Here is a 57,671-nt window from a genome sequence, read left to right as displayed (position 1 = left end):
TTGTGTTTCCTCCTTCTTTCTTGATTTGCTTTCGTATGATACAAAAGTATATGAATAACTTGTTGAATTTTTGTTGAAATCAGGAGGGGAATTTTTCACCGCTGAACTCTTTCTTTCCTGTCATACGTTTATTTTATTGTTATCACTGCCCGGACGGTTAAGTCTTCCTCCCTGCGCACGATTCTCTCAGAGGGCACGGAGAAATTCGGCATTCCGTCCTCATCCCAGAATATTTTGCCCACGGAGGCGTTGCGCCCTGCGTCGTAAAGGGGCTGGTAATCCTCATCAACCAGGTAGCGTTCCTCCTGGCGTCCGTGGTAGATGATCAGGTCTTCCGTATCGTCGTCTGATTTGGTGAAGCTGTTGTGCCCCAGTCCGAACTGGCCGGTGGCCCGACTGCTCTGGAATACGGGGAAGGGAAGTTTTTTCCAGGAGGCAGCATCCAGAAGGTCTGCATTTTCATCTGCATAGAGGAGTCCCACGCAGTACAGGGCGTCTGTGCCGCTGCCGGAGAAGGTCAGGAATATCTTACCTCCGTGTTTGATAATGCCGGGGCCTTCATCTACGGGGAACCCGTGCAGCTCCCAGGCGTATTCCGGATGGGACAGGCGGACAGCCGGGGTGCACAGCGTCCAGGGGTTGGAGAGCTGTGCAATGAAAATGTCAGAGATATTGTTTGTTTTCTGCGCCCAAAGAAAATAATGTTTTCCTTTATGTTCAAAATGTGTATGGTCAAGAGAAAAATCCGTGAAAGCAATATCGCCTTTTACCTCAGTAACCACCGGGCCTTTCTGCTCCCAGGTCCCGGTTAGGGGATCGCGGTCTTTACACTCCAGACAGTGGGGGCGGATGCGCCAGGAGGATTCCTCCGATATGGTGGTGGTGTAATAAATATACCATTTTCCGTCAATATAATGGATCTCAGGTGCCCAGATATGAGGGCTTAAGGTGCCTCCGGCTATGGGCCGGCGCTCATAGACCACCTTTTCCTCATAGGCCCCGGAACCGTCTGCCAGCCCGCCCAGGGTGGAAGCCCGGCGCAGGATTATGTAAAGATACTGGTATTTTCCGTCCAGATTGTGCTCCATATCGGTATGGGATGCTGTGAAATAATACATACCGTCCGTGTGCTTGTAAATAAACGGGTCCGCTCTGTGATAAATAAAGGGATTTGGAAAACGTGTCTCCTCCAGGCGGCCGGTCACCTCACAGGTTTGGCAGTCCTTGGTTATCCTATCAGTTTCGGACAGATTCCAGCGGACTTTCCGCTCTTCCTGCATACCGTTTGTATACTCCACAGTGACTCTTTCCGGAAAAGGCGGTTTTTCTCCCGGTTTTGCGGTGATATGGACTTCCTCCACCGCGTGCAGGAGCACCGGCTCAGGTTTTCCGTAATTTTTTTGAAGTTCTGAGAGAATTTCCATCGGAATTTCAACGGCGCCGTTTGGGGCCGGCTTCTGTGTGATCGGGTAGAGCTGTTCAAATTCATAATCCCTGTCTGTGCAGACTGCTCCCGTATAATGGATAAAATCTGTTGTGCATACAAGATGCATGCTGGACTCATATACCGCGTCAGACGCCGCGATCAGATAAGTGCCGTTGATTAATTGGTAAATGGATGGGGAATGCAGCCTTTTGGAACCGAAATCCGGGAACCAGATTCCATTGTTTCCGTTTAACTGATACCAGTCAGACCCGTTGTAGCTGTATTCCAGGTGAAGACTGTCAGATTCCGGATTGTTCCAATCCAGGGTATAAGGACGCAGCCAGGCCGTTTTCTGACCTTTTCTGCAGAGAGAATCATCCCAGGGAAGTATATGCATGTTCTTCATAATAACTCCTTTTGGGCAGATGTTTTAACAAAATAAGAGTATTTTCATCTTAACACAAAAGAAAAGGGTTGACAAGCAGGTAAAAACAAGTATTTAATTAATATATAAAACGTTTAAGTAAAGGATGCGGCGGGCAGTCCGCCGATGCGGTACGGGGGTAATTATGGCTACGATCAAAGAAATTGCAAAGGCATGTCATGTCTCGGTGGCTACGGTGTCGAATATTCTGAACGACAAGCCGGGGGCCAGTGAGAATACAAGGGAAATGGTTCTGAAGGTGGCCAGGGAGATGGACTATATGCCCAACTACATGGCTAAAAACCTGAAGACGAAGAATTCCAGGAGCATAGGGGTTATTGCTGAGGATATGACCATTTTCAGCATTCCGGATATCATAGACGGGATAACAGAATACTGTGAGGAAGTGGACTACCAGATACTGCTGACCAACTTAAGGCTCTATAAGAAATATAATGACACTTACTATGGAAGAACGGATTTTTACGGGATTGTGCAGCAGGAGATCAAAAAACTCATGGCAAAGCAGGTGGAGGGAATCATCTATGTGACAGCCCATGAGCGTGTGATACGGTGTATTCCCGAGGACCTTCCCATACCGGCGGTGATGGCATACGGCTATACAAGAAGCGGTAAGGTTCCTTCCGTTGTGGTGGATGACGAGCACGGAGCGCTGGATATTGTCAATCATCTTATTGAGAACGGACATGAGAAGATTGGGGTGATCACAGGTAAAGCGGACAGCCTTCATATGCAGGCGCGTCTGATCGGATACCAGAAAGCCCTGCTGAACCATAAAATCCTGTATGACCCGGAGCTTGTAAAGACAGGAGACTGGACGCGGCCTGCAGGATACATGTATACAGATGAACTGCTGGAAAAAGGGGTGACAGCCATTTTCTGCATGAATGACCTGATGGCAGGCGGCGTATATGACCGTCTGGATGAGCTGGGACTTAAGATTCCACAGGATATTTCCATAACAGGGTATGACAACAGGGAACTTTCCAGTTATTATAAACCGCCTTTGACCACCATTACCCTGCCTCTGCACGATATCGGATACCGTGCCGGGGAAGTGATGATCGGTCTTCTTGAAAAAGAGATTCCGGAACAGAAAACAGAAGCAGTCTACCAGGTGAAATGCCAGCGTCTGCTGCGTAAATCCGTCAGAAATATCAGTCAGGGACAAAAAAGCAGCAATGGTACAAGTTCCTGAAACGATGGTACAAGTAAGGAAAACAGAAAAATTTTACAGCCTCTCGGGGAAATGTGGAGCACATCCCCCGGAGGCTGTTTTTTTGTGGTTTTGTACAAAGAATGAAAGGGGGAACAGCGCAAAAAAGGCTTTATCAAAATAAAGAATTGTACAATGTGCACATACTTAAACGATTTAAAAATAAAAAAAGTTGTGTAAATATTTAAAATAAGAGTAAAAAAGAGAAAAACAGAGAATAAGTGATTTAGAATAGAAATTAATGGAAATATATCTGAATTAACAAACTTGAAAACATCTGAAAAGTGGTCTATAAAAGAGAAAAACACACAGAGCCGCTGAGTAAAAATAACTAAAACAGCAGGAATGGCTCAGAAAAAATAAAACAGGCGGATATCCGAAACAAAATAAGAGTGATGGAAAAGATGTACGCTTAAACGTTTAATAACAAAAACCTCATCAAAGGACGAGCAGCCAATGATCTGAGGGCGAAATGCTCCGGGCTGACCGGAGCAAGGAAAGAGATATGAAGGGAGAGCAAGTATGAACGGTGAGAAATTACAGTCCCTGCCTCTTGGTGACATAAGGATAGAGGACGCGTTCTGGGGTAAATATATCCGGCTGGTAAAAGATGTGATTCTCCCTTACCAATGGGAAACACTGAATGACAATGTACCGGATGCAGAGCCAAGCCACTGCATCAAAAACTTCAGAATCGCCGCCGGCGAGGAGAAAGGCACCTTTCAGGGAGCTGTTTTCCAGGATACGGATGTGGCAAAGTGGCTGGAAGCCGCCGCGTTCACCCTGGCTTCCGGCGGAAGGGATGAGATGCTGGAAAGTCTGGCTGATGAAACGATTAAGTTGATCGGTAAGGCCCAGTGTCCTGACGGATACCTGAATACCTATTACACCATTCAGGAGCCGGATCGCAGATGGTCAAACCTGAAAGAAGGGCATGAGCTATACACAGCGGGACATATGATAGAAGCTGCTGTTGCCTATTATGAAGCCACAGGCAAGGACGCGTTTCTGAAGATCGTATCCAGGTTTGCGGATGTTATCTGTGAAAAGTTCGGTCCGGATGAGGGACAGTGCCACGGCTATCCGGGACATCCGGAGGTGGAACTGGCACTGGTGAAGCTCTACCGGGCAACAGGAGAGAAAAGATATCTGGAGGTATCCAAATATTTTGTAGAGCAGAGAGGTGTGGGGGAGAATTACTTCTTCCAGGAGGAAAAAGGTGAGAAATACCGGCAGATCTTCCCGGAATTCAAGGATTACAGCCCGGCATACTCACAATCCCACCTTCCGGTCAGGGAACAGAAGACCGCCGAGGGACACGCAGTGCGTGCCGTATATCTGTACTGTGCCATGGCAGACCTGGCATACGAGTACCGGGATGAATCCCTGCTGGATGCCTGCAGAACCCTGTGGGACAATATGGTGAAGAAGAGAATGTTCATCACAGGAGGCATAGGTTCTTCCGGGCTTCTGGAGCGTTTTACCACGGATTATGACCTGCCGAATGACTGTAACTACTCAGAATCCTGTGCATCCATCGGCCTGGCGCTGTTCGGCAGAAGGATGGCCGAGATCACAGGGGAAGCAAAATATATGGATGTGGCGGAGACAGCACTCTATAACACGGTCCTGGCGGGAATCGCCATGGACGGCAGGAGCTTCTTCTATGTAAACCCTCTGGAGGTATGGCCGGACAATTGCCTGGAGAGAACTTCAAAGGAACATGTAAAGCCTGTGCGGCAGAAATGGTTCGGCGTGGCATGCTGCCCGCCAAACATAGCCAGAACGCTGGCATCCCTGGGGCAATACCTGTACGGAAAGGGAAAGGATTCCCTGTACATAAACTTATATGTCTCCAACGAGGCGCAGACTGTCATAAACGGTGTAAAATGCAGCGTAAAGATTGACAGCGGATATCTGGATGACGGCACAGTGAACATAAGTCTTCACCCGGAGCACAAGACAACAGGAACCCTGGCACTTAGGATTCCCGGCTGGGTGAAAACCTACTGTGTATTCCGAAACGGTGAAAAGATCAGAGAGCCAAAGACAGAGAAGGGCTACCTGCTCATAAGCGGTGAGCTGGAGCAGGAAGAGATCACCCTGAAATTTGACATAAAACCAAGATTTGTCCACGCAAACCCAAAAGTACGGGCAGACAGCGGCAAGGCAGCACTTATGAGAGGGCCCCTTGTGTATTGTCTGGAGGAGACGGACAACGGCAGCAACCTGGCATCTGTTTTTGTGGATACGGGACAGGAACTGTCAGAGCATTATGAACCGGAGCTTCTGGGCGGAACCACTGTGATCTGCCTGAAGGGTAAGAAAATAACAGAGTCCTGCTGGGATGACGATACCTTATACCGGGAATGTAAGACAGAACTTGAAGATATTGAATTAAAAGCAGTTCCCTATTGCCACTGGGGCAACCGTACAACCGGCGAGATGCTGGTTTGGATCAAAGAACTGCTGTAACATTTGTATCATACAGAGGGAGAAATCCTCTGATTTGATAAAGGAACGTAACGATTCAGCGACAGCGCTTTACAGCCAGGTGAAAATCACATCACGAAAGACGATCTTACATGGACTTTTGCCCGGAGCTGTGGAGACACTGAAAGTTACAAAGCATCTATAATATTAAGAAACGGAGGCAACAACAATGAAGAAGAAGGTTTTAGCAGCATTACTCAGCGCAGCCATGATCGGCACTATGTTAGCAGGATGCGGATCCAAAGGCGGAGACGATGCAAAAGAGAGCAGCACCAAGGAGACAGGTAAAAGAGAGATGGAAGTGGAAGGTGATGATGTCACCACACTTACTGTCTGGACATTCATTGAGAACCACCAGGATTTCTATACAAATATGGCAGAGAAATGGAATGAGGAAAATCCGGACAAGAAAGTAAAACTGGTTCTTTCCAATATGGCATATGATGATATGCACAACAAATTATCTCTGGCTCTGGAATCCGGCGAGGGTGCTCCCGACGTAGTTGATATTGAGTTAGGTAAATTCCCGGCATTCATGACAGGCGAAGTCGGACTGAAAGACTTATCTGATGTGATCGCACCTTACAAAGAGAACGTGGTTGAGTCCAGACTTGACTTATACTCCAAGGACGGAAAATATTACGGACTGCCCACTCATGTAGGAACAACCGTTGCTTTCTACAACACAGAGGCTCTTGACGCAGCAGGCGTTGATTACACCACGATCAAGACCTGGGATGACTTCAAAGCAGCAGGTGAGAAATACAAAGAAGCTACAGGAAAAACCTTCGCGGCAGCTGAGACAACAGCACAGTGGACTCTGAACCTGATGCTGGCTCAGAAGGGCGGAGACTACATGACAGAGGACGGCAAGCTGGATGTAAACAATGACAAAATGGTAGAGTGCTTACAGTATATGAAAGATATGCAGGCAGCAGGCGCCCTGGATACCATCGCAGGCGGACAGCCGGACAATGAGGAAGCATATCCGTTATTCAACTCCGGTGATGTGGCAGCAGCTATCATGCCGTTCTGGCAGACAAGCCGTTACACAAGCTACATGACAGACCTGAAAGGCAAAGTAGCCATCGCAGCTCCTCCGGTATGGGGTGACAACGACGCGGTTAAGACCATCGGCGGCGGCGGAACAGGTACCGCAGTTGTGGCAGGCAGTGAGAACGCAGACCTGGCAGCAGAAGTATTTGCTTATATCAAACTTTCCGAGACAGCCAACGAAGAAGTATGGAATGTATTGGGATTTGACCCGGTCAACACAGCTCTCTGGACAGACACAGCCATTACAGAGAATCCGGACAATGCATTTATCCAGTATTTCAATACAAAACCATTTGACACACTGAACGAACTGGCTGACGGCATCGGCCTTCTGAAATGCTATACAGACGAGAAAATGCCGTCTGTAAACAACACCTTCTGTACCGTTACACTGAATGATATTTTTGAATCTGACGCAGATGTGAAGACAGCTCTTGACGATGCACAGGATTCCTTAGAGAACGAATTTGCTGAATAAAAATTCATAAGTTATCGCTGCGGCCTGACCGTCGGGTCAGGCTGCAGTTTTGTTGGAGGAGAGAGAAAGGAGTATAAAATGAACAAAGTGAAAAAATTCTTTTACTCACAGAAAGCAGCTCCTTACGTGTTTGTCTTGCCGTTTGTACTTACGGTACTGTTATTCTGGATTTTCCCGATTGGAAACGGCGTACTTTTAAGCTTTCAGGATGTGTTAAAAGATAAATGGGTAGGATTAAAAAACTATGAGAGGCTTCTGTCTGATAAGATTTTCCTGAAGGCAGTTTGGAACAGTGTAAAATATATGATCGGAACCTGCGCGCTGCTGATTCCGTTCCCGCTTTTATTTGCAAGTCTTCTGAACAGTAAATTAATGAAAAAACCCGGATTTTTCAAATCCATTTATTTCCTGCCGGCGCTGACATCCGTCGTTGTTGCAGGTACCATTTTCCGTCTGATCTTCGGAGAAATGGATACAGCTTTGGCAAACCGCGTGATTGAATTTTTCGGACATTCCCCCATCAAATGGCTGAAAGGCCAGTGGACCGGATATTTTGCACTGCTTCTGGTAGCCTGCTGGAGATGGACCGGTGTAAATATTCTCTATTTCCTTGCCGGATTACAGAGTATTTCCACGGATTTATACGAGGCAGCATCCATAGACGGTGCGTCCAAATGGCAGCAGTTCAAAAAAATCTCCTTTCCGCTTGTGAAACCAACAACCGTATACGTGCTGACCATCAGTATCTATGCAGGTCTGTCCATGTTCCTGGAAAGCTACATGTTATGGAAGGGAAACAACTCACCGCAGAATATCGGTCTTACCATTGTGGGATATCTGTACCGCCAGGGTATTGAAAAACGGGCTATGGGTTATGCCTGTGCCGTTGGTCTGGTCTTGCTGATCGTGGTCATGATCGTCAACCTGATCCAGCTTACCGTGACCGGAACATTCAAGAAGGAGGAACGCTGATATGGCTATGGATAAAAACGAAGCAAGAAGAAAAAAAGACAGATTTGCCACAGCAGGTCTGCTCGTCCTTTTTACCATCCTGGCTGTTCTGATCATCCTGCCCATCTATGCCATATTTCTGGCAAGCTTTAAGCCGGGCGGACATCTGCTTCAGTATGGGCTGAATCTGGACCTGGATTTTTCTGTCATGAACCTGGACAACTATGTGCTTCTGTTCACAGGCTCCCATGATTACTGGACCTGGTTTACGAACAGTATCATCCTGACCGTGATCACAGTGGTGCTCACGCTGCTCATCAGCGCGTTCGTGGCATACGGGTTTGCGGCCTATGAATTTAAAGGAAGACAGGTACTCTTTGTGATCGTACTGATCATCCTCTCCATTCCTCTGGAAGTTGTTATGCTTCCTCTGTACAAACAGATCTCAAGCTGGGGAATGATGGATAATTACGGAGCAATTGTGCTTCCCTTCCTGGCTCACGCGTCAACCATCTTCTTCTTCAGGCAGTATCTGCTGGGGCTGCCGAAGTCTCTGATAGAAGCAGGACGTATTGACGGTGCCACAGAGTACGGTATTTTCTTCAAACTGATCATTCCGATCATGAAGCCGGCTTTTGCCGCAATGGCTATTTTAAATGGTATGAATGCATGGAACAACTACCTGTGGCCGTTGCTGGTGATCCGTTCTTCTGAAAAGTATACGCTGACCCTTGGTCTGAACACCCTGATCAACCCTTACGGAGATAATTACAGCCTGCTGGTAGTGGGTTCCTTCTTCTCCATTGTGCCGATCTTCATCCTGTTCGTATGCTTCCAGAAGTATTTCATCGAAGGTATGACAGCCGGCGCTGTAAAAGAGTGACAAGGGAAAGTACAAGTTTACCGGACTTCCATACAAGTGTTATAATTACCCCATAGTACATGACTTATTTTAGGAGGATTTGATTTTATGAGCAGACGTGCAAAGATGGTGCTGGACAAGGAATTCCGTATCGCACCTGTGGACAAGAGGATTTACGGTTCCTTCATTGAGCATCTGGGACGTGCCGTGTACGAAGGCATCTATCAGCCGGGACATCCGGCTGCGGACAAGGACGGATTCCGTCAGGACGTGGTACAGCTTGTAAAGGAGCTGGACGTACCCATCATCCGCTATCCGGGCGGAAACTTTGTCTCCAATTTCTACTGGGAGGATTCCGTAGGTCCGGTGGAGGAACGTCCAAACCGCCTGGAACTGGCCTGGAGAAGCCTGGAGAAAAATGAGGTTGGCCTCAACGAATTTTCAAAATGGGCAAAACAGGTGAGCTCAGAGGTGATGATGGCAGTGAACCTGGGCACAAGGGGAATTTCCGATGCCTGCAATCTGCTGGAATACTGCAATCACCCGTCAGGAACAAAATACAGTGATATGCGTGTCAGACACGGAGTGAAAGACCCGCACAACATCAAAGTATGGTGCCTGGGAAATGAGATGGACGGCCCCTGGCAGATCGGTCATAAGACCATGGAAGAGTACGGACGTCTGGCTGAGGAGACCGCAAAGGCAATGCGCCTGATCGACCCGTCCATTGAGCTGGTATCCTGCGGAAGCTCCAACCGGGATATGCCTACATTCCCTGACTGGGAGGCAGTTACACTTTCCCATACATATGACTACGTGGATTATATCTCCATGCATCAGTATTACGGAAACCGGGATGATGACAGCAATGATTTTCTGGCACAGTCAGATGATATGGATGATTTCATCCGCACCATCATTTCCACCTGTGACTATGTAAAGGCTAAAAAACGTAGTAAGAAGGTTATGAATCTGAGCTTTGATGAATGGAATGTATGGTTTCACTCCAACGCGGCGGATGATGACATCACAGAGAACCATCCGTGGCAGGTGGCACCGCCCATGCTGGAGGATATCTACAACTTCGAGGATGCCCTGTTGGTGGGCCTGATGCTCATCACTTTGATCAGACACGCAGACCGTGTGAAGATGGCATGCCTTGCGCAGCTTGTGAACGTGATCGCACCCATCATGACAGATGCCGCAGGCGGCGCCTGGAAACAGACCATTTTCTATCCGTTTATGCACGCATCCAAATACGGACGCGGTGTGGCTCTTCTGCCTGTTATGAACAGTACAAAACATGCCACGGCAAAACACGATGAGATCACTGACGTGGAGTCTGTAGCTGTCTACAATGAGGAGGCAGATGAGGTGACCATCTTTGCCGTGAATCGTAACCTGGAGGAAGATGTGGAACTTAGCACAGATGTGAGAAGCTTTGAGGGATACCGTATCCTGGAACACATCGTTCTGGAAAATGAAGACCTGAAAGCAGTCAACGACCTGGGGATGGAAAAAGTCGCTCCTGCCAATGCGGATAACCGCAGCAGCCTGGATGACGGCGTCATGACCAGTGTACTGAAAAAAGCATCCTGGAATGTGATACGTCTCGGGAAATAGAATGAAAAACAGAATCGAATAATGTCTACCGCACAGCCTGTAAAAGTGATATAATACAACATTACAGGCTGTGCGTTTTTTTGTACCGGGCACAGGTGAAAGAGGAGAATGTGATGAGACAAAAGACAAGAGATATGACAAGCGGGAAGCCGGCAGGTATCATCGTTTCCTTTGCCCTTCCCCTCATGCTGGGAAACGTATTCCAGCAGCTATATACCGTGATGGACAGTGTCATTGTAGGGCGCGGCGTGGGTGTGGAGGCTCTTGCAGCCCTTGGAACTTCAGACTGGCTGAGTTTTACGGCCATGGGAGGGATCACAGGCGTGGCCCAGGGCTTTTCCGTACTTATTGCCCAGTGCTTCGGGGCAAAAGATGAAAAACGCCTGAAAAAGGCAGTGGCAATGTCCGTGTGGACGGGAAGCCTGATCACTCTGCTGATCATGGCTCTGTTCATCGGCAATCTGTCCCGCCTGCTTGGCCTGCTTCGTGTGCCGGATAATATCCGCCAGCCGGCCCATAATTATCTGCTGATCCTCATGTTCGGACTGGTGGCAACGGCTCTTTACAATATCTGCTCCGGTATCCTGCGGGCCATGGGGGACAGCCAGACGCCGCTGCGGGCCATGATAGGAGCTTCTGCCGTGAATATTATCCTGGACCTTATCTTTGTCCTGGTATTTCACTGGGGCGTAGAGGGCGCAGCGCTGGGAACTGTGCTGGCCCAGGTATGCTCAGGCGCCATCTGCTTTTGGCAGCTTAAAAAGTACGGTATCTGGAATATAGAAAAAGCGGACTGGAAATGGGATTGGGAGATGGCAGGGCATCTGCTGGGCCTTGGCATACCCGTGGCATTCCAGAATGTGATCATCGGTTTCGGAGGCATTGTCATCCAGTATGTCATCAACGGATTCGGCCTTTTATATGTAGCCGGTTTTACGGCAACCAACAAGCTGTACGGTCTTCTGGAGCTGGCGGCAGTCTCCTTTGGCTACGCCACATCCTCCTTTGTGGGACAGAACCTGGGTGCAGGGGAATACGGAAGAATTAAGGAAGGTGTCCGTGCCTCAGCGAAGATATCCATAGGAATCGCAGTTGCCATCGGTGCTGTGCTTCTCCTTTTCGGACGCAGTATCCTGAAAATATTTATCTCCCCGGAGGCATCCAATGCATCAGAAGTGCTGACCATTGCATATAATTATCTGGCGGTCATGGGGGCAACGCTGATCATTCTCTATCTGCTCCATATTTACCGTTCCGCCCTGCAGGGCATGGGTGACACACTCATTCCCATGTGCTCCGGAATCGCGGAGCTGGTCATGAGAATCCTCATTGCGCTCCTTCTGCCTCTTATAATAGGAAAAGAGGGCATCTATTTTGCCGAGACAGGTGCCTGGCTGGGCGCCATGGTGATCCTCATAGGTGCGTACAGAAAGCGGATACGGCGGTTTGATTAAGATGCTGCTCACACGCCGCTGTCCCGCCGGACACGGAGCGGACAGTAAGCTGATGAGGGAATTGACTATTTACAACACTGCTTTTTTATAATAAAATAAAAAACAGTTGTTATCCGCCGAAAACGGGCAGATGCAGACATTCCATAGAACATAAAAAACGGGAGGAAAGAGACATGGGAAAAGTAACAATACCAGAGAAGTATCATTCATGCTTATCCAGCTATGAGACACAGGAAGCGATTGGTATCATCAAGAATCTGATGCAGAAGAAACTATGTTTGGCTTTAAATCTGAAAAGAGTGACAGCGCCGGTTTTCGTAGATCCGGCTTCCGGTCTGAATGATGATCTGAACGGTGTGGAGCGCCCTGTAACATTTGATATCCCGGATGCAAATATGAATGCCCAGGTCGTGCATTCCCTGGCAAAATGGAAACGTATGGCCCTTTACCGCTTTGATTTTCATGTGGGAAAAGGAATCCTCTGCGATATGAACGCCATCCGAAGGGATGAGGAGCTTGACAATCTGCACTCCGCGTATGTGGACCAGTGGGACTGGGAAAAGATCATCACAGCGGAAGACAGGAACCTGGATTATCTGAAGGATACGGTGACCAGAATCGTGAACTCCATTTGCAACGCGCTGGAAGAGGTGAAATACCACTATGAAAACCTGGACACAGAGCTGTGCCGTGAGGTGTCCTTCATCACTTCCCAGGAACTGGAGGATATGTATCCTGACCTGACGCCGAAGGAGAGGGAGAACGCCTACGCCAGGGAGAAGAAGACGATCTTCATCATGCAGATCGGTGACCTGTTAAAATCAGGGGAAAAGCATGACGGCCGGGCACCGGACTATGATGACTGGAAATTAAACGGTGACCTGTTGTTCTGGCATGAGCCTCTGCAGTGTGCCATGGAGATTTCATCCATGGGAATCCGTGTGGATGCCAAAACCCTCAGTGAACAGCTTGATAAAGCCGGATGCAATGAGCGCAGGAACCTGACTTTCCACAAAATGCTTTTAAACAACGAACTGCCCCTCACTATCGGCGGCGGCATCGGCCAGTCCAGGGTGTGCATGCTTCTTCTGCAGAAGGTACATGTGGGAGAGGTACAGTCCTCCATCTGGGACGAAGCTACCCTGACTGCCTGCAGCAATGCCGGTGTTGAAATCTTATAAAGAGGAAAGATATATGGATATTCAAAATATACTGCTCCAGGTGAAAAGCGGAGAGATGTCTCTTGAAACCGCGGAGCAAATGCTGGAAAAGATACCTTACGAGGACCTGGGCTATGCAAAGCTTGACCATCACCGCAGAATCCGTTCCGGGTTCGGTGAAGTAGTGTTCTGTTCCGGAAAAGCCACGGACCACCTGGTAGGCATTTATCAGCATTTTTACCAGCAGGACGGCTGTGTCCTGGGCACAAGAGCCAGAGAGGACCAGTATCTTGCTGTGAAGGAGGTACTTCCCCAGGTGCAGTACGACCCCCTTTCCCATATCCTTGTCATTGAGAAGGAGAATGCGGCAAAAGAGGGATGCGTGGCTGTCTGCACCGGCGGTACGTCCGACATTCCAGTGGCCGAGGAGGCAGCCAGGACCGCAGAGTATTTTGGCGCCAATGTGGAGCGTATTTACGATGTAGGTGTAGCGGGAATCCACCGCCTTCTCTCCCAGCAGGACCGTCTGCGCCACGCCAACGCCATTGTGGCCGTGGCCGGAATGGAGGGCGCCCTGGCCGGTGTGGTTGCCGGCCTTGTGGAGGTGCCGGTCATTGCAGTGCCCACCTCCATAGGATATGGAGCCAACTTCGGCGGACTGTCAGCCCTTCTGACCATGCTGAATTCCTGTGCGGAAGGGATTTCGGTGGTGAATATAGACAATGGGTTCGGAGGAGGGTATATGGGAGCCCAGATAAACCGGCTGATATGCAGAAAATAGAAAACAGGGGCTGTCGGTTAATCACGATTTTGATAAGGTTCCTGCTATAAGATAAGCATATCTCACAGAATTTTGTGCTCTTAAGGACACAAGTTTCTGTGAGATATGCTTTTTTTCTTTGGGTGACTTATTTTACCCTGTCTTCTGCTCGGTTTCCTTTCTTATTTCTCAATTTCATGTTTCTCCCAATCGCATCCAGTACGAATACTTTTAAGGCAGTCATTTGATTGAAATCATTCCATCCATAGACTGCCTATATCACAGATTAATTTTGAGCCTTGTGGCGTATGTCCGGAAGGTAGAAATCAGCAGCAAAATCAAAAATTTCCACGATTGCGCGAAATGTGGTATAATACCGACAGGTATTATACAAATCTGTCTGGTAAAACTGTTAAGATCATGCAGGATATTTTGCTGTTTTAAAACATTAAGCATAGTCGAATGTGTGTTTTTCGGCAAAGCCACGCAGGGATATTTGTCCATGATGGAACCTTCTGGTATGAAATGTAATAAAAGTGGCAGTTACATTTCAGAAAAGAGGAGGGACCGGTGCAAAGAACAGTTGTTGAGAGGGATGATAAGTTGGAGAATGAAAAACTGGCGCTGGAAAAGGAAAATCTGCGCAAGGTGATGGATAATTTTTCATTATCCACCGGACTGAGCGTTGTGGCTGTCAATCTGTATGGAGAGGTTTTCCTGTCCGGCGCACAATATGAGGAAAATACATTCTGCCAGTATATTCAGTCCATTGCAGAGGGCAGGGAGCGGTGCAGGCGGTGCTATGAAAAGGCGTGCAAAGAGGCGTTTAAGTGGGATGAACCTTATTTCTTCCGCTGTCATGGCGGGCTGGTGATGTGGGCTGCGCCGCTGCAGATCGAGCAGACCAGGGTGGGCGCTATTGTGTGCGGCCAGGTGCTGCTCTGGAAAGCGGACCGCTTGTTTTTAAATGAGATTAAAAGCCTGCCTCTTTATGCGGGACATCCAGACCAGCTGCTGAACAAAGCCAGGGAACTGAAAGTGATTTCCGTCAGGCAGTGCCAGGCTGCAGCGGAACTTCTGAAAGCAGTAGTGGAACATTTCAGCAATACCGGTTATTATCTTCTGATCGATCAGAAGAATAAATATAACTGGAGAAATATGGTGCTATCCCAGATTCGGGACAGAAAAAAAACATATGAGAAAACAGCATTTGACCGTTCCGTTTATCTGAAGCGGGAGCGGAACTTTCTTCAGCATGTACGGATGGAAAATAAAGAAAAGATTGTGGAACTGTTTCCGGTCCTGTACACGGATATGGAGATTCTCTCAGGATATGACCAAACAGAGGTGAGACAAAGCGTAAGGGATTTTATGGTACTGGTGTCCAGGGCCTGCGCTGAAGCAGGACTGGAAGCCGAGCTGGCGCAGCAAATGCTTCGCCAGTATGAAAAAGAGACGGCGAACCTGAAAGATTCAGAGGAGATTTATGCGGTTTCTTATGGAATGATCTGCAATTACCTTGATATGATCTTTCAGTCCCAGGGAAATTCTCATACCGGGCTGATACAGTCAGTGGTAAATTATATACAGCAGCACTATGGAGAGGATATTACTCTTGACGATATCGCCGCCCACGTCTGCCTGAGCAGATCTTATCTATGCGCTTTGTTCAAAAAAAATATGAATATGACCATAAATGATTACCTGCTGCGGGTACGCGTGGAGAAATCTATAGAACTGATGAAAAGCCGGGCGTGGAATACCGGGGAAATTGGCCGGAAATGCGGATTTTCCAGCCAGAGTCATTATACAAAGGTATTCCGAAAGTTTATAGGTTTAACGCCTGGACAATACAGAAATAAATTGTTGTCATAGCCTTATACGTTTGGGAGGTGTATGGTGGATATCTATGAAGAGATCAGTAATTCCCTTTTAATAGGAAATGCGGAAAAAACAGACAGCCTGGTGCGAGAGGCACTGGGAAAAATGTATCCGGCTGAGATGATCCTGGAACAGGGTCTGGTCGGCGGCATCAAAAAAATGGAAGAGAAATTTCAGTCTATGAGTATGTTCGTCCCGGAAGCACTGATGTCTGCCAGGGCATTGAATATCGGACTGGAAAACCTTCGGCCGTATCTGAAGCGGAAGAACGGCTACAAATGTACTGCCATATTGGGGACGGTGGAAGGCGATTATCATGATATCGGAAAAAACCTGGTAAAAATTTATATATCTACCCTGGAGATTAAAGTGATCGATCTGGGGGTAGATGTATCAAAGGAAGAATTTGTAGAAGCGGTCCGGAAATATAATGCGAAGCTGGTTCTGATCTCTGCACTTCTCACCACAACACTGCGGGAGATGGAGCTGGTGATCAAAGAACTGGAAAAGGAAGGCCTGCGGAATCGGGTGACCATTTTTGTGGGCGGCCTGCCGGTCACAGAGTCCTATGCCCAGTCCATCGGGGCGGATTATTTTACTCAGGATGGCCTGGAACTGCGGGATTTTCTCGGAAAAAATCTGGATAGGCTTTTAAAGGACAAATGAGCAAAAAATCATAAGATTTAACAAAAATGTCAAGACCGGTTTTGTGCTATCTTTTCAGTAGAGATGAAAACAAAACCGGTTTTTTTCATATCAGCGAAACTAAATCAGGAGAAGTATTATATGTGACCAGAATGAAAGTATTTATCGAATCAAAAACTGGTACCGATAGCATTGCTAGGGAGGGTATATGGGTAAAAAAGGATTGTATTCAACACTGCGTTTCATCGAGGACAGAGATTATGGAAGAATCCATGAGGCGTCCATTGACATTCTGGAGAATACCGGCGTCATATTCCAGAATGACGAAGCAATTGAAATCTTCAAAAAACATGGAGCAAAGGTAGACGGATACCGTGTCTACATCACCAGGGATATGGTGGATAAGGCTCTGAAAACACTGTCTCGTACTTACAAGCTATACAGCCGTAATCCGGAACAGACGGTAGAAATCGGTAAAGATTTTGCAGTACAGCCTAATGCAGGTGCTGTATTTATTCAGGATCTGGATCATGGTAAAAGGCTTGCCGGCATTGAGGATTATGGCAACATGATGAGACTGGCCCAGGCCAGCGACATTATAAACCTGGTAGGAGCACATCCGCTGGATCCTTCAGATGTTCCTTCAGAGTTCAAACATCTGCATATGTGCTATGAAGTCCTGAAGAACTCTGATAAGCCTGTACTGGGCTTCACCATGAATCAGAAGAACAGCAAAGAGTTTCTGGATATGATTCAGATTTCCATGGGTATGGCGCCTGGTGAAGAGACTGATATTCAGTACAGCAATTTCAGTGCCAACCCATTAAGCCCTCTGTCATGGTCACATGATACACTGGGATCCATGATGGAGTACACCAAACGCGGACAGGGCGTTTATCTGCTGCCCTGCATTATGGCAGGTATTTCCGGTCCCATGCGTCATATGGGTATGCTGGTACTGCAGAATACAGAAGTGCTCAGCGGTATTGTACTGATGAATCTGATCAATGAGAAAGCTCCAGTTGTTTACACACCTTCTTCAACTGTCGGCTATATGAAGAAGGGTACCTACACAACAGGTACGCCGGATATGTCCCTGATCAACATTCCTCTGCTGCTGATGGCTCATGACTTCTATCATATTCCTTCCAGATGCATGTGCGGTATGACCGACTCTAAAGTGCCTGATATGCAGGCAGGTCTGGAGACCATGCAGAATGTAATGATGGCAGTCTTTGCAGAAGCAGATATCATCAACGAGTGTCTCGGCGTTCTGGATGCTATTATGACAGTATCTTACGAGAAGCATATCGTAGACGAGGAGATCATCAAGAGAGCTCTGTATCTGAAACAGGGCATAGAGACAGATAATGATGCCATGTCTGTTGATGTTATCAAGGAAGTTGGTCCCAGAGGATCTTATCTTGAGCATGACGATACCTTTGAACATTATAGAGAGGTATTCGACAATGACATCTCAGAGTGTGAAAATTACAATACCTGGGCTAACAGCGGTTCTATGGATATCATCCAGCGCGCAAATATGAAATACAAAGAGATTCTGGCAGCGGCTCCCGATACACTGTTAGATCCTGAGACAGATAAGGACCTGCGTGCTTATATGGCAAAAATTATTGATTAAACAAAAATTTAAAGAGGGAGGGGCAATAGAATGGAAAAGAGAAAAAACGCCAAAATTGAGCCGGTTGTATTTATTCCGCCTCTGCTTGTGATCATTGCGCTGGTAGTATGGGTTATAAATGACCCTGCATCTGCGGGTGCTGCACTGAGCACCCTGGCATTCAGCGTGATCTGTGCTGATATGGGCTGGTTCTTTGAACTGTTTGTATTCATGATGATCGCCTTATGTATCTTCCTGTGTATTCATCCTGTTGGAAAGATGCGCTTTGGTACAGAAGCACCTGAGCATTCCACATTCTCATGGCTGAGCATGATCTTCACCTCCATTGCAGGTCTTGGTGTATTAACATGGACAGCAATCGAGTGGTTTTATTACTATCAGACACCCACTGAGGGAGTTGAGCCTTATTCAATGGAAGCATTATATAAAGCAACCGCCTACCCTCTTCACCACTGGGGTCTTGTTATTCAGGCAGCAGCAACGCTGATGGGTGTTGTGTGGGCATATCAGATCTTCTGCAAAAAGGTTAAAGATGTACGCCCCTCCACGGCATGCGTATCTCTCCTTGGCGAGAAGAATGCCAAAGGTATTTTCGGCAAGGTGATCGATGCATTATTCGCTGTATCCATACTTGCCGGCGTTGTAACATGCGTAGGAACAAACGTACCTACTCTGTTCGCCATCATCGGCAGAAGCTTTGGTATCCAGATGAGCTTCCAGGCAGAGGCAGTAGTCATCATCATGTGGTCAGTTGTAATGGCTTTACTGCTGTATACCGGTCTTTCCAAGGGTATCAAATACCTGAGCAACTTTCGTGTAGTAGTCGGCTTTGGACTGCTGGCATTTCTGCTGATCGTAGGCCCTACATCCTATATTTTGAACGGTACACTGGATAACATCGGTATGTATCTGCAGAACATTGTTCGTCTGACATTCAACACAGATACATATGCAGCATCCGGCACACCTCAGAACTGGACAGTATTTTACTGGTGCTGGTACCTGGCTCTGGCGATCCACAACGGCTTATTCTTCGCAAAGATCTCCCGCGGCCGTACCGTAAGACAGACGGTTATCGGTGCTCTGGCAGCTCAGACACTGGGTTCATGGCTGTTCTTCGGTGTATTTCAGAATTACTCTATCTACATTCATCAGAACCATCATGTGGATCTGGCTTCCATAATTGCAACATCCGGACAGGGTGAAGCGATTGTAGCACTTTGGGATTACATCCCTTTTATTAAATTCTTATATCCTATCCTGATGATCTATGGCTTCCTGTGCATGCAGACTCTGCTGAACGGAAATGTGTTCAGTATGGCCATGATCACCACAAAGGACCTTGGACCTGAGGATGAGCCTCCCAGATGGAACAAAATTTTCTGGTCCCTGGGCGTTGGTGCAATCGCGATCGTTCTGCTGCTTTGCGGCGGTATCTCCGCAGCACAGGCAGTTACCATCATTGGTTCTGTACCTGCAGTTATTATTATTACTTTAATGGTTGTTACATTCTTCAAGGAAATCAGAAAAAAATGGACTATCCTGAATGATGATGGAACCGTACAGAAAGAGATTATTTACGAGGAGCAATAAATGAACAGCGACGAAGGGAAACAGAAGAACAGAAAAAAACAGATGGCTAATGTATCAAAACCGATATTTCTGGCTTCTGTCATTGGCTGTCTCGCGCTATATGTTCCATTGATCATTATGCAGGATGAGGCACAGGGACTGGTCAATCTGGTAATGGACAAGGTTACATATGGACTGGATTGGCTGTTTGAACTGGTGGGATTTGTCAGTCTTGCCTTTAGTTTGTGGATTGTAATTGGCAGATTTGGTTCCGTAAAACTGGGAACAAGGGACGATAAGCCGGAGTTTAAAGATTTTACATGGGTTGCCATGTTCTTCTGCGCAGGAATCGGTGCGGGAGCCATGTACTGGGCTTGCGTTGAGCCTCTGTACTATCTCTCATCCCCGCCATTTGGTATTGAACCAATGTCTGCAGCAGCCAGAGAATGGGCATCTGCTTACAGCTTTTTTCATTGGGGATTTACCCCGTGGGCTATATTCTCCGTACCTGCAATTGCATTTGCATACTGCTATTACAACAGACGGAAGTTCCATTTTAAGGCAAGCTATGCATGCAGCGGACTTCTGGGGAAAAGAGCATACGGAAAAGTCGGTATTGCCATTGATGTGCTGGTAGTTATCGGTATGATGGGTGGTTTCGCTACCTCTCTGGCCTTCGTATTTCCTATGATTTCCTGCATAATATCAGAATTTTTCGGAATTCCGGATACTCTGCCGCTGAAGATTGCAGTAGGATTGTTTTTCACCTGCATATATAGCTGGAGTTGTTTCAAAGGCTTGTACTCGGGTATCGCAAAGCTTTCAAACATCAACATGGTTATGTTTATCGCTTTTGTGATCTATGTATTTCTGGTAGGACCGTCCTCATGGATTTTGTCTTATTTCAGTGATTCCCTGGGTATTATGATACAAAACTTCTTCAGAATGAGCTTCTATACCGACGCAGTCAGCAGATCCGGTTTCCCTCAAAATTGGACTGTATTCTATTGGGCATGGTGGTTGTCATGGGCAATCTATATTGGTCTGTTCATGGCCCGTATTTCCAAAGGCAGAACACTGAGGGCCTTTGTACTTAATATGATCGTCACGGCAGGCGGCGGTACAATGCTTATCTTTGGCATCATGGGCGGTTACGTTCAGGACCTGATTTTTAACAAGGGTATGGATCTGATTGGTATCATGCAGTCTCAGGGAGGACCTAAGGCAATCTATGCAATCCTGGATACCCTGCCCGGCAAGACAGTGATCATTCCTTTGTTTGTGCTGCTTCTCATGATAGCACAGGCTACCGGTATTGACTCAGGTGCTTACACCATGTCCAACATCACCAGCCAGGAAGTTGGTTACAATGCAGAACCCAAGCGCTGGGTGCGCCTGTTCTGGTCATTCTTTGTGTACCTGGCAACTATGTCATTGATACTTGTAGGTGGTATGGAGGTAGTAAAAACCTCATCCATCCTGACTTGTATACCTATTTTGGTCCTTCAGATCTTTTTTATTATTTCAGTATTACGCTGGTTAAAAGAGGATTTTGGAGTACCGAAAATACTTGTCAATGACAAAATTAAATAATGGTTAAAAATCATGGGGCTGGCGTGGAGGTCTCCTATGCACAAAAACAAGTTCATTATATCTGCCATGATGCAAGAGAGGTGCCATATCCGGATGGAAGGACTTTTTGCAGACATTAAGGAAAATGGAAACTTTCAGCGGTTCAAATACTGACGCAAATAAAAAATATAAAGTGAATTCATGTTGTATGCGATTGGGAGAACACCCAAAGAAAAAAACAAGTATATCTCACAGAGAATCGTGTTCTGAAAACACAAAACTCTGTGATATATACTTATTTTGTAGAAGAAAACTTAAAAATCGGGATTAACCGACAGTCCCAGTTTATGGGGGTTTTCAGTCAGAGAGATAATCTCCCCACACATATCCCGTTTCCCCTTCATAGACGATCCGATGCCATCCGTTGTCACAGATTCCGGTCCGTGTCACTGTGGCACCTCCCTGGAGCACGCCCAGGACCTCTGCCTGGCTTGCCGCGTCGGCTCTTACATTTACAGGGCTTTTTACGGTGACGGTCTCTGTCTTCTCCTCCACTTTGGCACCGGAATCCGGTTCATCGTATCCGGCTTTTCCGGAATTAAAACCTTCTGCGCCGCCGCTGGGTGAGATTACTTTTGTCCCGTCTGTGGGAAGCAGGCCTGAATTATCGTCTGTGGTGATGATCTTTCTAAGCCGGACTTTACTGGTATCTGTTCCGTCCAGGGGACCTACATAAATAAGCGTCACTTCATTGCCCGGGATAATTCCGTTTTTGCAGTCCAGTTCCGCTTTTGTCATATCAAAAGTCAGTGTTTCATTATCTGAAGTATTTATACTGATTTCCTTTCCGGTAAAAGCTGTCACGGTTCCGTCCATGGAAGCAGATACAGAATCCAGGGCAGCTTCCTCCTCCGCAGCGCTGTCGTCCTTGCCGCAGGCGCCCAGTACGGACAGACACAGAACAGACAGCAGCAACAGGAGAAGATATTTCAGTTTGTCTCTCATCAATTACATCCCCTTTCCCGTTTCCTAATATTTTAAAGTATTTCAGCAAAATGTCAACGAAAGTTTTTCTAAATACTGTTCACAGTCACTGCTGCAGACGCTTCTCCAGATGTCTGCGGAAAAAGAGGAAAAAGGCAGCAGTCGCCATAACAGAGGCGATTCCGTCTGCAATAGGCTGCGCGTAAAACGCGCTTCTGGCCCCGAAAAAGATGGGAAGGAAAATAGTAAAAAGCATGTAATCCCCTTTCCGGAACATGGAGAGAAACAGGGCAGTTCTGGAAAGTCCCAGCGCAGTAAAACCGTCCACAAACACATACTGGAAGCTGAGTGGAATGATCAGCAGCGTAAACACATGGATTCCCCAGGTGGAAAGGGATACCAGAGACGGCTCGTCGGTAAAAATCCGGATAAAGTATACAGGCACGATCCTGGACAGTATAAACATTACGGTTGTAAAACAGAGGCAGAGAAGCAGGATATATTTTTCTGCCTTTTTCACCCTGTCCACAGCTTTTGCGCCGTAATTGTAGCTGAGTATGGCCTGTGTTCCGCTGGAAATACCCAGCATGGGGCCGGTTATGAGCATCATGTAGCTCTGCACAATGGTGGCACAGGTGATGAGCACATCACCTTCGCCGGGACCGCCGTACTTCTGCAGCATGGCATTCAGGACAATGATGATCACACTGTCGGTTGCCAGAATCAGGAAGGGGGAGACACCCAGTACCAGGATCCTTTTGACGATCATGGGGGACCAGGCCGGTTTCCGCAGCCTGGTTATTTTGATGGGAACCTTTTTGCCGATCAGGAAACAGAAAGCAAAGGCGCAGGATGCAAACTGTGCGATGACCGTGGCAATGGCTGCACCCGCCACATCCATATGCAGACCGAAGATAAAGACAGGGTCCAGGATTATGTTGGTGACAGCGCCGATCAGCACAGTGGTCATTCCCACACCGGGAAACCCCTGACAGGTGATAAAATAATTAAGCCCGATCGCCATGAGGGCGAAGAACGTTCCTGCTGTGTAGATGGTGAGATAGGTGTCCGCGTATACAAAGGTGGCGGCACTTGCCCCGAACCAGAGCAGAAGATATTTTTTCGTCAGGAGAAAGAGCAGAGTCAGTACAGCGGAGAAGACCACCAGCATGGCAAAGCTGTGGGCCAATATGGACTGGGCCTGTTTCTTCCGCCCGGCACCCAGACGCATGGACATGAGGATAGAGCCGCCCAGTCCGATCAGGGTTCCGAAGGAAGTGAGAAGGGTGACAATAGGGCCGCAGATTCCCACTCCCGCAAGTGCCAGATCTCCGATCTTGGGTATGTTTCCGATGAACATTCTGTCAATGATGCTGTAAAGTACGGTGACGAACTGGGCGATCATGGAGGGGACAGCCAGTTTGAGGACCAGCAGCCATACCTTGTCCCTGCCCAGGTCAGTTGTCTGTTTCATGTTTTTTGTTTCCTTTCGTCTCAGGGGCGCGCAGCCCTTGTATTATGATGACAGGTAAATGCGCAGGCCTACAGAATAATTATGATGCCGGTACCACAGATATTCTTACATAAGTTGGTTCGGCAACGCTCAGGGTATAGTTTAAGTAGGTCTCGCCGATCACTCCGATCAGATCTTCCGCATTGGACACGTGGTCAGTAAACACACCGATCAAAAATGGTGCGGGTGTGTAGACAATCCCATAGTCGTGGAGACACCCGTCGTAATCTCCGTATTTATGGGCCACCGGGAAGAGGTCCAGGTCTATGTATTTTTGTAAAAAGGTGCCCGGTGCAGCTTCTTTCATGTATTCCAGAAGCGGAGTGTACGCGGAGGAATGTTCATATAGATAATTTATCACATCAAATGAAAAATCAGCACAAAGCTTGTTGCTGGCAAAAAACGCATCCGGGTAGGTGTTGTCCGAATATTTCAGCATCATATGCCGGTAGGCGGAAACACCGCCCAGGTTTTGGATCATAATATTATTGGCGGTGTTGTCACTGTACACTATGCTCTCCTCCATGAGATAGGAGAGGGGAACCAGGCTGCCGGGCCGGTAATCATAGGGGGTGGAGCCGTCTCCCTCCGTATCTGTGGCCGAGGCATTGTAGGGAAGCCCGTCCTCCGGGGTGCGCTCCCCGCTGTTGACGGCATCGTAGTAGAGCATGTTGACAGGCACCTTCACGGTACTGGCTGCCGTAAAGAGGGTGTCAGGATTGTATATATATATTTCCTGCGTGAAGGTATTGCGGTAGAAGAAGGAAAAGTTTTCTTCATTCAGTCCGTATTCTTCCAGAATGGAATCCAGAAGGCTTTCGGCTGTGCTGCCCTCGGGAATTTCTCTTTCAGGGGAATATTCAGCAATATCGGATTCCACAAGTATATAATCGGCCATGTTCTCCAGGGCTTCGTATTCCAGATCAAGATCCGGGGAAGCGTAATCCGTATTCGGCAGCGGTGCATAGGCAAAAGTATCCAGGGAGGCATCTGTCAGGAAGCCCAGAGGTATGATGCTGAGGAGGAACAGAAATGTCAGCACCAGGATATTTCGTATGTCAGAGTTCTTTTTCATTGGTATCATCTGCCTTTTCTGTCTGTTATTTCAGGCTGTCTGTAAATTTTTGCATTACTCATCTCATTATAAATAAAAAGCAGAAATTTGTCATTAGTATTTCAGGTATTTTCCTTTGGAATTTACGGGGGTACGGCAAAACAGCTTGCACCTCACAAACAGCCTATGTTATAATTTCCTCATAGAGAGAAAATGACTTTTGGGAGCACTGCATCAGCAGTGTTTTTTTGAGTGATGTCTGCCCGCAAAAGGCGCGGGATGTCAAAAACGGAGAGGAATGGATTATGCTGAAGATTAAAGAGTATGTGAAGGTGAACAGTCTGGAGGAAGCCTATGAGCTGAACCAGAAAAAGTCATCCCGCGTGCTTGGGGGAATGGTCTGGATGAAGATGATGAACCGAAGCGTGGGAACGGCCATTGATCTGTCCGGTCTCGGACTGGATACGGTCAAAGAGACAGAGGACGAATTCGTGATCGGCTGTATGACCTCCCTGCGGACTCTGGAGACACACGCGGGATTAAATGCCTGCACGGACGGAGCTGTGCGGGAGAGCCTGCGGCATATTGTGGGAGTACAGTTCAGAAACTGTGCGACTGCAGGAGGCAGCATTTATGGCAGATTTGGATTTTCTGATGTGCTCACCATGTTTCTGGCGCTGGATTCCTATGTGGAGCTTTATAAAGGCGGCAGGGTATCCATGGAAGAGTTTGCAGAAAAAAAAGCGGACAGAGATATCCTGGTAAATATAATTGTTAAGAAACATCACCAGAGATCCGCATATGTAAGCCAGAGAAATGCTAAGACGGATTTCCCTGTTCTGGCCTGTGCGGTATGTCTTGACGAGGAAGGTATGCGGCTTTCCATCGGAGCAAGGCCCGGCAGAGCGGCTCTTCTGAAAGAGAAGATGGATACCCCTGTCAATAAAAAAGATATGAGTGCCGGGGAGTGGAACAGACAGGCGGAGCTGCTGGCCAAAAAGGCTGCAGAGTGCGTTGTCACGGGAAGCAATATGCGGGCTTCCAAAGAGTACAGAACCCATCTGGTCCGTGTTCTGACCAAAAGGGCGCTGCTGGCAGCAGGAGGTATGGAAAATGGAAATTAAATTTATTTTAAACGGAAAGAAAATGCAGGTGGATGCAGCGCCGGATCTGCTGCTTTTAGACCTTCTTCGGGAGAAGGGCTGCTACAGCGTGAAACGGGGATGTGAGACTGCCAACTGCGGCCTCTGTACTGTTTTGATGGACAAAAAGCCGGTGCTCTCCTGCAGTATGCTGGCGGTCCGCGCGGACGGACATGAGATCGTGACCCTGGAGGGAATGCAGAGGGAAGCGGAGGAGTTCGGTTCTTTTTTAGCAGACCAGGGAGCAGAGCAGTGCGGTTTCTGTAATCCGGGATTTATCATGAATGTCTTTGCCATGCTGGAGGAGATGAAGGAGCCAACGGAGGAGGAGATCGGCGAATATCTTGCCGGAAATCTCTGCCGCTGTTCCGGGTTCATGGGGCAGACGAGAAGTATTCTGGCATTTTTAAAATATAAGAAGGAGCAGAGGGAAGGGGGCAGCGACAGATGAGTTATGTAAATAAACCGGTGAGGAAAAAGGACGCCATGGCCCTTGTGACAGGCCAGCCTGTGTACACGGATGACCTGGCGCCGAAGGATTGTCTGGTGGTAAAGGTTCTGCGCAGCCCCCATGCCCATGCGTGGATCGAGGAGATCAGGACAGAGAATGCCATGAAGGTTCCGGGGATCGCGTGTATCCTCACTTACGAGGATGTGCCCCAGGACAGATTTACCATGGCGGGACAGACTTATCCGGAATTCAGCCCCTATGACAGGCTGATCCTTGACAGAAGAATGCGTTTTGTGGGAGATGCCGCTGCCATTGTCGCAGGGGAGACGGAAAAGGCCGTGGACCGGGCACTGAAGATCATTAAGGTGAAATACAAGGTGCTGGAGCCGGTTCTGGATTTCCATAAGGCAAAGGACAATGCGGTCTGTATCCACCCGGAGGACAACTGGGAGTCACGTTTTCCTGTGGGAGCAGACAATAAGCGGAATCTCTGTGCCCATGCCGAGGAAGGGGACGGGGATGTGGAGAAGATCCTGGCAGACTGTGACTGTGTGGTGGAACGCACATACCATACAAAGGCCAATCAGCAGGCAATGATGGAGACATTCAGAAGCTATACCTATATGGACCATTTCGGAAGGCTGAATATTGTATCCTCCACACAGGTGCCTTTCCATGTGAGGAGAATCCTGGGGCGGGCACTGGGAATCGGGGCATCGAAAGTCCGTGTGATCAAGCCGCGCATCGGCGGAGGCTTCGGCGCAAAGCAGACGCTGGTATCTGAGGTCTACCCAGCGATCGTGACGGTGAAGACAGGAAAGCCGGCGAAAATGATCTTTTCCCGCTATGAATCCCAGATATGTTCTTCCCCCCGTCACGAGATGGAGTTAAAGGTCCGCATCGGTGCGGACAGGGAGGGGACCATCCGGGCCATTGATGTCTATACCCTGTCAAACACAGGGGCTTTCGGTGAGCACGGTCCTACCACAGTGGGACTTTCCGGCCACAAATCCATTGCCCTTTACCGGAACACAGAGGCATACCGCTTTGTATACGACGTTGTGTATACCAACCAGATGTCAGCAGGCGCTTACAGGGGATACGGAGCTACCCAGGGAATCTTCGCAGTGGAATCCGCTGTGAATGAGCTGGCGGAAAAGCTGCATATGGATCCGGTTGTGCTGCGCGAGAAAAATATGACAAAAGAGGGCGGCAGGTTTATCGGATACGACGGCGGCACAGAGGTCACAAGCTGTGCTCTGGACCGCTGTATGGCAAGGGCAAAGGAGATGTTTCACTGGGACGAGAAGTTCCCCCGCAGAGTGATGGAGAACGGAAAAGTGCGCGGCGTGGGTGTTGCCATGGCCATGCAGGGCTCCTCCATCGCAGGCGTGGATGTGGGAGGCGCCAGCGTGAAGCTTAACGAGGACGGTTCTTACACCTTAAGCCTCGGGGCCACGGATATGGGTACCGGCTGTGACACGGTGCTCTCCCAGATGGCAGCAGATACGCTGATGACGGATTATGACAACATTGTGGTGTTTGGGGTGGATACGGATATCTCACCGTATGATTCCGGTTCCTACGCCTCCGCCACCACTTATATTGCAGGCAAGGCTGTGGTGAAGGCCTGTGAAAGTCTGAAAGAACGGATTTGGGATCTGGGTGCCGGGATGCTGGAGGTTCCCAGGGAGGACACGGATTTTGACGGAAGCAGAGTCAGCAGGAAGGACGGAAGCGGGTCAGTCAGCCTGGAAGAGATCGGCATCCGCGGTACCTTTGGCAACAACGACTCCCTTCAGGTGACAGAAAATGCCTCCTCACCCATATCCCCGCCGCCATTCATGGTGGGCATGGCGGAAGTGGAAGTGGACAGAGAGACCGGGTCTGTGGAAATGATCGACTACGTGGCAGTGGTGGACTGCGGCACCCCGATCAATCCGAACCTTGCCAGGGTGCAGACAGAGGGCGGTATCGCCCAGGGGATCGGCATGGCCCTCTTTGAGGATATCCAGTACAGTGAACGGGGACAGATGCTGAACAATTCCCTGATGCAGTACAAGATTCCCACCCGCTTAGACGTAGGTAAGATCCGCGTAGATTTTGAGAGCAGCTTTGAAGGAAGCCATCCCTTTGGTGCCAAATCCATCGGTGAGATCGTGATTGACACTCCATGTCCGGCAATAGCGGCAGCCGTTTATAATGCCGCAGGTGTAAGGGTTTCGGAGATGCCCATCACGCCGGAAAAAGTAGCCATGGGAATTGCAGGAATTGAATGCGAAAATTGCAAAAAAGATGAATTTTGACGAAATTTTGACGGCTGCTTTGTTACCTTGAACTGGCTGGCGATTCCCGGTGAGACTGATAAAAACCGGGAGAAAAAATCAAGGAGAGGAAAACAATGAAACAACACGAAAGTGAAAAGAAAATCTTGTGGTACAGCCTTGCATTTATGGCATTCTCCACGGTGTGGGGATTCGGAAATGTGATCAACGGATTCTCAGAGTACGGCGGATTAAAGGCAATCATATCCTGGGTGATCATATTTGCCATTTACTTTGTGCCATATGCTCTGATGGTAGGTGAACTGGGCAGTGCCTTCAAGGACGCAGGCGGCGGTGTCAGTTCCTGGATTCTGGAAACTATAAGCCCAAGGATGGCTTATATGGCGGGATGGACTTACTGGATCGTCCATATGCCTTATATTTCCCAGAAGCCCAGTGCATCTTTTATTGCAGCGAGCTGGGCAATCTTTAGGGACAACAGGATCAGCTCCATGAACACCAGGGTACTGCAGGTACTCTGTCTGGTATTGTTCCTGTTTGCCGTTTGGGTGGCATCCAAAGGAATCAATGTGCTGAAAAAGCTTTCCACACTGGCAGGCTCCACCATGTTCATTATGTCCCTGCTGTTTGTGGTCATGATGCTTGCAGCTCCGGCTATCACCCATGCAAATGTACTGGATATAGATTGGTCTGTGAAGACCTTTATGCCGTCCTTTGATGCGAAATTCTTATTAAACCTGTCCATTCTGGTATTTGCCGTGGGCGGATGTGAGAAAATTTCTCCATATGTAAATAAGACGAAAAATCCCGCAAAGGATTTCTCAAAGGGCATGATCGCCCTGGCTATTATGGTTGCTGTCTGCGCTATGCTGGGAACCATTGCCATGGGCATGATGTTTGACTCCAACAACATTCCGGAAGACCTTATGACAAACGGTGCTTACTATGCATTCCAGACACTGGGAGAGTATTACGGACTGGGCAATTTCTTCGTGGTGGTCTATGCAATCTGTAACCTGATCGGTCAGTTTACGGTTATGATCATTTCCATCGACGCGCCTCTTCGTATGCTGCTTGACAATGCGGATGACAACTTCATCCCTGCATCCATGTTCAAACAGAACGAACACGGCACATACACCAACGGCCATAAGCTGGTCATGATCATTGTTTCTATTCTGATCATTGTTCCGGCGATCGGCATCGGCAGCGTGGATACACTGGTACGCTGGCTGGTAAAGGTGAATTCCGTGTGTATGCCTCTGCGTTACCTGTGGGTATTCGTGGCATATATCGCGCTGAAAAAAGCAGGGGAGAGATTCCCGGCACAGTACCGTTTTGTGAAGAACAAAACGCTTGGCGTTGTTCTGGGAGCGTGGTGTTTCCTGTTTACCGCGTTTGCGTGTGTTCTGGGTATTTACTCTGAGGATACCTTCCAGTTCGTACTGAATATTGTGACTCCTTTCGTACTGATCGGACTGGGATTCATTATGCCTCAGATCGCAAAACGTTCCAAAGCAAAGAATCAGGCATAAGTAAAAGAAGCGTCTGGCTGCCAAAAGCGGCCGGGCGTTTGTTGTATGAAAATTCCTGTTGGCAGAACAGCGCCGGACAGGTACAATAGAAGAAAAAGCCCTCATTGGCGGGCAGAACTACAGGAGGAAAAATTAATGTACAGAGAGACTGCAGAACAGCTTCTTGCATTTATTGAAAAAAGCCCAAGCTGTTTTCATGCTATTAAAAATATGAAGGAGATTCTTTCGGCAGACGGATTCGCAGAGCTGAAAGAGGAAGAGAAATGGGAGATCGAAAAGGGCGGCAGATATTTTGTCACCAGAAATGACTCCTCCATCGTGGCATTCACCATACCGGAAACCGGATTTACCGGATACCGCATCATGGCCAGCCACAGCGATTCCCCTACTTTTAAGATCAAGGAAAATCCGGAGATGGAAGTGGATAATAAGTATGTGAAGCTGAATGTGGAGCGTTACGGCGGTATGCTCTGCGCCCCCTGGTTTGACCGTCCGCTCTCCGTAGCGGGAAGGGTGATCGTGAAAGAAGGGGATAGCTTTGTCACAAAGCTTGTGGATGTGGACAGGGACCTGCTGATGATCCCCAATCTGGCAATCCATATGAACAGGGAAGTCAATGACGGATATAAATATAACGCCCAGGTGGATATGCTTCCGCTGTACGGTGATATCTCTTCAAAAGATACCTTTATGAAGACCATCGCAAAGGCTGCAGGAGTGAAGGAAGAGGACATTTTAGGACATGACATTTTTCTGTACAACCGTGTTAAGGGCAGTATCTGGGGCGCAAATGAGGAGTTTGTATCCTCCTCACGCCTGGATGATCTGCAGTGCGCATTTTCCTCTCTTCAGGGATTTTTAAAGGGGGAGAAAAAGGAGTACGTGGCAGTACACTGTGTGCTTGACAATGAGGAAGTGGGAAGCGGAACAAAACAGGGCGCTGCATCCACATTCCTGTATGATACACTGGTGCGTGTGAATGAGTGCCTGGGGCTGTCTTATGAGGAGTATTTAAGAGGACTTGCAAAGAGCTTCATGCTCTCCGCTGACAATGCCCATGCAGTACATCCGAATCACAAGGAGGTGGCAGACCCGGTGAACCGTCCTTATATGAACGAGGGTATTGTCATCAAACACAGCGCAAACCAGAAATACTGTACAGACGGCGTATCCGCTGCCATATTCAAGGATCTGTGCAGGGAGGCAGGTGTGCCTTTCCAGACATTTACAAACCGTTCCGACATTCTGGGAGGCTCCACACTTGGAAATATCTCCAATACAAAAGTGGCGCTTAACGCCGTGGATATCGGCCTTCCGCAGCTTGCCATGCATTCTCCTTACGAGACTGCCGGGGTTAAGGATACCTGTTATCTGATCCAGGCGGCTGAGAAGTTCTTTAAATAGTGTAACATGGGTGATAAGGGAAATATACTTCTGAGGTTTATTGGGGGTATGTTTCCCTTTTTTGTGTGTGGCGGGAAATTATGGTGGTCTTTGGAGGGGAGAATAGTGCTGGAAGTGGGGGAGGAGGGTATAATGATGGGTCAGTGTTTATCTGTAAATCAAGGACATTTTCAGTCTGAAATTGCCGGGATTACCTATAAAATATATATTTCAGTTAAGGTTTATCTGTAAAACAGAGGCGTACCAAGTCAGAAATTACCAGAATTACCTACAGAGTTTATATTTTAGTTAGGATTTATCTGTAAATCAAGGTCATTTTCAGGCTGAAATCACCAGAATTACCTACAGGGTATATATTTCAGTTAAGGTTTATCTGTAAAACAGAGGCGTATCATGTCAGAAATCACCCAAATTACCTACAGGGTATATATTTCGGTTAAGACTTATCTGTAATAGAAGGCCAATCAACATCTTATTCTAATATATCAAGGCACTTCTACAATCATAAAAGGTTCGGAAACCATATCTTCCTATGAGTTTTCAAAAAGACCTTTGCATTCTTAATACCACCCATGTATGATAGATATATAGTAAAGTTTTCCAGTCAAAACTCCGCCAAAAGCTGGGAGTCTGGACGAGAAATCAGAATTGATCGGAATCCTGCGCGGAGAGAAAAGAACTTAAGGCCTTTTTTGGCAGGAAGATTCCCACCTGAAGAAAGTTCTGTGGGAATCAGAACTGCATCGGAAAAAGGTTTTAAATAATGCAAAACTATATAAGCGGAGGTGTCAAAATGGAAATTAAAGCATGGACCTATGAGGAGTATCCAGGGTATTCAGAGAAAGTACCCGGAGCAGTGCGATTGAAGACAACAGGAGATGAAGTGGGGGTTCGTTACCTGCACGATGTGGAATATGCCAGAGTTGACGATGTACCCCTGCATCTGCAGATCCTGCTGCCTTTTACCAGAAATGAGCCGGATAAAATTTACCCGTGCATGGTATTTATCCAAGGATCTGCATGGATGGAGCAGGATGTCTGGATGCAGTGTGCCATGTTGTCCGGACTGGCCAAGAAGGGGTATGTGATAGCGGTTGTCCAATACCGGCATTCCGGCCTTGCACCTTTCCCGGCACAGATTCAGGATGCAAGAAACGCAATCCGTTATATGAGGGTTCACGCTTCCGAGTACCATGCAGACCCGGATGGAATTGTGGTCGGCGGCGATTCATCCGGGGGACATACATCCATGTTCTGCGGAATCGCAAGGGAAGGCGGGGAACTGGATGCCAGCCTGTTTCCGGGAGTCTCAGCGGAGGTAAAAGGCATACTTAATTATTATGGCTCTGTCAGCATGATGTACGAGGAAGGTTTTCCATCTACAGTCAATCATCATATGGAGGACAGCCCGGAAGGATTGCTGATGGGAAAAGTAAATCTGAAAGAGCACCCGGAACTATGCAGAAAAGGTTCCGTGGAATGCTGGATCACACCGGAGCTGGATATGGCTCCAACCATGATCGTTCACGGCACAAAGGACAGAACGATTCATACATACCAGAGCGTGCAGCTCTATGAAAAAATGAAAACATGTGGTAAAGATGTCCGTTTATATCTGCTGGAAGGAGCAGACCATGGCGGCGCTGAATACTGGACAGAGGAAATGTGCAGTCTGGCACATGAGTTCATACAGTATTGTCTGAACCGCTGCTGATATCCTGACCATTAGGTGCAGAACTGGCATGATATGGCATGAGATGCATTTTTTCACCTTTTACATGAAATCCAAATCCAAGATTGTTCCCCGAATCCGTGACCGCACCGCAGTCCTCAGAACCTTTCAGGCGAAAGCCTGCTTTCTTCAGTGAGGATAGAAAATAGTCCAGCCGGAAATTCATACAGAAACATTCCGGATACTGGCTCAGCAGAAGGCGCATGGATTTGGGGGCATTTTCAAAGTAGAAATAAGTACCTATCAAGTCTGCGTGAGCGGTAAGATAAGGGGCAATCCTTTCAAATAAAAAAGTATCATGATAAAAGTTATGTTCGTTGGCTGCAAAGAAGTCGAGATGTACGTCTATGCAGTTTTTTTTCAGAGGAAAACGGGTGCTGGAATCCGCAAGATACAGGATATCCAGCTCTGGTTTCTGACGTTCTATCAGATGCTTGTACATGAGAAGGGTTTCCGGATATTTGTCAATGACAATGTACAGGCTGTCAGTGGGCAGATATTCCAGATGATTGTGCATAAAAAACCAGGCATTGATATAAGTCTCCGCAATCACCTTTTCATGCAGGTCTGTTTCTTCAATCTGTTTCAACATCCAGTTATAGGAGCGCTGGAAGGTGCTGATCAGCGCAGGCGGCAGATCTTTGTATAGCTCGCGGGTAATATCCGGTGTATCCTGCAGGTTTTCGTTTTTGTTTGGTGTCATAAGGATACCGGAGGAGATATGGGCGCTGTAGCCGCAGGAGCATGATAAGCTGCCTTTGTAAATAAAACGCTGATCCATTTTCACCTCAGAGAGAGAGAGGGACCCGCCGCAGAGGGGGCAGCACAGAAGCGGCAGGGCAGTAAGGGGGAACCCGGTGCTGGCCCGTGGAGTGCTTTCGGATGCTTCCATGGTTTTGATATGCGAATCCAGACGTTCCACTACCTGCTGTTTCCGCTCAATTTCTTTCATACAGAAGTCACGTTTTCCCTTGAAAATTTCTTTTAATTCTTCCATGTCCTGGGGGTCAGCCAGTCCTGAGATTCGTTTCAGGGACAGGATAACATGAATCTCCCGCAGCGAGAAATCCAGTTCTTTTAAACCCAGGATCCATTCCAGGTCCCTGACAGTCTGTTCGTCGAATACGTACTGGCCTTTGGGTTTGGGAGGGACCAAAAGCCCATAATTAATGTAATAATAGATGTTGTCCACTGAAATATGGTATTTTTCCGATACTTTTCCTATGCGCACAGTCCGGTTCCTCCTGAGAATCCATTTTTATGCCTACACTCTAGCATAAATCTGGAGTATACTCAAGGTTTATATCAGTTTTCGTAAAAATAGTATATTGACCTAAAGCAGACTCTATGATTTATTATGGTAGCACGATAAAGAAAAACGGGTAGAATTCATATAAAAAGTGAGGTATGGATGATGAAAATATTAAAAAAAGCTCAGGAGAGGACCGAGGAGGACAGAAAAGAGCTGTCCCGTATGGTACAGGAGATTATTGACAATGTACGGGGAAACGGGGATGAGGCGCTTAAGGAGTACAGCAGAAAGTTTGACCAGTGTGAGCGGGTTTCCATGCGCGTATCAAAAGAGGAGGTCCGGGAAGCTTATATGCAGCTTTCCCCCCAGGAGGTAGCTGACTTAAAAGCAGCGGCATCCAATATACAGGCATTTGCCAAAGCCCAGAGGGAGACGGTGAAGCCTCTTGAAAACTTCAGCCCTATGCCGGGAATCTTTCTGGGACACAGGATCATTCCCGTAAAATCCTGCTGTTGTTATGTGCCGGGAGGAAATTATCCCCTTTATTCCACAGCGCTTATGCTGATCATTCCGGCCAAGACTGCCGGCGTGGAGCGTGTGACTGCATGTTCGCCGGTCATGAAGGGAACCGGAAAGATTAATCCTAAGACACTGGCTGCCATGGATATTGCAGGTGTGGATGAGATCTACGCAGTGGGCGGGGCCCAGGCGATCGCAGCTTTTTCCTATGGAACGGAAGAGATTGCCCCGGTGGATATGATCGTTGGGCCGGGCAACCGTTTCGTGACAGAGGCCAAGAGACAGTGTTATGGTCAGGTGGGAATTGACTTTGTAGCAGGTCCCAGTGAAGTTCTGGTGATTGCGGACGGCAGCGGAACGCCTGAGATCGTGGCTGCAGACCTGCTGGCACAGTCTGAACACGATGTCAATGCAAAGGGCATGGTGGTCACCACAGATGAGGCATTCGGAAAAGCCGTGATGGAGGCAGTGGAAAGAGAACTGGAACAGCTTGAAACTGCTGATATCGCCAGAAAATCCTGGGAGACATACGGTGAGGTAGTTGTGGTATCTGATCTTGATGAGGCTGTAAACCTTGTAAATGAATACGCTCCGGAGCATTTGGAGCTGAATGTGCAGAATCCTGATGCGTTGATTCCGGGATTCTGCAACTATGGTTCTCTTTTTATAGGAGAGAATACAGCGGAGGTGTTTGGGGATTATGCTTCCGGTACCAATCACACCCTGCCAACACTGAAAGCAGCCCGTTATACCGGCGGTGTGTGGGTGGGAACCTTCCTGAAAACATGTACCCAGCAGAGTATGACCCCGGAAGCCATGAGAAATATTGCGCCTCTTGTCTCCAGACTGGCTGACGGCGAGGGCTTGAAAGGGCACAGGCAGGCGGCTGATATCCGCTTCACAAGCCAAAAATAAAAGCAGGAATAAGACATAACAGAGAGAGGGAGACTTCACAGTGAGTAATCAGAATACAAATACATTGAAAAGAACCTTCGGAATGAAGGAAGCTGTAACCATCACCGTTGGCACCGTGGTAGGTGTCGGTCTGTTCACTACAGGAGCCAATGTGGTGGGCGGCCTTGGTCCGGCCGTTATCCTGGCTACATTTGTTGCTATGCTTATCAGTATTTATCCGGCGCTGCTGTATGCGGAGATGGGAGCTGCGCTCCCCTACGCCGGCGGCACATATCAGTATGCATCTCTGGGTATAGGAAAACCCATGGGTATGCTTGCCGGGTGGAATTTTATAATTTCCCTGGTAGCGGTTACCAGCGGGGAGGCACTGGCGTTTAGTTTTTATTTCAAAACATTTTTCTCTGCACTGGGCATTGAGCTGCCTGTGAGCGACCGTGTGGTTGCCACAGTGGTGGTAATTGCGTTCATTATCACCAACGTCCGGGGTGTGGAAATGACCGGAAAGCTTCAGAATGGATTCATGTTCTTTTTCTGGGGCGTAGCGATCATCTGGTTTTTGACCATGCTGCCGAACGTAAATATGCCTAATTTCGTTAAACTCCCTGATTTTATTGCCCAGTCCACTCCGCTTGGTTTTATCGCATCTGTCAGTATGATTTGGTGGTGCTTTGCGGGATTTGAAACCTGCTGCGCTATGGGAGAGGAGATCAAATATCCGCAGATCAATATTCCCCGTGCACTGTTTCTTGCGCCGTTTATTGTTTTTGCGGTAAATGCAGCGTTTCAGTGGTTCTTGGTTGGTATCGTTCCGACAGAACAGATCGCCACGCTGTCCACAGCAAGCGCGCCTTTTGCCGAAGCTATGAAAACAGCAGGTATCCTTGGTTTTCCGCTGATCCTTCTGGCAGCCGGAATTGCGTTCGGCGGAGATTTTTCAACTTTGAATGCCAGTATCGCCGTACCGCCCAGATATCTTTTCACCATGGCACGTGACGGCGCCATGCCGAAAATATTTGCAAAAGTACACCCGAAATACAAGACACCTTATATCTCAATCATTGTGCTTGGCCTGCTTTCTGCTTTTCTGATCGCGTCCAACTCTATGATCTACATAGCATCCGTGAGTCTGTTTGCAGATTTGTTTTATTATGTGATCGGCATTGCGGCATCCTTTGGGCTTCGCAGAAAGCATCCCGATTTAAAACGCCCCTTTAAGGCGCCGGGAATTATGATCGGGGCACCGCTCAGTGTTATCATTTATCTTATCATGATGACCCAGCTTGACCGGGAAGCACTGGTGACAGGTGTGATCTGGTGCATTCTCGGACTGATCATATATGCTGTCTGTCGGAAACGCTATCAGAGTGATGAGACAAAAGAGATGGACCGTATCATTATGGAAGAAGATATTCCGACACCACAGGAGAGACAGAAGATGGACAAGGAATTTAAGATTTGGAGAACCGTTGTGGCATGTGCTGTTGTCATAGCGATTGTGGCATATGTGATACCGTTTGTTGCTGTATAAGGACAGCAGGATGTCTGAAGGGCAGCCGGTTCGGATTAATATATAATCCGTGCCGGCTGTTTTGCGTATATGGAAAATAGAGACAAATTTGGCGGGTTTTGAACCGGCAGAATTTGTTGTATATCACGAAAACAGAATATATGTTCGATATGCATTGAGGAAATTTGCAAAGTGTGATAAACTATGTTTATCGCAGGATGGCTGCCGGATAAAAGCAGTAAATGCACATTTTTGACTGGATAACTGCTGATACGGTGTAATTATTCAGTAGGTCTGCGCATTTACTGCGCTGACCGTAAGAAAACGCTTAGCAGCCGGGCAAAAACTTCATCGCCAAAGGCGATTTTGCATGGATTTTTGCTTGTAACTGTGAGGGTACTGAACAGTTACGATACGGTTTATAATATAAGTGGAAGGGTGGAATATATGACAATTGATGAAATATACACCGGTGAATCAAAAAATCTGGAATTTAAGCAGGATGTGCCGGCCAGAAGTGAGCGATATATGAAAACAGTTGTTGCTTTTGCGAACACAGCAGGGGGCAGGCTGGTTTTCGGTGTGGAGGATGGGACGCACAGGATTATAGGAGTGCCGCAGGAAACGGTATTTGAGACCATGGACAGTCTCACCAATGCAATCTGTGACAGCTGTACGCCCATGATCATTCCCGATATTACCCTGCAGACCGTAGAAGACAAGACACTGATCGTTGTAGAGATTTATCCCGGAGGGCAGCGTCCCTATTATATCACTGCATTAGGAAAAGAGAACGGCACATATGTACGGATTTCAGGAACTTCACGGCCGGCGGACAGTTATTTGCTGAGGGAGCTGGAGTTTGAAGGAATGAACAGGTGTTTTGATCAGACATATGCGGCGCCGAGGCTGGCAGAGGAGGGACAAATCAGGGAACTGTGCAGTTCCATGAGGCAGTATGCGCTGAAAATGTGCAGCACGGAAAATGAAAGGGCAGCAGTGAAGAACGTGACAAGAAGCAATCTGTTGTCCTGGGGTATACTGACAGAGAAAGAGGGAAAAATACTGCCGACAAATGCGTTTGTACTGTTGACAGACAACAATTTTCTGCAGGCTAAAATACAGTGTGCCGTATTCAGAGGAACAACGAGAGGTGAGTTTCTGGAGAGACGTGAGTATACAGGGCCGATTTACAAACAAATAGACGAAGCCTACAATTTTGTGCTGCGCAATATCCGGTATGGGGCGAAATATAAAGGTTTGTACAGAGTGGATGACTATGAACTGCCGATTCTCTGTATTCGTGAGATTATTGCCAATGCGGTGACGCACAGAAGTTATCTGAACCCGGGATGCGTACAGGTTGCGTTGTATGATGACCGGCTGGAGGTCACATCTCCGGGTATGCTGTTTGGCGGACTGACACTTGCGCAGATGAGGGAGGGATATTCCAAGCCCAGAAACAGGGCGATTGCCAATGCTTTTACCTATATGAGAATAATGGAACAATGGGGCAGTGGTGTACCTAAAATGTTGAAGATGTGCAGGGAGTTTGGTGTGGAAGAGCCTGAATTTTCGGAAGAAGGTGTGGATTTTCGCGTAAATCTATACCGGGAGTCCGCACGGAATTCGTTTTTGGTTATGGAAGAACCGGCAGAATACAGAGCCGGAAAACAAATGGAGCAGGCAGGGCTGACGGCTGAAAACACTACCCAAACGGCCGAAAATACTACCCAAATGATGGGAAAAACTACCCAACCAATACGGAACACTACCCAATTAATTCCGAATGCTGCCAAAACAGCCGAAGATACAACCCAATCAATACCGGATACTACCCAAACACCCGAGGTGCGCATGTCAGCTTATGACAGACAGCTTCTGCAGGCAGTTAAAAAATATCCATATATATCCCAGAGGGAACTGGCAGCAGAGCTGTGCTGGAATACAGACCGAGTAAAATATTATATGAAGAAATGGAAGGACAAGGGCGGTCTGCGCCGCGTGGGAAGCACACACAAAGGATACTGGCAGGTGCTTATCCGGGTGGAGTGAAAGATGTAAGATCAGCCGCAAAGCATAAATGCAGTGCGGCTGTCCTTTTACAATTTATCGTATACTTTGGCTTTGTTGTCAGTAGTTTTGAGCAGCAGATATTTGCGGATGAAGAAGATGATAGCTATGGATATGATTCCTATCAAAGTATCGATCATGTTGAGATGTTCCACGATCATCTGTCTGGCAATGGCAAACATGAGCACCTCCAGCAGGTTTTCCGCCGTATGTTTTGCCAGCATCTTTACAAATTCCACCCCGATGATCAGAGTCAGGATATTGCCGAGAAATTCAGTAAACTGGCTGGCTTTTATGCTGAGCAGGGGAATGCTTATGAAATTGTAGATCATGGGTATGATCAGAACTATGATCACCACCAGCATGATTGCTGACAGGGCAATTTCAGTGTAGCGGGAAATTGTGTAAATCAGTTCGTTCAGTTTGTTTTTCATACTTATCTCCGTTTCATTTGTACTATTGTTCTAAAAATTGTGATTAACACATTCTCGTCTTTTCCATTCTAACATAAAATACAGGGTGAGCAAGAAAAATCTGCAAAAAATAACGAAATTATCCCAAGAAAATCCCTGTACTTCATTGCTTTGACGTGATAAATATGTTAATATAGGAAGCACAGACAGTCCCCGCGGGAAAGGGCATATGTTTCCCTGAAACGGATAAGGGCTGGGAAATGAAGGGAAGAAAGTTATGATTTGGGCAAAAGAAGAGACATTATCCCGGGAGGAGATCAAGGAAATTCAGACTGCACGCCTCAGAGAGACGGTGGAGCGGGTCTATCATACAGTCGAGCCTTACCGGAAGAAAATGGATGAGGCGGGCCTGAAGCCGGAAGATATCAGAGGTCTTGAAGACTTACATAACCTGCCGTTTACAACAAAGCAGGACATGAGGGATAATTATCCGTTTGGGCTGTTCGCAGTGTCAAAGAAGGATTTGATTCGTATTCACGCATCAAGCGGAACAACAGGAAAGCCCACTGTGGTTGGGTATACCAGAAAGGATCTGGATGTCTGGTCAGAGTGCGTTTGTCGTATTGCGTGTATGGGCGGAGCGCAGCCTGACGAGATTGCGCAGATTTGTTTCGGATACGGTATGTTTACCGGAGCGCTTGGACTTCACTACGGACTGGAGAGGCTTGGGGCTGCTATTGTTCCCTCCTCAACAGGAAATACAGAGAAGCAGCTTATGTTTATGAAGGATTTCGGTACAACCCTGCTGATCGCAACACCTTCCTATGCGCTGCGCATTGCAGAGGTTGCGGAGCAGATGGGCATACACCCTCAGTGTGATCTGAGCATGAGGACAGCGCTGGTGGGAAGTGAGCTGATGACAGAAGCCATGCGCCAGGAGATGTACAAAGCCTGGGGCGATCATATGAATATTACACAGAATTACGGTATGAGCGAATTGATGGGACCCGGAGTCTCCGGAGAATGCCTGGAGTTAAACGGCATGCATATCAATGAGGACCATTTTATACCTGAAATCATTGATCCGAGAACCGGTGAGGTTCTCCCTCCGGGAGAGAAGGGGGAGCTGGTCATCACCTGTATATCCAAGGAAGCGCTGCCGCTGATCCGTTACCGCACCAAGGATATCACAAGGCTGATGTACGAGCCCTGTAAATGCGGCAGAACCACTGTGCGGATGGAGAATCTGCTTGGAAGAACAGATGATATGCTGAAAATCCGCGGGGTCAACGTATTCCCGAGTCAGATCGAGGAAGTGCTCCTGGGGATTGAGGAGTGCGGACCGCACTATGAGATCGTGGTGGACAGAAAGAACCACAGCGACACCCTGGAAATCCGTGTGGAAGTCCTATCTGATTATATGATGGACTCCTATGCAGCGCTCCAGGAGCTGGAGAAGAAGATCAAGTCCAAGATCCGTGTGGTTCTGGGACTGGATATAAAGGTTTCTCTGGTATCACCGAATTCTATACAACGTTTTGAGGGAAAAGCGAAACGTGTGATTGATTTAAGAAAGAATTAGTTTTACAATATCAGTAACGATTCCATTGACTGCATCGTTACCATAATTACAGAAAGAAGGTAGGAGACGTGGGCGAAAAGAAAATCATGCTTGGCAACGAAGCCATTGCAAGAGGTGCCTGGGAGGCAGGGGTAAAGGTTTCTGCAGCATATCCGGGAACACCAAGCACAGAGATCAGTGAGAACATTGTAAAATATAAGGAAATTTATGCAGAGTGGGCCCCCAATGAAAAAGTGGCAACAGAGGTGGCAATCGGTGCGTCCATCAGCGGTGTGCGTGCTCTGGCATCCATGAAGCATGTAGGTCTGAATGTGGCAGCAGATCCGCTCTATACAGCGGCATACACAGGTGTGACCGGCGGTCTGGTCCTGGTTGTGGCAGATGATCCCGGAATGTACAGTTCCCAGAATGAGCAGGATACCAGAGCGGTTGCAAGGGCAGCGCAGGTTCCGGTACTGGAGCCGTCAGATTCCCAGGATGCAAAAGATTTTGTAAAGCTGGCTTATGACATCAGTGAAAAATATGATACGCCGGTATTTGTAAGGACAACAACACGTCTGGCACATTCCCAGGGTATCGTGGAGCTGGAGGACAGAGTGGAGAGAGAAGACACTCCTTATGAGCGCAAGTTCCAGAAGTATGTCATGATGCCGGGCAATGCCATCAGACGCCATCCGGTTGTGGAAGAGAGAATGAAGAAGCTGGCCGAAGATGCCAACAGCCTGGAAATCAATAAAGCAGAGTATAATGACACGTCCATTGGTTTCATTACCAGCGGTATTCCGTATAATTATGTAAAGGAAGCAATGCCCAACGCCAGCGTACTGAAATTAGGTATGGTACATCCGCTGCCGAGAAAGCTCATTGAAGAATTTGCCTCTAAAGTTGATAAGCTTTACATATTTGAGGAACTGGAGCCTGTATTTGAGGAGCAGATCAAATCCTGGGGAATCCCATGTTCAGGAAAAGATGTATTTACTCTGCAGGGTGAATACAGTGCCAATATGATTCGCCGCAGAGTGCTGGGCGAGGAGATTGAGGCTGCAGCACCGGCGCCGGTACCGGCACGTCCGCCGATCCTCTGTCCGGGATGTCCGCACAGAAGCGTTTACTCTGTTCTGAAGAAAATGAAGATTCATGCAGCCGGTGATATCGGATGTTACACTCTGGGCGCAGTTGCTCCGCTGAGTGTTGTGGACACCACGATCTGTATGGGAGCATCCATCAGTTCCCTGCACGGTATGGAGAAGGCCAGAGGCAAAGAATATGTCAAGGACTGGGTGGCTGTCATCGGAGATTCCACTTTCATGCATACAGGTGTGAACTCCCTGATGAACATGGTTTACAACCAGGCTACCGGAACGGTTATTATTCTTGATAACTCCACCACAGGTATGACGGGCCACCAGGACCATGCCGCAACCGGCAAAACCCTGAAAGGCCAGGTGGTTCCGGCCATTGATATCTACAAACTCTGCAAAGCCATCGGTATTGAGCATGTCAATGTGGTGAATGCCTTTGATATTAAGGAACTGGAAAAGACGATCAGGGAGGAAGTGGCAAGAGATGCTGTATCCGTGATTATTGCCCAGGCACCATGCGCATTGTTAAAGACCAATGTATTTAAGACAAAATGCAGACCGGTTTCAGAGAAATGTAAAAAATGCGGGCTTTGTTTAAGACCGGGATGTCCGGCTCTTACCAAGAATGAAGATGGAACGATTTCCATTGATGATACCATGTGCAACGGCTGCGGACTCTGTAAACAGCTCTGTCCTGCTGATGCAATAGAGGAGGTAGAAGTGTAATGGCAACGAGAAATATTATGATAGTGGGAGTCGGCGGTCAGGGAACACTTCTCACCAGCCGTATTTTAGGAGGACTCGCCGTGGAAGGCGGTTATGATGTAAAGCTTTCCGAGGTACATGGAATGGCGCAGAGGGGCGGAAGTGTAGTTACCTTTGTCCGCTATGGAGAAAAAGTACAGGAGCCAATCGTGGAGGAAGGTCAGGCGGATGTTCTGATCGCGTTTGAAAGGCTGGAGGCACTGCGTTACCGTCAGTTCCTGAAAAAAGACGGTGTTATCATTGTCAACGACCAGAGAATTGACCCGATCACAGTTGTGACAGGCGTTGCGGAGTATCCGGAAGGAATCCTGGATACCCTTCGCGAGACCCACAAAGTCTACGCTGTGGATGCCATGAAGGTGGCAAAGGAACTGGGGAATCCCAAGGTGTTCAATGTCATTGTACTGGGTGTGGCTGCACAGCACATGGACTATTCAAAGGAAGAATGGCTCAATGTGATTGAAAAGACCGTTCCGCCTAAGACAGTGGAGATGAACAAAAAGGCATTTCTGACCGGTTATGAGTTGAAATAATTGCTGTATGGGGTCTAAAGACTAAAAGCAGCTAAAATTCCCTGTCTTCTTAAATGCAGAGGGCAGAGAAAGGATAGGTAGCATAAATGTTTATAGAACAATTATCCATATTTCTGGAGAATCGTCCGGGAAAGCTGAAGGGGATCGCGGATGCGCTCAAGGAGAAAAATATTAATATTATCTCCCTGGGACTTTCTGACACCACGGACTATGGTATTGCAAGGATGATTGTGTCTGATTCTGCCAGAGCCAAACAGGTACTGCTGGAAAAAGGGTATACGGCAGTGCTGACACCTGTGCTTGTAGTAGAACTGCAGCAGGAGGTAGGCGCGCTGAGCCAGATTCTGGATACCTTAAGTACAAAAGGGTTGAATCTGGAATATATGTATGCGCTGGTTACCGGCAAAGAGGGCGGTGCTATGGTTGTGAAAACCTCAGACCAGGCACGTACCTACCAGACATTAAAAGATGCGGGCATGAAAATGTTCTCGGAAGAAGAACTGAATGAACTGAAAAAATAGGAACTGGATACAGGAGAATTAAGAAGCGTCCGCTTTTCACAGCGGAAAGCGGCGCCTCTTTTTCTTTACAATTATTGCTTTAGTGGTTTAAACCGTTGCGGTTTAAAGTGTAAGTGAAATCATAATAAAAAAGGAGAATAAAAAAGATGGAGATTAAGATACTGTTTTTGCTGCTGTTTTTCGGCTCTATGGTGGGTATTGGGCTGTATTCCCGAAAACATGCTACAAATGTGGCGGGATTTGTACTGGGAGGAAGGAGCGTAGGCCCCTGGCTTACGGCATTTGCATATGGAACATCCTATTTTTCCGCAGTTGTGTTTGTAGGTTATGCAGGACAGTTTGGATGGAAGTACGGACTGGCAGGTACGTGGATCGGGATAGGCAATGCCATAATCGGAAGTCTTTTGGCATGGGTAGTCCTCGGACGAAGGACACGTGTCATGACAAAGCATCTGCATGCGGCCACCATGCCGGATTTCTTCGGCAAACGTTTTGACAGTAATGCACTCAGGATTGCGGCATCAGCCATTGTATTTATTTTCCTGGTACCTTATACCGCATCCATTTATAACGGGCTGTCCAGATTGTTTGAGCTGGCCTTTGATGTACCGTACGCAGCATGCGTGGTAGTTATGGCTGCCCTGACCGGGGCGTATGTGATTCTGGGTGGTTATATGGCGACCGCTATCAATGACTTTATCCAGGGGATTATCATGCTGTTCGGTATTGCTGCTGTGATCGGTGCTGTCTTAAGCGGCCAGGGTGGATTTACAGAGGCAGTGAGACAGCTTGCGTCGATTCCCAGCGATGTTCCGGCAACAGCAGGACAGTCAGGTGCCTTTACCTCATTTTTCGGACCTGACCCCATTAATCTTCTGGGAGTTGTTATCTTGACCTCCCTTGGCACCTGGGGGCTTCCGCAGATGGTTCAGAAATTCTATGCCATTAAGGATGAGAAGGCGATTCAGACCGGAACGGTAGTTTCCACTGTATTTGCCATTGTGATCTCCGGAGGATGCTATTTCCTGGGAGGATTTGGACGGCTTTTTGATAACCCCTCCTTATATAAAGCAGACGGCACTGTGATCTATGACGGTATTGTTCCTTATATGCTGTCCACACTGCCGGATATTTTGATTGGTGTTGTGATCGTACTGGTGCTCTCCGCGTCCATGTCAACGCTTTCTTCCCTGGTTCTGACATCCAGCTCTACACTGACGCTGGATTTCCTGAAAGGGACTGTGGCAAAGGATATGAGCGAGAAAAACCAGCTTCGTGTGATGCGTGGACTGATCGTTGTATTTATTGTAATCTCCGTTGTACTTGCCCTTGATCCGCCAACATTTATCGCTCAGCTCATGGGAATTTCATGGGGAGCGCTGGCAGGAGCATTTTTGGCGCCGTTTTTATTCGGTCTCTACTGGAAGAGAACGACAAAGCTGTCTGTATGGGTCTGCTTTATAGCAGGAATCGGCATTACGGTATCCAATTTGTTCCTACATTATATTGCATCCCCCATTAATGCAGGGGCCTTTGCTATGGTAGTCGGATTTGTTGTAGTGCCGGTGGTAAGCATTGTCACTCCTAAAATGGAGAAAGAGAAGGTGGAGGATATTTTCTACTGTTACAATCAGGAAGTGGTCTCCACGCCGAAAAAGGTATTGCCTGAGGAAAAAGAGGACGGCGGTTCCCTTGCAGTAGAGGCATAGTTGTTAAAAATGTATCCGCTAATTATTACGAAAAAGTGCCATTTTGTAACAAATATTTAACTAATTGGAAATTTACCCCTTGCATCTGTAATAATTATGTGGTATTATGGGTGACAGATAAGAAATATTTCAAAAATGTTACAGGTAGTTACAGATTCAGACATGAATAGTGAGGTACATAATAATGAAAAAAAGATTTCTTATTCTCAGTCTTATTTTTACAATGGCCATGACCCAGGTTGTGCCGGTAGCAGCCGCAAGGGAAGATGACGTGCAGGCTGAGAAGGCAGAGACACAGAGTAAATTATCAGCAGCAGAGAGCAAAGAATCTGAGTTGGAAGACCAGAAAAACGCGTTATTGAACGAAATCGACTCCATTGACCAGAACCTTGTACAGGTTATGGCACAGATTGATATTCTGAATGGTGAGATTACAGATAAAGAAAGTGCCATCGGCCAGACAAAAGAAGATTTGGCTGTAGCGGAAGCAAACCGTGACAAACAGTACAAGGATATGAAGAAGAGAATCCAGTACCTGTATGAGAACGGGGGCTCCAATGCATGGGCACAGATGCTTTTAGAGTCTGACAGTATCACAGGACTTCTCAGCAAGGCAGAGTATACAGAGAAAATGTATCAGTATGACAGAGATGAGCTGAAGAAGATGAAGGAAACAGTTCAGGAAGTCACAGATCTTGGCAATCAGCTCGCCCAGGAAAAAGCAGAACTGGAAGAGATGAAACAGGCTCAGGAACAGCAGCAGGCAAGTCTGCAGAGTGCTCTTGATGAAAAGAAAGCAACAGCTTCTGATTATGAGACACAGATTGCAAATGTGCGTGCACAGGCAGATGAATACAGAAGCCTGATCGAACAGCAGAATGCAGAGCTTCAGAAGATCCAGGAAGAGAAAGCACGTCAGGCAGAGGAAGCGAAGAAAGCTGAAGAAGCCAGAAAAGCGCAGGAGAAGGCAGCTCAGGAAGCAGAGCAGAAAGCAAAGGATGATGCTGAGGAAGAGGGCACCGGCCAGAACAGCACAGACGTAAGTTCAAATGACAGCAATACCAATGACAATACAGATAACGGAAACGAAGCAACCAATGACAACAATGACGGAGAAGAGCCGGAAGACAATAATAATGATGTGACACCTCCGGCAGAAGAAACAGATACTCCGAATTACGACGAACCTGAGACACCGGATAATGAGGAACCCGAAGAGGAGCAGGGCAGTGACAGTGGTTACAGCGCTTCAGGACAGGCAGTTGTGGATTATGCAAGCCAGTTTATCGGCAATCCTTATGTTTGGGGCGGAACAAGCCTGACAAACGGTGCTGACTGTTCCGGGTTTGTACAGTCTGTATTTTCACACTTTGGTTACAGCCTGCCGCGTGTAAGTGATGACCAGGCTGGCGCAGGCCGCGGAATTTCCTATTCCGAATCCCGTGCAGGTGACATCATTGTATATTCCGGACACGTAGCAATCCTGACAGGTGACGGCGGAATCGTACATGCATCCAATTCTGCACCGTATCCGCAGGGTGGAATCAAATACTCCAGCAATGCGCTGTACAGACCATATATTGCAATCAGAAGAATTGTAGAGTAATTACATAGCCAGGTATTATATCATGCATAGCAGAGCCGTGCTTCCTCACCGAGAGGTGGAAGCACGGCTTTTATATATTTATAGAAGGAACGCATCTGCTGTGATACCGCGATGTCAGCCCATTTGCCCTATGGGGCAGGGAATATATGGAAGGAATTTATAAAATATTACTATAAAATTTATTTTTGTAACAAAAACTTAAAGAATTAGGGGATTTCCTCTTGCAAGTGTAATAAATCTGTGATATCATAAGCGGGAAGTGAAAATTATTTCGGAAATATTACTTAGAGAATAGCAAATATTAAATACCAACAGTGAGGTACATAGCAGTATGAAAAAGAGATTCCTTTGTCTCAGCCTTATTTTTGCACTGACCGCAGCACAGGTAATGCCGGTGGCAGCTGCAAGAAAAGACGAAGTGCAGGCTGAAAAAGCAAACACACAGAGCAAACTGTCCGCAACAGAGAGCAAGGAAGCGGAGCTTGAAGAGAAAAAGAACAATTTACTTGGAGAAATTGATTCTCTGGATCAGAATCTGGTTCAGGTTATCGCACAGATTGACATACTGAAGGGTGAAATCTCTGACAAAGAGAACGCCATTGTAGAAACAAAAGAGGATTTAGCAGAAGCAGAGGCTGACCGCGATGAGCAGTATGCTGCAATGAAGAAAAGAATCCAGTATCTGTATGAGAACGGCGGAAGTGACGCATGGGCGCAGATGCTTCTGGAAGTCAACAGCATTACAGACCTGCTCAGCAAAGCTGAATACACAGAGAAGATGTATCAGTTTGACAGGGACGAGCTGGAGAAGCTGAGAGACACTGTTCAGCAGGTAACTGATTTGGGCAATCAGCTGGAGCAGGAAAAAGCTGAGTTAGAAGAGATGAAACAGGCTCAGGAAGACCAGCAGGCTAATTTAGAGACAGCACTGGAAGAGAAAAAAGCAGTTGCTTCTGATTATGAGACACAGATTGCAAATGTTCAGGCACAGGCAGATGAGTACAGAAGTCTGATTGAACAGCAGAATGCAGAGCTGCAGAAGATTCAGGAAGAAGAAGCAAGACAGGCTGCAGAAGCGAAAAAGGCAAGAGAGAAAGCTGCAAAAGAAGCTGAGGCGGCTGCACAGAGACAGGAGCAGCAGAACACACAGAAACCTCAGAATAATAACAATAATAACAACAATAATAATAACAATGACGATGTGGAAAATGAGGACGTGCCGGAGACTCCAAGTAATAATGGAGGCGGTAATAATGAGAACGTGCCGGAACCGGAAACTCCTTCCTATGAGCCGGAAGAAGAGGAACAGGGCGGCGGCGGATACAGCGCTACCGGAGAAGCGGTTGTTGCTTACGCAAGCCAGTTTATCGGTAATCCGTATGTGTATGGCGGCAACAGTCTGACAAATGGTATTGACTGTTCAGGATTTACACAGCAGGTATTCGCTCACTTTGGATACAGCATTTCCAGAACAAGTGATTCACAGGCGGGAGACGGACGCGGAATTTCTTATTCCCAGTCACGTGCGGGTGATATCATCGTTTATTCCGGACATGTTGCCATTCTGACAGGTGACGGCGGTATTGTACATGCATCTAACTCTGCACCGTATCCGCAGGGTGGAATTAAATATTCCAGTAATGCGTTGTATAGGCCTTATATTGCGGTTAGACGTATTGTAGATTGATTTTATTTAGTACATATTTGGGACTCATGCTTTTTGGGAGCATGGGTCCTTTTTTTGGGTGTTTATGTGGGCGGGTGGCTTTCATGGGGACGGGGAATCCAAAGCATCTGGGGCCGGCCGGTGTCTGTGTGGGGTGAGCGAAGCGTTGCGCTTGCCGGGAAGCTAACCTGCTCCCAGTCACTAAATTCGTCGGCAATGGCCTCCTCATTAAGTGTCTGGGGCAGGTGGATCTCCCCGGCGCTCCACTAGACATCGCTCACCCCACACAGACACCGGCCGGCCCCGGATGCTTTGGATTCCCCTGGGGATGATAGGGCGGGAGGAGGAGAAAAGGAAAAAGAAAAGAAAAAAGAAAAGAAAAAAGAAAGGATAAAAGAGAAAGGATATAATAAAAGATATAAAATAGGGGGTTTTAATGTGGAGTAAAATGGTGTATATTTTGAGTATGGGAGGGGAATGGAAAATGGGAATATCTTTTTTGAGGGTTTTGGAATATAATGGGGTTGTGGGGTAAAACTGATAATAAAGAGAGAAAGAAGGTATAAGAGTTGAAAACATTGGAGCTTAGAAAGAATTTTTATTGGACTGGGATTGTGGATTCAAATTTGCGGGTGTTTGATATTATAATGTATACAGAGTTTGGCACTACATATAACTCTTATGTGCTGAAAGCCGGGGATAAGACGGTTTTGTTTGAGACTGCTAAGGTGAAATTCTGGGATGAGTATTTGGAGAAGGTGCAGGAGGTAACGGCAGTTGATGAGATTGATTATCTTGTTGTGAGTCATACGGAACCGGACCATGCGGGAAGTATTGAGAATCTGCTGAAGCTGAATCCGGGGCTGAAGATCGTGGCTACGGGCTGTGCGCTTGGGTTCCTGAAAGAGATCGTAAATGGTGATTTTACTGGGATTGCGGTGAAGGATAATGAGACCATGAAAATTGGGGACAAGACTCTGCGGTTCCTTGTGGTGCCGAATCTGCATTGGCCGGATACCATGTATACTTATATTGAGGAAGAACAGATTTTGGTGACTTGTGATTCTTTTGGGTCCCATTATGGATTTTCGGATGTGCTGGCAAGCAGGGTGACAGACAGGGAAGGATATATGCGGGCGACAAAGTATTATTTTGACTGTATTTTGGGTCCGTTTAAACCGTATATGCTGAAAGCGCTGGCAAGGGTCAGGGAGCTGGATGTGTCCATGATCTGTACCGGGCACGGGCCGGTGCTGGATGATAAGATTGAACAGATGTATGACATTTACGAGGAATGGTGTACAGTTGTGAATCCAAACAGCACGAAAACCGTGATTATCCCTTATGTGAGTGCTTACGGTTATACAAAAATGCTGGCAGAGCGGATTGCGAAAGGCGTGGAGGACAGCGGGGATATTGCTGTGCGCAGTTATGATCTGGTGGAAGCAGAGCAGGAGAAGGTGCTGGAGGAACTGGGATTTGCAGATGGTATCCTGTTCGGCACACCGACTATTTTGGGAGAGGCATTGAAGCCTGTCTGGGATCTGCTGATTTCCATGTATCCCGTGACTCATGGGAAGAAGCTGGCAAGTGCGTTCGGAAGTTATGGCTGGAGCGGTGAGGGCGTGCCTCATGTGATGGAGCGGCTGAAACAGCTTCGGATGAAGACGATGGACGGCTTTCGCGTGCGGTTTAAACCCAGTGAGGCGGACTTGATCGATGCCTATGACTTTGGCTATAATTTCGGCTGTACCCTTCAGAATAAGGAAAATGAGAGGAAGTCAGGCAGAAGCAGACTGGTGAAGTGTCTGGTGTGCGGTGCTATTTTTGATTCCTCCATTGATATATGCCCGGTATGCGGAGTGGGAAAAGAGCATTTTGTACCTGTTGAGGAAGAGGAAAATCAGTTTAGCAGGGACACAAAGAATTTTTATCTTATTCTTGGAAATGGTGCCGCAGGTATCAGTGCTGCGGAGGCTATCAGGCAGAGGGATAAGACAGGGTCTATTACCATGATTTCCAATGAAATTTACAGTACCTATAACAGGCCCATGCTGACAAAATCTATTATGGCAGATTTAGATGCCGGTCAGATCGCTGTGCACGAGACTTCCTGGTATGAGGAGAACAGAGTATTCCAGATTTTGGGACGCCGGGTGGAGCGGATTGATACGGACAGCAAAGAGGTGGTTCTGGATGACGGCATGAAGCTGAAATATACGAAGCTTATCTATGCTCTTGGAGCAGAGTGTTTTGTGCCGCCTATGAAGGGCGTGGAGAAGAAGAACGTATTTGCGATCCGCAGGCTGGATGATACGAAGAAGATTGCGGATGTGCTTCCCCAGGTGAAAAATGTGGCAGTGATCGGCGGCGGTGTGCTTGGCCTGGAGGCTGCCTGGGAACTGAAGAAAGCAAAATGCCGTGTGACAGTGCTGGAGCTTGCCCCTGTGATCATGGGACGCCAGTTGGATGAACCGGCAGCCGAGCTTTTGAAAAAGATAAGTGAAGCGCAGGATATCGAAATCCGTACCGGCGTTAAGATCGCGGCTTTGGAGGGAGAAGATTTTGTCTCCGGAATCCGTATGGAGGATGGCGAGGTGCTCCCGGCTGATATGGTGGTGGTTTCCTGCGGCGTGAGGGCCAATACCGCAGTGGCAAAAGAGGCAGGTCTTGAAGTGGACCGCTCTGTTGTGGTCAATGCCAGGATGGAAACCAGCGCAGAAGATATTTATGCGTGTGGTGACTGTGCTCAGTATCAAGGCATCAATTATGGTCTGTGGAGCCAGGCTGTGGAACAGGGCAAGACTGCAGGTGCCAATGCAGCAGGGGACAATCTGGAATATGAGACGGTATCCGCTGCGCTGAACTTCCATGGAATGGGGACTGCGCTTTTCGCGGCAGGTGATAATGGTAAGAATCCAAATCTGATCTATAAAACAGTTGAGTTTAAGGATATGGGGAAAAAGCAGTATCAGAAATTCTATTTCCTGAATAACAGACTGTGCGGTGTGATTTTGATCGGAGATGTAAGCCGTCTGGCGGAGATGACGGAGGCTCTGGAAAGACATGCCACGTATCAGGAAGTGATGAAATAGTATTTGCGGGAAACCAGGCAGGGTGTGTAGCTCTGCCTGGTTTTTTACGGCTTTTAAGGGGTCTCTCTATAGGACAGCAAAATGTGAAGTGGCCAAGGTGACATGGATCTTCTGGCAGTTGTTTAGCAGCATATAACCAGGGAGAGAAAAGGAATTGGAATTTTAATACTAGAAAACACCGGAGAACTAATAATGACCAAAATTCATATTTGATGACTGTAAATATTGGTGAATCTTTTTTGGGCAGTAGTGCTATAATGAACTTGTAACAAAAGGAAATACTTAAAACAACCTCATACGAGGCATGCTAAGCGATCAGGTTTTTCGGAGGAAAAGATAAATGAATACTTTAAAAGCTGAAAAAAGAAACATGAACGTGAAAGCAAGGAGATTAAGAAGAGAAGGTTTTGTCACAGGAAACCTGTTCGGACGGGAACTGCAGGGATCCATTCCGCTAAAGATAGCCAAAAGAGATGTGGAGCAGCTCCTCAAGACGGAAAGAAAAGGCGGACAGGTTATGCTGGAAATAGATGGACAGACCTATGATGCGCTGATTAAAGAAATCGATTACAATGCTATGGCTCGGTGTGTAGAGGAGATTGATTTTCAGGCTTTGATCAGCAATGAAAAAGTACATTCTGTTGCTGAGGTTGTATTATTAAATCATGAAAATGTGATAGAAGGAGTTCTGCAGGAGATCTTAAAGGAAATTTCATATAAAGCGGTTCCGGCAGCATTGGTGGAAAAAGTAATCGTTGATGTGGGAAATATGCGGGCCGGTGATTCCCTCCGGGTAAAGGATCTGGAGATCAGCCAGAACAAGGATATTGAACTGATGACAGATCCGGAGGCCGTTGTAGTGAGCGTATCAGCAGTACATAATTCACTGCCGGATGATACAGAGGAAGAGGAAACACAGGAATAGTGTTTTAACATGGAACTTAAAAAATGCCATAAGCCCCTTGCCGCGTGTAACGGTAAGGGGCTTATGGCATTTTTCATGGACGGTTTATGATTTGTATAATGTGGTCGATCTGTTTCAGGAAAGCGTGGTGTCCGGCCGCTTTATATCCGGGTGTGTTTCTTCTGGAATATGTGCAGGCTTATGGGGTTTGTGAAAAAGTATGGCATGCATGTGCCGGACCATAACCATGCTTTGCTATTCTGAAAGTTCAGATGTGCAGTGAGGGCACCGCACAGCATCAACTGCAATTTCACTTTTACAGAAAGGACATACCTTTGTTGCCGGGGCTGCCGGCTCTTCTTTTTTCTGCCCAAAAGAGAGAAATTTATTGATTCCCTTCATAAGACAGAATAAAATCAATGCCATGATCAGAAAATTAATCACAGCAGATACAAAAGCTGAGGCAAATCCGGCAATATCCTGTGCATTATATTTTGCATGTCCGGTCAGAAAATTCAAAATGGGATTAATAAAATTGTCCGTCAGAGATGTCACAATCCCGGAAAAAGCGCCGCCGATTATGACGCCGACGGCCATGTCCATAACGTTGCCGCGGAGTGCAAATGACTTGAACTCCTCTATAAATTTTTTCATAGTGTACCTCCTGGTTTCTCTTTTGTATTTTTAATTAAGCATACCATATATTTCGATGATTTCCAAATAAAGATAATATTTCATATAGATGAAAACTGACTGATGAAAATCAACTATGCTATTTGATATGGAGATGCTGTTTCGAGCCATTCATGCGGTTAAAGAGCTCGCTTATCCGCTGGTCAGCCATTTTCTCGCCATAAGGATGTTTGTTGCGTGATGACCACTGTTCCGTATGACAGAGTGCTTTCCCCACGCATTTACGCGGGAGTTTGACAGCAGGGGCAGGGAGAATAGATTCCTATTTGGCTGTGATAATTTCATAGTTTTTAAGAATAATTTTTTGAAAAATGCACAAAATATTCCCAACTTTAATCCCAATATGCTATAATACAAAAGTTGGGAATAAAAGTTGGGAAAAGGATGATGGTTTATGAATGTCGAAAAATTGGTTTTAGATTTATGTGCGTATAACAATGAACAGGAATGGTTTGAATTTAAAGAAAATTGGTTTCAGCCGGAAGGCTTGGGGGAATATATATCAGCTTTGTCAAATGCAGCAGCATTTCATTATAAGGCTCAGGCATATTTTGTGTGGGGTGTTAATGATGAGACACATGAAATTGTTGGTACAACATTTAATCAGTATTGCGACCATAACAAAGAGCCATACCAAAATTTTTTGGCAAGGAATCTGTCTCCAAGCGTCAATTTTTCGTTTGAGGAAGCAACTATAAATGACAAGAGGGTTGTTGTTTTAGTGATTCCTGCAGCACAGGAAATCCCGACAGCTTTTAAAGAAAAGCGATATATTCGTATTGGTTCTTCTAAAGCAAATTTGAAAGATTATCCGAAACGGGAAATCCAATTGTTCAAAATTTTGGACGGAAGAGTGGAGACCATTGAAACATTACCGGCGAAATATCAGGAACTGACATTTTCAAAATTATTTGGATATTATGGTTCAAAAGGGATTGTACTAAATGAGAAAACCTTTGAAAAAAACCTCGGATTAAGAAATAAAGATGGAGAATATAACCTGTTGGCACAGTTGCTTTCGGATAATTCACATTTTCCATTAAGAGTATCAATTTTTGAAGGAGAGACAAAAGGCTCCAATTTATTTTCTGTAAGGGAATTTGGAAATAATTGTCTGCTCTACAGTTTGGATGAGGTTTTAAGATATGCGGATGTATTAAATTTGATTCAGACAGATGAGAGCGAGCGTGTGGTGGAACGTACGGAAATACCATTGTTCGATAACAAAGCGTTTAGAGAAGCAATCATAAATGCTATTTTGCATAATCTGTGGATAAGCGGAAACGAGCCAATGATTTCTGTATTTTCAGATAGAATAGAAATTTTATCAAGAGGAACACTGGCACCGGCGCAGACTTTGGAAGGCTTTTTCCTGGGAGAATCAATCCCTGTAAATGAAAAGCTGTCAGAAATCTTTCTTCAGCTTCATATTAGTGAAAAATCAGGTCGTGGTGTGCCTAAGATTATTGAAACATATGGGAAGGAAGCATTTACCTTTAGAGAAAACTCGATTGTTGTTACAATCCCGTTTCAGCGAATAAAAAAATACGGGAATAAGGTTGGGAAAAAAGTTGGGAATAAAAAAGGATTAAATGCAAGAAGAGAAAGAATCATAACAGAAATAAGAGATAATCCGAACATTACTGCCAGGGAATTGCATCAAATACTGGGGATTAGTGAAACGGCAGTAGAAAATAATTTGACATTTTTAAAAGAAAATGGATATGTGGAAAGAGTTGGTTCTAAAAAGACCGGTTATTGGAAAGCTCTTGAGTAAGCATTATAACAGCTTGTTTACAAAAATCTTGGGGGTGGCTATGAGTTCCATGATGCTGTGCCAGATGGAAGGAAAGGTGCAGAAAATTAAATTCAATAAATTAGCACTCACCTCTTGACAGTGCTAACAAACAGTGTTATATTAGCACTAGAACAAATAACAAAGAACTCAAATCTCGGAATGGAGGGATTTTATGAACATCAGCAAATTTACACAGAAATCACTTCAGGCAGTTCAGGACTTGGAAAAGACAGCTTATGAGTTCGGCAATCAGGAGGTCGAACAGGAGCATTTACTATACAATCTTTTACATCAGGAGGACAGCTTGATCCTGAAACTGATTGAAAAAATGGAAATTCAGAAAGAACACTTTCTGAACAATGTGGAGCGGGCACTGAATGCCCGGACCAAAGTATCCGGCGGTCAGCCGTATATCGGGCAGTATCTGAACAAAGCCCTGGTGAGCGCTGAGGATGAGGCAAAGGCCATGGGAGATGAATACGTCTCTGTGGAGCATCTGTTTCTGGCACTAGTCAACAACCCCAGCCCGTCCATGAAAAAAATCTGGCAGGAGTATGGGATTACAAAAGAACGTTTCCTGCAGGCGCTGAGCACTGTACGGGGCAACCAGCGGGTGACTACCGACAATCCGGAGGCCACGTATGACACACTGAACAAATACGGCCAGGACCTGGTGGAAAAAGCCAGGGAGCAGAAGCTTGACCCGGTGATCGGCAGGGATGCAGAGATTCGTAATGTCATTCGGATCCTGTCCAGGAAAACAAAAAATAACCCTGTATTGATCGGTGAACCCGGCGTAGGTAAAACTGCCGCTGTGGAGGGCCTGGCGCAGCGAATCGTTCAGGGGGATGTGCCGGAAGGGTTAAAAGATAAGAAGATTTTCGCACTGGATATGGGCGCGCTGGTAGCAGGCGCCAAGTACAGAGGTGAATTTGAGGAGCGTCTGAAAGCCGTACTGGAGGAAGTCAGAAAAAGTGAGGGACAGATCATACTGTTCATCGACGAGCTTCATCTGATCGTAGGTGCAGGCAAGACAGAGGGCGCCATGGATGCAGGCAATATGCTGAAACCCATGCTGGCCAGAGGTGAACTGCACTGTATCGGTGCCACCACTCTGGATGAGTACCGTCAGTATATTGAAAAAGACGCGGCACTTGAACGCCGGTTCCAGCCCGTTATGGTGGATGAGCCGACAGTTGAGGATACCATCTCTATTCTGAGAGGTCTGAAAGAGCGGTATGAAGTCTTCCATGGCGTCAAGATCACAGACGGTGCCCTGGTAGCGGCAGCTACCTTATCGAACCGTTATATTTCCGACAGGTTCCTGCCGGATAAGGCCATTGACCTGGTGGATGAGGCATGTGCGCTTATTAAGACAGAGCTGGATTCCATGCCGACAGAACTGGATGACCTGCGCAGAAGGATCATGCAGATGGAGATTGAGGAGGCGGCTCTGAAAAAAGAAAACGACCGTCTCAGTCAGGACCGTCTGGTGGATCTGCAGAAAGATATGGCAGAGCTGCGCGACGAATTTAACGGTAAGAAAGCCCAGTGGGACAATGAAAAAGCGTCCGTGGAAAAGCTTTCCAAACTGCGCGAGCAGATAGAAGATATGAATAAACAGATTCAGGTTGCTCAGAGAAATTATGACCTGAATGAAGCGGCAAGGCTGCAGTACGGCGAACTTCCGAAACTTCAGAAA

The 57,671-nt window shown here is 47.1% G+C and carries 43 protein-coding genes (1 of these 43 running past the window's edge); 36 read left to right on the top strand and 7 right to left on the bottom strand.

The window, feature by feature from the left end; all coding sequences use genetic code 11:
• Nucleotides 1-128: 128 nt before the first annotated feature.
• Nucleotides 129-1,832 carry a family 43 glycosylhydrolase gene (locus MUB35_RS16060; RefSeq protein WP_244806492.1) on the bottom strand — a complete coding sequence of 568 codons (1,704 nt, stop codon included), beginning with the start codon at nucleotides 1,830-1,832 and terminating at the stop codon, nucleotides 129-131.
• 163 nt (nucleotides 1,833-1,995) lie between these two features.
• Here MUB35_RS16060 and MUB35_RS16055 point away from each other — a divergent pair, with 163 nt between their 5' ends.
• The 15 genes from MUB35_RS16055 to MUB35_RS15990 all read left to right on the top strand — a co-directional run bounded on the left by MUB35_RS16055 (nucleotide 1,996) and on the right by MUB35_RS15990 (nucleotide 21,257).
• Nucleotides 1,996-3,069 (top strand): LacI family DNA-binding transcriptional regulator, encoded by a 1,074-nt coding sequence (locus tag MUB35_RS16055; RefSeq protein WP_033141431.1) that lies wholly within the window; start codon nucleotides 1,996-1,998, stop codon nucleotides 3,067-3,069.
• Between the two features lie 540 nt (nucleotides 3,070-3,609).
• Nucleotides 3,610-5,562, top strand: coding sequence for a glycoside hydrolase family 127 protein (locus MUB35_RS16050; protein WP_227210989.1), 1,953 nt, complete (start codon nucleotides 3,610-3,612; stop codon nucleotides 5,560-5,562).
• Between the two features lie 34 nt (nucleotides 5,563-5,596).
• Nucleotides 5,597-5,725 (top strand): hypothetical protein, encoded by a 129-nt coding sequence (locus MUB35_RS30485; protein ID WP_255785808.1) that lies wholly within the window; start codon nucleotides 5,597-5,599, stop codon nucleotides 5,723-5,725.
• A gap of 24 nt (nucleotides 5,726-5,749) precedes the next feature.
• A complete protein-coding gene (locus tag MUB35_RS16045) occupies nucleotides 5,750-7,114 on the top strand; it encodes an ABC transporter substrate-binding protein (RefSeq protein WP_033141429.1) in 1,365 nt (454 codons plus the stop codon).
• 78 nt (nucleotides 7,115-7,192) lie between these two features.
• Complete coding sequence (locus MUB35_RS16040) at nucleotides 7,193-8,086, top strand: carbohydrate ABC transporter permease (protein WP_033141428.1); 894 nt, start codon at nucleotides 7,193-7,195, stop codon at nucleotides 8,084-8,086.
• Between the two features lies 1 nt (nucleotide 8,087).
• Nucleotides 8,088-8,948: a carbohydrate ABC transporter permease gene (locus tag MUB35_RS16035; protein ID WP_033141427.1), complete on the top strand. Its 861-nt coding sequence runs from the start codon at nucleotides 8,088-8,090 to the stop codon at nucleotides 8,946-8,948.
• Nucleotides 8,949-9,035: 87 nt separating this feature from the next.
• On the top strand, nucleotides 9,036-10,550 hold the full coding sequence (gene arfA, locus MUB35_RS16030; protein ID WP_244806491.1) for an arabinosylfuranosidase ArfA: 1,515 nt from the start codon (nucleotides 9,036-9,038) through the stop codon (nucleotides 10,548-10,550).
• A 113-nt stretch (nucleotides 10,551-10,663) separates the two neighbouring features.
• A complete protein-coding gene (locus tag MUB35_RS16025; RefSeq protein WP_103731114.1) occupies nucleotides 10,664-12,004 on the top strand; it encodes an MATE family efflux transporter in 1,341 nt (446 codons plus the stop codon).
• A gap of 173 nt (nucleotides 12,005-12,177) precedes the next feature.
• Complete coding sequence (gene asnA, locus MUB35_RS16020) at nucleotides 12,178-13,185, top strand: aspartate--ammonia ligase (RefSeq protein WP_244806490.1); 1,008 nt, start codon at nucleotides 12,178-12,180, stop codon at nucleotides 13,183-13,185.
• Nucleotides 13,186-13,198: 13 nt separating this feature from the next.
• Nucleotides 13,199-13,945 (top strand): nickel pincer cofactor biosynthesis protein LarB, encoded by a 747-nt coding sequence (larB, locus tag MUB35_RS16015; protein ID WP_033141423.1) that lies wholly within the window; start codon nucleotides 13,199-13,201, stop codon nucleotides 13,943-13,945.
• 549 nt (nucleotides 13,946-14,494) lie between these two features.
• Entirely contained in the window at nucleotides 14,495-15,799 is a 1,305-nt protein-coding gene (locus MUB35_RS16010; protein WP_244806489.1) for a PocR ligand-binding domain-containing protein, read from the top strand.
• A 21-nt stretch (nucleotides 15,800-15,820) separates the two neighbouring features.
• Nucleotides 15,821-16,471, top strand: coding sequence for a cobalamin B12-binding domain-containing protein (locus tag MUB35_RS16005; protein WP_033141421.1), 651 nt, complete (start codon nucleotides 15,821-15,823; stop codon nucleotides 16,469-16,471).
• A 187-nt stretch (nucleotides 16,472-16,658) separates the two neighbouring features.
• A complete protein-coding gene (locus MUB35_RS16000; protein WP_244806488.1) occupies nucleotides 16,659-18,092 on the top strand; it encodes a trimethylamine methyltransferase family protein in 1,434 nt (477 codons plus the stop codon).
• A 30-nt stretch (nucleotides 18,093-18,122) separates the two neighbouring features.
• Nucleotides 18,123-19,685, top strand: coding sequence for a BCCT family transporter (locus MUB35_RS15995; RefSeq protein WP_052099454.1), 1,563 nt, complete (start codon nucleotides 18,123-18,125; stop codon nucleotides 19,683-19,685).
• Nucleotides 19,686-21,257 (top strand): BCCT family transporter, encoded by a 1,572-nt coding sequence (locus MUB35_RS15990; RefSeq protein ID WP_052099452.1) that lies wholly within the window; start codon nucleotides 19,686-19,688, stop codon nucleotides 21,255-21,257.
• A 336-nt stretch (nucleotides 21,258-21,593) separates the two neighbouring features.
• Here the strand turns inward: MUB35_RS15990 and MUB35_RS15985 are convergent, their stop codons facing one another.
• The 3 genes from MUB35_RS15985 to MUB35_RS15975 all read right to left on the bottom strand — a co-directional run bounded on the left by MUB35_RS15985 (nucleotide 21,594) and on the right by MUB35_RS15975 (nucleotide 24,808).
• Nucleotides 21,594-22,241 carry an SH3 domain-containing protein gene (locus MUB35_RS15985; RefSeq protein ID WP_033141420.1) on the bottom strand — a complete coding sequence of 216 codons (648 nt, stop codon included), beginning with the start codon at nucleotides 22,239-22,241 and terminating at the stop codon, nucleotides 21,594-21,596.
• An 85-nt stretch (nucleotides 22,242-22,326) separates the two neighbouring features.
• A complete protein-coding gene (locus tag MUB35_RS15980) occupies nucleotides 22,327-23,694 on the bottom strand; it encodes an MATE family efflux transporter (RefSeq protein ID WP_118593795.1) in 1,368 nt (455 codons plus the stop codon).
• Nucleotides 23,695-23,773: 79 nt separating this feature from the next.
• Nucleotides 23,774-24,808 (bottom strand): serine hydrolase, encoded by a 1,035-nt coding sequence (locus MUB35_RS15975; protein ID WP_244806487.1) that lies wholly within the window; start codon nucleotides 24,806-24,808, stop codon nucleotides 23,774-23,776.
• Between the two features lie 284 nt (nucleotides 24,809-25,092).
• On the opposite strand from MUB35_RS15975, the gene MUB35_RS15970 reads away from it, so the two are divergent.
• The 6 genes from MUB35_RS15970 (at nucleotide 25,093) to MUB35_RS15945 (ending at nucleotide 33,318) form a co-directional block, all read left to right on the top strand.
• A complete protein-coding gene (locus tag MUB35_RS15970; RefSeq protein ID WP_244806486.1) occupies nucleotides 25,093-25,911 on the top strand; it encodes an FAD binding domain-containing protein in 819 nt (272 codons plus the stop codon).
• The gene (locus MUB35_RS15965; protein WP_054351985.1) at nucleotides 25,901-26,380 is read left to right on the top strand and encodes a (2Fe-2S)-binding protein; all 480 of its coding nucleotides are present in this window, start codon (nucleotides 25,901-25,903) and stop codon (nucleotides 26,378-26,380) included. Before MUB35_RS15970 ends, MUB35_RS15965 begins: the two co-directional genes overlap by 11 nt.
• Nucleotides 26,377-28,686 (top strand): xanthine dehydrogenase family protein molybdopterin-binding subunit, encoded by a 2,310-nt coding sequence (locus tag MUB35_RS15960; protein WP_244806485.1) that lies wholly within the window; start codon nucleotides 26,377-26,379, stop codon nucleotides 28,684-28,686. The genes MUB35_RS15965 and MUB35_RS15960 overlap by 4 nt, the downstream gene beginning before the upstream one ends.
• A gap of 95 nt (nucleotides 28,687-28,781) precedes the next feature.
• Nucleotides 28,782-30,200 carry an APC family permease gene (locus tag MUB35_RS15955; RefSeq protein ID WP_033141414.1) on the top strand — a complete coding sequence of 473 codons (1,419 nt, stop codon included), beginning with the start codon at nucleotides 28,782-28,784 and terminating at the stop codon, nucleotides 30,198-30,200.
• A gap of 135 nt (nucleotides 30,201-30,335) precedes the next feature.
• Nucleotides 30,336-31,604 (top strand): M18 family aminopeptidase, encoded by a 1,269-nt coding sequence (locus MUB35_RS15950; RefSeq protein ID WP_033141413.1) that lies wholly within the window; start codon nucleotides 30,336-30,338, stop codon nucleotides 31,602-31,604.
• Nucleotides 31,605-32,397: 793 nt separating this feature from the next.
• Entirely contained in the window at nucleotides 32,398-33,318 is a 921-nt protein-coding gene (locus MUB35_RS15945; protein ID WP_244806484.1) for an alpha/beta hydrolase, read from the top strand.
• Here the strand turns inward: MUB35_RS15945 and MUB35_RS15940 are convergent.
• Nucleotides 33,290-34,567 carry a MerR family transcriptional regulator gene (locus MUB35_RS15940; RefSeq protein WP_244806483.1) on the bottom strand — a complete coding sequence of 426 codons (1,278 nt, stop codon included), beginning with the start codon at nucleotides 34,565-34,567 and terminating at the stop codon, nucleotides 33,290-33,292. The two genes, MUB35_RS15945 and MUB35_RS15940, sit on opposite strands and share 29 nt — an antisense overlap.
• 180 nt (nucleotides 34,568-34,747) lie before the next feature.
• On the opposite strand from MUB35_RS15940, the gene hisD reads away from it, so the two are divergent.
• The 3 genes from hisD to MUB35_RS15925 all read left to right on the top strand — a co-directional run bounded on the left by hisD (nucleotide 34,748) and on the right by MUB35_RS15925 (nucleotide 39,584).
• Nucleotides 34,748-36,022, top strand: a complete 1,275-nt coding sequence (gene hisD / locus MUB35_RS15935; protein ID WP_331477535.1) for a histidinol dehydrogenase — start codon at nucleotides 34,748-34,750, stop codon at nucleotides 36,020-36,022.
• A 40-nt stretch (nucleotides 36,023-36,062) separates the two neighbouring features.
• Nucleotides 36,063-37,550 carry an APC family permease gene (locus MUB35_RS15930; protein WP_033141408.1) on the top strand — a complete coding sequence of 496 codons (1,488 nt, stop codon included), beginning with the start codon at nucleotides 36,063-36,065 and terminating at the stop codon, nucleotides 37,548-37,550.
• Between the two features lie 426 nt (nucleotides 37,551-37,976).
• Nucleotides 37,977-39,584: an ATP-binding protein gene (locus MUB35_RS15925; RefSeq protein ID WP_244806482.1), complete on the top strand. Its 1,608-nt coding sequence runs from the start codon at nucleotides 37,977-37,979 to the stop codon at nucleotides 39,582-39,584.
• A 47-nt stretch (nucleotides 39,585-39,631) separates the two neighbouring features.
• Here MUB35_RS15925 and MUB35_RS15920 read toward each other — a convergent pair whose 3' ends face one another.
• Entirely contained in the window at nucleotides 39,632-40,036 is a 405-nt protein-coding gene (locus MUB35_RS15920; RefSeq protein WP_033141406.1) for a phosphate-starvation-inducible PsiE family protein, read from the bottom strand.
• Between the two features lie 256 nt (nucleotides 40,037-40,292).
• Between MUB35_RS15920 and MUB35_RS15915 the strand changes: the two genes are divergently transcribed.
• From MUB35_RS15915 to MUB35_RS15875, 10 genes are all read left to right on the top strand, one after another.
• Nucleotides 40,293-41,597, top strand: a complete 1,305-nt coding sequence (locus tag MUB35_RS15915; RefSeq protein ID WP_244806481.1) for a phenylacetate--CoA ligase family protein — start codon at nucleotides 40,293-40,295, stop codon at nucleotides 41,595-41,597.
• Nucleotides 41,598-41,665: 68 nt separating this feature from the next.
• Nucleotides 41,666-43,405 carry an indolepyruvate ferredoxin oxidoreductase subunit alpha gene (iorA, locus tag MUB35_RS15910; RefSeq protein ID WP_033141404.1) on the top strand — a complete coding sequence of 580 codons (1,740 nt, stop codon included), beginning with the start codon at nucleotides 41,666-41,668 and terminating at the stop codon, nucleotides 43,403-43,405.
• Nucleotides 43,405-43,977: an indolepyruvate oxidoreductase subunit beta gene (locus MUB35_RS15905; RefSeq protein WP_033141403.1), complete on the top strand. Its 573-nt coding sequence runs from the start codon at nucleotides 43,405-43,407 to the stop codon at nucleotides 43,975-43,977. The genes iorA and MUB35_RS15905 overlap by 1 nt, the downstream gene beginning before the upstream one ends.
• An 86-nt stretch (nucleotides 43,978-44,063) precedes the next feature.
• On the top strand, nucleotides 44,064-44,498 hold the full coding sequence (locus tag MUB35_RS15900; RefSeq protein WP_033141402.1) for an amino acid-binding protein: 435 nt from the start codon (nucleotides 44,064-44,066) through the stop codon (nucleotides 44,496-44,498).
• 146 nt (nucleotides 44,499-44,644) lie between these two features.
• A complete protein-coding gene (locus MUB35_RS15895; RefSeq protein WP_244806480.1) occupies nucleotides 44,645-46,207 on the top strand; it encodes a sodium:solute symporter family protein in 1,563 nt (520 codons plus the stop codon).
• 184 nt (nucleotides 46,208-46,391) lie between these two features.
• The gene (locus tag MUB35_RS15890) at nucleotides 46,392-47,813 is read left to right on the top strand and encodes a C40 family peptidase (RefSeq protein WP_244806479.1); all 1,422 of its coding nucleotides are present in this window, start codon (nucleotides 46,392-46,394) and stop codon (nucleotides 47,811-47,813) included.
• Between the two features lie 331 nt (nucleotides 47,814-48,144).
• Nucleotides 48,145-49,500 carry a C40 family peptidase gene (locus tag MUB35_RS15885; RefSeq protein ID WP_118593794.1) on the top strand — a complete coding sequence of 452 codons (1,356 nt, stop codon included), beginning with the start codon at nucleotides 48,145-48,147 and terminating at the stop codon, nucleotides 49,498-49,500.
• 291 nt (nucleotides 49,501-49,791) lie between these two features.
• A complete protein-coding gene (locus MUB35_RS30480; RefSeq protein WP_255785803.1) occupies nucleotides 49,792-49,926 on the top strand; it encodes a hypothetical protein in 135 nt (44 codons plus the stop codon).
• 122 nt (nucleotides 49,927-50,048) lie between these two features.
• The gene (locus MUB35_RS15880; RefSeq protein WP_103732782.1) at nucleotides 50,049-52,574 is read left to right on the top strand and encodes an FAD-dependent oxidoreductase; all 2,526 of its coding nucleotides are present in this window, start codon (nucleotides 50,049-50,051) and stop codon (nucleotides 52,572-52,574) included.
• Between the two features lie 340 nt (nucleotides 52,575-52,914).
• On the top strand, nucleotides 52,915-53,499 hold the full coding sequence (locus MUB35_RS15875) for a 50S ribosomal protein L25 (RefSeq protein ID WP_054351991.1): 585 nt from the start codon (nucleotides 52,915-52,917) through the stop codon (nucleotides 53,497-53,499).
• A 234-nt stretch (nucleotides 53,500-53,733) separates the two neighbouring features.
• Here MUB35_RS15875 and mscL read toward each other — a convergent pair whose 3' ends face one another.
• Nucleotides 53,734-54,132: a large conductance mechanosensitive channel protein MscL gene (gene mscL, locus MUB35_RS15870; protein ID WP_227210975.1), complete on the bottom strand. Its 399-nt coding sequence runs from the start codon at nucleotides 54,130-54,132 to the stop codon at nucleotides 53,734-53,736.
• Between the two features lie 433 nt (nucleotides 54,133-54,565).
• On the opposite strand from mscL, the gene MUB35_RS15865 reads away from it, so the two are divergent.
• Both MUB35_RS15865 and clpB read left to right on the top strand, forming a co-directional pair.
• On the top strand, nucleotides 54,566-55,948 hold the full coding sequence (locus MUB35_RS15865; RefSeq protein ID WP_227245489.1) for an RNA-binding domain-containing protein: 1,383 nt from the start codon (nucleotides 54,566-54,568) through the stop codon (nucleotides 55,946-55,948).
• Nucleotides 55,949-56,141: 193 nt separating this feature from the next.
• On the top strand, nucleotides 56,142-57,671 hold the 5' portion of the coding sequence (gene clpB, locus MUB35_RS15860; protein WP_033141394.1) for an ATP-dependent chaperone ClpB. 1,053 nt of this gene lie beyond the right edge of the window; the window shows 1,530 of its 2,583 coding nt (coding positions 1-1,530); the start codon lies at nucleotides 56,142-56,144; the stop codon falls past the right edge of the window.

Origin of the sequence: Blautia sp. NSJ-175 (assembly GCF_022867815.1) — a bacterium.
Classification (GTDB): Bacteria; Bacillota; Clostridia; order Lachnospirales; family Lachnospiraceae; genus Blautia; species Blautia celeris.
Note: the sequence above shows the minus strand (reverse complement) of the source record. Positions and strands in the feature narration are given on the sequence as shown.

Excerpts from the sequence above, each read along its gene's own strand:
- MUB35_RS16060 (WP_244806492.1), bottom strand. The coding sequence starts at position 1,832 with ATGAAGAACATGCATATACTTCCCTGGGATGATTCTCTCTGCAGAAAA.
- MUB35_RS16045 (WP_033141429.1), top strand. The coding sequence starts at position 5,750 with ATGAAGAAGAAGGTTTTAGCAGCATTACTCAGCGCAGCCATGATCGGC.
- asnA (WP_244806490.1), top strand. The coding sequence starts at position 12,178 with ATGGGAAAAGTAACAATACCAGAGAAGTATCATTCATGCTTATCCAGC.
- MUB35_RS15920 (WP_033141406.1), bottom strand. The coding sequence starts at position 40,036 with ATGAAAAACAAACTGAACGAACTGATTTACACAATTTCCCGCTACACT.
- MUB35_RS15875 (WP_054351991.1), top strand. The coding sequence starts at position 52,915 with ATGAATACTTTAAAAGCTGAAAAAAGAAACATGAACGTGAAAGCAAGG.
- MUB35_RS15995 (WP_052099454.1), top strand. The coding sequence starts at position 18,123 with ATGGAAAAGAGAAAAAACGCCAAAATTGAGCCGGTTGTATTTATTCCG.
- MUB35_RS15945 (WP_244806484.1), top strand. The coding sequence starts at position 32,398 with ATGGAAATTAAAGCATGGACCTATGAGGAGTATCCAGGGTATTCAGAG.
- MUB35_RS15990 (WP_052099452.1), top strand. The coding sequence starts at position 19,686 with ATGAACAGCGACGAAGGGAAACAGAAGAACAGAAAAAAACAGATGGCT.
- MUB35_RS15985 (WP_033141420.1), bottom strand. The coding sequence starts at position 22,241 with ATGAGAGACAAACTGAAATATCTTCTCCTGTTGCTGCTGTCTGTTCTG.
- arfA (WP_244806491.1), top strand. The coding sequence starts at position 9,036 with ATGAGCAGACGTGCAAAGATGGTGCTGGACAAGGAATTCCGTATCGCA.
- MUB35_RS15960 (WP_244806485.1), top strand. The coding sequence starts at position 26,377 with ATGAGTTATGTAAATAAACCGGTGAGGAAAAAGGACGCCATGGCCCTT.
- MUB35_RS15890 (WP_244806479.1), top strand. The coding sequence starts at position 46,392 with ATGAAAAAAAGATTTCTTATTCTCAGTCTTATTTTTACAATGGCCATG.
- MUB35_RS16025 (WP_103731114.1), top strand. The coding sequence starts at position 10,664 with ATGAGACAAAAGACAAGAGATATGACAAGCGGGAAGCCGGCAGGTATC.
- MUB35_RS16040 (WP_033141428.1), top strand. The coding sequence starts at position 7,193 with ATGAACAAAGTGAAAAAATTCTTTTACTCACAGAAAGCAGCTCCTTAC.
- MUB35_RS16035 (WP_033141427.1), top strand. The coding sequence starts at position 8,088 with ATGGCTATGGATAAAAACGAAGCAAGAAGAAAAAAAGACAGATTTGCC.
- MUB35_RS16000 (WP_244806488.1), top strand. The coding sequence starts at position 16,659 with ATGGGTAAAAAAGGATTGTATTCAACACTGCGTTTCATCGAGGACAGA.
- MUB35_RS16005 (WP_033141421.1), top strand. The coding sequence starts at position 15,821 with ATGGTGGATATCTATGAAGAGATCAGTAATTCCCTTTTAATAGGAAAT.
- MUB35_RS15975 (WP_244806487.1), bottom strand. The coding sequence starts at position 24,808 with ATGAAAAAGAACTCTGACATACGAAATATCCTGGTGCTGACATTTCTG.
- mscL (WP_227210975.1), bottom strand. The coding sequence starts at position 54,132 with ATGAAAAAATTTATAGAGGAGTTCAAGTCATTTGCACTCCGCGGCAAC.
- MUB35_RS15895 (WP_244806480.1), top strand. The coding sequence starts at position 44,645 with ATGGAGATTAAGATACTGTTTTTGCTGCTGTTTTTCGGCTCTATGGTG.
- MUB35_RS16050 (WP_227210989.1), top strand. The coding sequence starts at position 3,610 with ATGAACGGTGAGAAATTACAGTCCCTGCCTCTTGGTGACATAAGGATA.
- hisD (WP_331477535.1), top strand. The coding sequence starts at position 34,748 with ATGATGAAAATATTAAAAAAAGCTCAGGAGAGGACCGAGGAGGACAGA.
- MUB35_RS15970 (WP_244806486.1), top strand. The coding sequence starts at position 25,093 with ATGCTGAAGATTAAAGAGTATGTGAAGGTGAACAGTCTGGAGGAAGCC.
- MUB35_RS15965 (WP_054351985.1), top strand. The coding sequence starts at position 25,901 with ATGGAAATTAAATTTATTTTAAACGGAAAGAAAATGCAGGTGGATGCA.
- MUB35_RS15885 (WP_118593794.1), top strand. The coding sequence starts at position 48,145 with ATGAAAAAGAGATTCCTTTGTCTCAGCCTTATTTTTGCACTGACCGCA.
- MUB35_RS16055 (WP_033141431.1), top strand. The coding sequence starts at position 1,996 with ATGGCTACGATCAAAGAAATTGCAAAGGCATGTCATGTCTCGGTGGCT.
- MUB35_RS15925 (WP_244806482.1), top strand. The coding sequence starts at position 37,977 with ATGACAATTGATGAAATATACACCGGTGAATCAAAAAATCTGGAATTT.
- MUB35_RS15865 (WP_227245489.1), top strand. The coding sequence starts at position 54,566 with ATGAATGTCGAAAAATTGGTTTTAGATTTATGTGCGTATAACAATGAA.
- MUB35_RS15980 (WP_118593795.1), bottom strand. The coding sequence starts at position 23,694 with ATGAAACAGACAACTGACCTGGGCAGGGACAAGGTATGGCTGCTGGTC.
- MUB35_RS15950 (WP_033141413.1), top strand. The coding sequence starts at position 30,336 with ATGTACAGAGAGACTGCAGAACAGCTTCTTGCATTTATTGAAAAAAGC.
- MUB35_RS15915 (WP_244806481.1), top strand. The coding sequence starts at position 40,293 with ATGATTTGGGCAAAAGAAGAGACATTATCCCGGGAGGAGATCAAGGAA.
- MUB35_RS15955 (WP_033141414.1), top strand. The coding sequence starts at position 28,782 with ATGAAACAACACGAAAGTGAAAAGAAAATCTTGTGGTACAGCCTTGCA.
- larB (WP_033141423.1), top strand. The coding sequence starts at position 13,199 with ATGGATATTCAAAATATACTGCTCCAGGTGAAAAGCGGAGAGATGTCT.
- MUB35_RS15905 (WP_033141403.1), top strand. The coding sequence starts at position 43,405 with ATGGCAACGAGAAATATTATGATAGTGGGAGTCGGCGGTCAGGGAACA.
- MUB35_RS15900 (WP_033141402.1), top strand. The coding sequence starts at position 44,064 with ATGTTTATAGAACAATTATCCATATTTCTGGAGAATCGTCCGGGAAAG.